The 57,671-nt window shown below is 29.3% G+C and carries 54 protein-coding genes, 1 pseudogene and 1 other annotated feature (2 of these 56 cut by a window edge); of the genes and pseudogenes, 6 read left to right on the top strand and 49 right to left on the bottom strand.

The features are described 5' to 3' along the window. From recA to acd, 24 genes are all read right to left on the bottom strand, one after another. Positions 1-948, bottom strand: the 5' portion of a protein-coding gene (gene recA, locus KGF38_RS09745; protein ID WP_054269812.1) for a recombinase RecA. The gene continues 123 nt to the left of window position 1, outside the view; 948 of the gene's 1,071 nt are visible here — the first part of the coding sequence; the start codon lies at positions 946-948; the stop codon falls past the left edge of the window. 283 nt (positions 949-1,231) lie between these two features. Next, positions 1,232-1,774 (bottom strand): CDP-diacylglycerol--glycerol-3-phosphate 3-phosphatidyltransferase, encoded by a 543-nt coding sequence (gene pgsA / locus KGF38_RS09740; RefSeq protein WP_054269811.1) that lies wholly within the window; start codon positions 1,772-1,774, stop codon positions 1,232-1,234. Beyond that, positions 1,761-3,095: a 30S ribosomal protein S12 methylthiotransferase RimO gene (gene rimO, locus KGF38_RS09735; RefSeq protein ID WP_074178905.1), complete on the bottom strand. Its 1,335-nt coding sequence runs from the start codon at positions 3,093-3,095 to the stop codon at positions 1,761-1,763. Before rimO ends, pgsA begins: the two co-directional genes overlap by 14 nt. Next, on the bottom strand, positions 3,089-4,141 hold the full coding sequence (mnmH, locus tag KGF38_RS09730; protein WP_054269809.1) for a tRNA 2-selenouridine(34) synthase MnmH: 1,053 nt from the start codon (positions 4,139-4,141) through the stop codon (positions 3,089-3,091). The genes rimO and mnmH overlap by 7 nt, the downstream gene beginning before the upstream one ends. Positions 4,142-4,143: 2 nt before the next feature. Then, on the bottom strand, positions 4,144-6,555 hold the full coding sequence (locus KGF38_RS09725; RefSeq protein WP_074178904.1) for an FtsK/SpoIIIE family DNA translocase: 2,412 nt from the start codon (positions 6,553-6,555) through the stop codon (positions 4,144-4,146). A gap of 122 nt (positions 6,556-6,677) precedes the next feature. Then, positions 6,678-7,412, bottom strand: a complete 735-nt coding sequence (locus KGF38_RS09720; RefSeq protein WP_054269807.1) for a ClpP family protease — start codon at positions 7,410-7,412, stop codon at positions 6,678-6,680. 112 nt (positions 7,413-7,524) lie between these two features. After that, positions 7,525-8,748, bottom strand: coding sequence for an aspartate kinase (gene dapG, locus KGF38_RS09715; protein WP_054269806.1), 1,224 nt, complete (start codon positions 8,746-8,748; stop codon positions 7,525-7,527). A gap of 9 nt (positions 8,749-8,757) precedes the next feature. Next, the gene (locus tag KGF38_RS09710) at positions 8,758-9,003 is read right to left on the bottom strand and encodes a YlmC/YmxH family sporulation protein (protein ID WP_003419503.1); all 246 of its coding nucleotides are present in this window, start codon (positions 9,001-9,003) and stop codon (positions 8,758-8,760) included. A 35-nt stretch (positions 9,004-9,038) separates the two neighbouring features. After that, the gene (locus KGF38_RS09705; RefSeq protein WP_074178903.1) at positions 9,039-10,286 is read right to left on the bottom strand and encodes a M16 family metallopeptidase; all 1,248 of its coding nucleotides are present in this window, start codon (positions 10,284-10,286) and stop codon (positions 9,039-9,041) included. 156 nt (positions 10,287-10,442) lie between these two features. After that, positions 10,443-11,186, bottom strand: a complete 744-nt coding sequence (locus KGF38_RS09700) for a polysaccharide deacetylase family protein (RefSeq protein WP_074178902.1) — start codon at positions 11,184-11,186, stop codon at positions 10,443-10,445. Positions 11,187-11,373: 187 nt separating this feature from the next. After that, the gene (pnp, locus tag KGF38_RS09695; RefSeq protein WP_054269803.1) at positions 11,374-13,485 is read right to left on the bottom strand and encodes a polyribonucleotide nucleotidyltransferase; all 2,112 of its coding nucleotides are present in this window, start codon (positions 13,483-13,485) and stop codon (positions 11,374-11,376) included. Between the two features lie 123 nt (positions 13,486-13,608). Continuing rightward, on the bottom strand, positions 13,609-14,454 hold the full coding sequence (locus KGF38_RS09690; protein WP_074178901.1) for a DegV family protein: 846 nt from the start codon (positions 14,452-14,454) through the stop codon (positions 13,609-13,611). Between the two features lie 239 nt (positions 14,455-14,693). Further along, positions 14,694-14,951, bottom strand: a complete 258-nt coding sequence (gene rpsO / locus KGF38_RS09685; protein WP_021384061.1) for a 30S ribosomal protein S15 — start codon at positions 14,949-14,951, stop codon at positions 14,694-14,696. A gap of 103 nt (positions 14,952-15,054) precedes the next feature. Then, positions 15,055-15,984 carry a bifunctional riboflavin kinase/FAD synthetase gene (locus tag KGF38_RS09680; RefSeq protein WP_054269801.1) on the bottom strand — a complete coding sequence of 310 codons (930 nt, stop codon included), beginning with the start codon at positions 15,982-15,984 and terminating at the stop codon, positions 15,055-15,057. A gap of 131 nt (positions 15,985-16,115) precedes the next feature. After that, entirely contained in the window at positions 16,116-17,021 is a 906-nt protein-coding gene (truB, locus tag KGF38_RS09675) for a tRNA pseudouridine(55) synthase TruB (RefSeq protein ID WP_054269800.1), read from the bottom strand. A gap of 12 nt (positions 17,022-17,033) precedes the next feature. Beyond that, the gene (locus tag KGF38_RS09670; protein WP_141668741.1) at positions 17,034-18,017 is read right to left on the bottom strand and encodes a DHH family phosphoesterase; all 984 of its coding nucleotides are present in this window, start codon (positions 18,015-18,017) and stop codon (positions 17,034-17,036) included. After that, on the bottom strand, positions 17,998-18,378 hold the full coding sequence (rbfA, locus tag KGF38_RS09665; protein WP_054269799.1) for a 30S ribosome-binding factor RbfA: 381 nt from the start codon (positions 18,376-18,378) through the stop codon (positions 17,998-18,000). Before rbfA ends, KGF38_RS09670 begins: the two co-directional genes overlap by 20 nt. Positions 18,379-18,420: 42 nt before the next feature. Next, entirely contained in the window at positions 18,421-20,358 is a 1,938-nt protein-coding gene (infB, locus tag KGF38_RS09660) for a translation initiation factor IF-2 (RefSeq protein ID WP_054269798.1), read from the bottom strand. Positions 20,359-20,379: 21 nt separating this feature from the next. Next, positions 20,380-20,691: a L7Ae/L30e/S12e/Gadd45 family ribosomal protein gene (locus KGF38_RS09655; protein ID WP_054269797.1), complete on the bottom strand. Its 312-nt coding sequence runs from the start codon at positions 20,689-20,691 to the stop codon at positions 20,380-20,382. Continuing rightward, complete coding sequence (gene rnpM, locus KGF38_RS09650) at positions 20,681-20,962, bottom strand: RNase P modulator RnpM (RefSeq protein ID WP_003419469.1); 282 nt, start codon at positions 20,960-20,962, stop codon at positions 20,681-20,683. The genes KGF38_RS09655 and rnpM overlap by 11 nt, the downstream gene beginning before the upstream one ends. A 6-nt stretch (positions 20,963-20,968) precedes the next feature. Next, entirely contained in the window at positions 20,969-22,123 is a 1,155-nt protein-coding gene (gene nusA, locus KGF38_RS09645) for a transcription termination factor NusA (protein ID WP_074178899.1), read from the bottom strand. Between the two features lie 30 nt (positions 22,124-22,153). Beyond that, positions 22,154-22,615, bottom strand: coding sequence for a ribosome maturation factor RimP (rimP, locus tag KGF38_RS09640; protein ID WP_054269795.1), 462 nt, complete (start codon positions 22,613-22,615; stop codon positions 22,154-22,156). Between the two features lie 201 nt (positions 22,616-22,816). Further along, complete coding sequence (locus tag KGF38_RS09635; RefSeq protein ID WP_074178898.1) at positions 22,817-27,115, bottom strand: PolC-type DNA polymerase III; 4,299 nt, start codon at positions 27,113-27,115, stop codon at positions 22,817-22,819. A gap of 213 nt (positions 27,116-27,328) precedes the next feature. Next, the gene (gene acd / locus KGF38_RS09630; RefSeq protein WP_054276310.1) at positions 27,329-29,152 is read right to left on the bottom strand and encodes an N-acetylglucosaminidase; all 1,824 of its coding nucleotides are present in this window, start codon (positions 29,150-29,152) and stop codon (positions 27,329-27,331) included. Between the two features lie 295 nt (positions 29,153-29,447). On the opposite strand from acd, the gene KGF38_RS09625 reads away from it, so the two are divergent. Both KGF38_RS09625 and KGF38_RS09620 read left to right on the top strand, forming a co-directional pair. Then, positions 29,448-30,185, top strand: a complete 738-nt coding sequence (locus tag KGF38_RS09625) for an NAD-dependent protein deacylase (protein WP_054269792.1) — start codon at positions 29,448-29,450, stop codon at positions 30,183-30,185. A gap of 120 nt (positions 30,186-30,305) precedes the next feature. After that, positions 30,306-30,626: a MazG-like family protein gene (locus tag KGF38_RS09620; RefSeq protein WP_009905401.1), complete on the top strand. Its 321-nt coding sequence runs from the start codon at positions 30,306-30,308 to the stop codon at positions 30,624-30,626. A gap of 167 nt (positions 30,627-30,793) precedes the next feature. Here the strand turns inward: KGF38_RS09620 and KGF38_RS09615 are convergent, their stop codons facing one another. The 8 genes from KGF38_RS09615 to KGF38_RS09575 form a co-directional block, all read right to left on the bottom strand. Further along, positions 30,794-30,934, bottom strand: a complete 141-nt coding sequence (locus KGF38_RS09615; RefSeq protein WP_054276308.1) for a hypothetical protein — start codon at positions 30,932-30,934, stop codon at positions 30,794-30,796. A gap of 1,033 nt (positions 30,935-31,967) precedes the next feature. Next, positions 31,968-33,419, bottom strand: coding sequence for a leucyl aminopeptidase (locus KGF38_RS09605; protein WP_074178897.1), 1,452 nt, complete (start codon positions 33,417-33,419; stop codon positions 31,968-31,970). 15 nt (positions 33,420-33,434) lie between these two features. Next, positions 33,435-33,875, bottom strand: coding sequence for a MarR family winged helix-turn-helix transcriptional regulator (locus KGF38_RS09600; protein WP_074178896.1), 441 nt, complete (start codon positions 33,873-33,875; stop codon positions 33,435-33,437). Between the two features lie 246 nt (positions 33,876-34,121). Next, the gene (locus KGF38_RS09595) at positions 34,122-34,526 is read right to left on the bottom strand and encodes a spore germination protein GerW family protein (protein ID WP_074179047.1); all 405 of its coding nucleotides are present in this window, start codon (positions 34,524-34,526) and stop codon (positions 34,122-34,124) included. Beyond that, positions 34,510-35,142, bottom strand: a complete 633-nt coding sequence (locus KGF38_RS09590; RefSeq protein ID WP_054269786.1) for a DUF2953 domain-containing protein — start codon at positions 35,140-35,142, stop codon at positions 34,510-34,512. Before KGF38_RS09590 ends, KGF38_RS09595 begins: the two co-directional genes overlap by 17 nt. Before the next feature lie 189 nt (positions 35,143-35,331). Further along, positions 35,332-35,871, bottom strand: a complete 540-nt coding sequence (gene scpB, locus KGF38_RS09585) for an SMC-Scp complex subunit ScpB (RefSeq protein ID WP_054269785.1) — start codon at positions 35,869-35,871, stop codon at positions 35,332-35,334. Position 35,872: 1 nt separating this feature from the next. Further along, positions 35,873-36,592 (bottom strand): segregation and condensation protein A, encoded by a 720-nt coding sequence (locus tag KGF38_RS09580; RefSeq protein WP_021384043.1) that lies wholly within the window; start codon positions 36,590-36,592, stop codon positions 35,873-35,875. Between the two features lie 29 nt (positions 36,593-36,621). Continuing rightward, complete coding sequence (locus tag KGF38_RS09575; RefSeq protein ID WP_021384047.1) at positions 36,622-37,218, bottom strand: site-2 protease family protein; 597 nt, start codon at positions 37,216-37,218, stop codon at positions 36,622-36,624. A gap of 259 nt (positions 37,219-37,477) precedes the next feature. On the opposite strand from KGF38_RS09575, the gene KGF38_RS09570 reads away from it, so the two are divergent. The 3 genes from KGF38_RS09570 (at position 37,478) to KGF38_RS09560 (ending at position 39,387) form a co-directional block, all read left to right on the top strand. Continuing rightward, the gene (locus KGF38_RS09570) at positions 37,478-37,972 is read left to right on the top strand and encodes a GNAT family N-acetyltransferase (RefSeq protein WP_074178895.1); all 495 of its coding nucleotides are present in this window, start codon (positions 37,478-37,480) and stop codon (positions 37,970-37,972) included. A 140-nt stretch (positions 37,973-38,112) separates the two neighbouring features. Further along, positions 38,113-38,949 carry an AraC family ligand binding domain-containing protein gene (locus KGF38_RS09565; RefSeq protein WP_054269783.1) on the top strand — a complete coding sequence of 279 codons (837 nt, stop codon included), beginning with the start codon at positions 38,113-38,115 and terminating at the stop codon, positions 38,947-38,949. Between the two features lie 15 nt (positions 38,950-38,964). Further along, the gene (locus KGF38_RS09560) at positions 38,965-39,387 is read left to right on the top strand and encodes a DUF2000 domain-containing protein (RefSeq protein ID WP_054269782.1); all 423 of its coding nucleotides are present in this window, start codon (positions 38,965-38,967) and stop codon (positions 39,385-39,387) included. 180 nt (positions 39,388-39,567) lie between these two features. On the opposite strand, the gene KGF38_RS09555 is transcribed toward KGF38_RS09560, so the two are convergent. The 3 genes from KGF38_RS09555 to KGF38_RS09545 form a co-directional block, all read right to left on the bottom strand. After that, complete coding sequence (locus tag KGF38_RS09555; protein WP_054269781.1) at positions 39,568-40,731, bottom strand: D-alanyl-D-alanine carboxypeptidase family protein; 1,164 nt, start codon at positions 40,729-40,731, stop codon at positions 39,568-39,570. A 53-nt stretch (positions 40,732-40,784) separates the two neighbouring features. Continuing rightward, the gene (locus KGF38_RS09550; protein WP_021384062.1) at positions 40,785-40,985 is read right to left on the bottom strand and encodes a CD1290 family small acid-soluble spore protein; all 201 of its coding nucleotides are present in this window, start codon (positions 40,983-40,985) and stop codon (positions 40,785-40,787) included. Positions 40,986-41,191: 206 nt separating this feature from the next. Next, positions 41,192-42,868: a ribonuclease J gene (locus tag KGF38_RS09545; protein ID WP_074178894.1), complete on the bottom strand. Its 1,677-nt coding sequence runs from the start codon at positions 42,866-42,868 to the stop codon at positions 41,192-41,194. Between the two features lie 216 nt (positions 42,869-43,084). On the opposite strand from KGF38_RS09545, the gene KGF38_RS09540 reads away from it, so the two are divergent. Continuing rightward, on the top strand, positions 43,085-43,822 hold the full coding sequence (locus KGF38_RS09540) for a metal-dependent hydrolase (RefSeq protein WP_054269779.1): 738 nt from the start codon (positions 43,085-43,087) through the stop codon (positions 43,820-43,822). Positions 43,823-43,938: 116 nt separating this feature from the next. Here KGF38_RS09540 and KGF38_RS09535 read toward each other — a convergent pair whose 3' ends face one another. The 14 genes and pseudogenes from KGF38_RS09535 to KGF38_RS09470 all read right to left on the bottom strand — a co-directional run. Continuing rightward, the gene (locus tag KGF38_RS09535) at positions 43,939-44,397 is read right to left on the bottom strand and encodes a Fur family transcriptional regulator (RefSeq protein WP_021384065.1); all 459 of its coding nucleotides are present in this window, start codon (positions 44,395-44,397) and stop codon (positions 43,939-43,941) included. Between the two features lie 282 nt (positions 44,398-44,679). Continuing rightward, positions 44,680-44,967 (bottom strand): DUF1292 domain-containing protein, encoded by a 288-nt coding sequence (locus KGF38_RS09530; protein ID WP_021384007.1) that lies wholly within the window; start codon positions 44,965-44,967, stop codon positions 44,680-44,682. A gap of 77 nt (positions 44,968-45,044) precedes the next feature. Further along, a complete protein-coding gene (gene ruvX, locus KGF38_RS09525; RefSeq protein WP_054269778.1) occupies positions 45,045-45,470 on the bottom strand; it encodes a Holliday junction resolvase RuvX in 426 nt (141 codons plus the stop codon). A gap of 153 nt (positions 45,471-45,623) precedes the next feature. Then, positions 45,624-47,795 carry a hypothetical protein gene (locus KGF38_RS09520; RefSeq protein ID WP_074178893.1) on the bottom strand — a complete coding sequence of 724 codons (2,172 nt, stop codon included), beginning with the start codon at positions 47,793-47,795 and terminating at the stop codon, positions 45,624-45,626. A 9-nt stretch (positions 47,796-47,804) separates the two neighbouring features. After that, on the bottom strand, positions 47,805-48,062 hold the full coding sequence (locus tag KGF38_RS09515; RefSeq protein WP_003419418.1) for an IreB family regulatory phosphoprotein: 258 nt from the start codon (positions 48,060-48,062) through the stop codon (positions 47,805-47,807). Between the two features lie 24 nt (positions 48,063-48,086). Next, positions 48,087-50,168, bottom strand: a complete 2,082-nt coding sequence (gene alaS, locus KGF38_RS09510; protein WP_227832320.1) for an alanine--tRNA ligase — start codon at positions 50,166-50,168, stop codon at positions 48,087-48,089. A 75-nt stretch (positions 50,169-50,243) separates the two neighbouring features. Continuing rightward, positions 50,244-52,085, bottom strand: a complete 1,842-nt coding sequence (gene ltrA, locus KGF38_RS09505) for a group II intron reverse transcriptase/maturase (RefSeq protein ID WP_079770254.1) — start codon at positions 52,083-52,085, stop codon at positions 50,244-50,246. A gap of 259 nt (positions 52,086-52,344) precedes the next feature. After that, positions 52,345-52,614 (bottom strand): hypothetical protein, encoded by a 270-nt coding sequence (locus tag KGF38_RS09500; protein WP_074178892.1) that lies wholly within the window; start codon positions 52,612-52,614, stop codon positions 52,345-52,347. A 266-nt stretch (positions 52,615-52,880) separates the two neighbouring features. Beyond that, positions 52,881-53,018, bottom strand: a complete 138-nt coding sequence (locus tag KGF38_RS09495; protein ID WP_176702474.1) for a hypothetical protein — start codon at positions 53,016-53,018, stop codon at positions 52,881-52,883. Between the two features lie 341 nt (positions 53,019-53,359). Then, positions 53,360-53,944, bottom strand: a pseudogene (locus tag KGF38_RS09490) (alanine--tRNA ligase-related protein); the annotation flags it as partial. 67 nt (positions 53,945-54,011) lie between these two features. Continuing rightward, positions 54,012-54,251: a binding site (T-box leader), on the bottom strand. 151 nt (positions 54,252-54,402) lie between these two features. Beyond that, the gene (gene mnmA / locus KGF38_RS09485; RefSeq protein WP_176702473.1) at positions 54,403-55,482 is read right to left on the bottom strand and encodes a tRNA 2-thiouridine(34) synthase MnmA; all 1,080 of its coding nucleotides are present in this window, start codon (positions 55,480-55,482) and stop codon (positions 54,403-54,405) included. A 290-nt stretch (positions 55,483-55,772) separates the two neighbouring features. Beyond that, positions 55,773-56,213 carry a Fe-S cluster assembly scaffold protein NifU gene (gene nifU, locus KGF38_RS09480; RefSeq protein WP_054269774.1) on the bottom strand — a complete coding sequence of 147 codons (441 nt, stop codon included), beginning with the start codon at positions 56,211-56,213 and terminating at the stop codon, positions 55,773-55,775. 53 nt (positions 56,214-56,266) lie between these two features. Further along, positions 56,267-57,460, bottom strand: a complete 1,194-nt coding sequence (nifS, locus tag KGF38_RS09475; RefSeq protein ID WP_054269773.1) for a cysteine desulfurase NifS — start codon at positions 57,458-57,460, stop codon at positions 56,267-56,269. A gap of 17 nt (positions 57,461-57,477) precedes the next feature. Beyond that, positions 57,478-57,671 carry the end of an RrF2 family transcriptional regulator gene (locus KGF38_RS09470; protein ID WP_003419409.1) on the bottom strand. It continues 253 nt past the right edge of the window, so 194 of the gene's 447 nt are visible here — the last part of the coding sequence; its start codon lies beyond the right edge, outside the window; its stop codon occupies positions 57,478-57,480.

Below are 57,671 nucleotides of genomic sequence, written 5' to 3'. Positions count from 1 at the left end.
TAAATCCAAATTATCTTCCAAGAATTTTTTAACATTTTCTCTTCCTTGTCCAAGTTTAGTATCATTGTAACTATACCATGAACCTGATTTTTTAACTATATCTACGTCAGCAGCTATATCTAAAAGGTCTCCAATTTTTGAAATACCCTCTCCATACATTATATCAAATTCAGCTTGTTTAAATGGTGGTGCTACTTTGTTCTTAACAACTTTAACTCTCGTTCTACTTCCTATGACTTTATCACCTTGTTTTATTGTATCTATTTTTCTAACATCCAGTCTAACTGATGAATAAAACTTTAGTGCACGTCCTCCAGTAGTAGTTTCTGGATTTCCAAACATTATTCCTACTTTCTCTCTTAACTGGTTTATAAATATAGCAACACAATTTGATTTTTTAATTGAACCAGTTAATTTTCTAAGTGCTTGAGACATAAGTCTTGCTTGTAAACCTACATGAGAATCACCCATATCTCCATCTATTTCAGCTTTTGGAACTAATGCCGCTACTGAGTCTATTACTATTATATCTATCGCTCCACTTCTTATTAATGCCTCTGCTATTTCTAAAGCTTGTTCACCTGTATCTGGTTGAGATATTATTAGGTTATCAACATCCACGCCCAATGCTTTTGCATATACTGGGTCAAGTGCATGTTCTGCATCTATAAATGCAGCTATTCCTCCCTCTTTTTGAGCTGATGCTACACAACTAAGCGCAACAGTAGTTTTACCAGAAGATTCTGGTCCATATACTTCAACTATTCTCCCTCTAGGTAGACCTCCTATACCAATTGCTATATCTAAACCAATTGCTCCTGTTGATATAACATCTATAGACATAGACGTTGCTTCTCCTAATTTCATTACTGAACCTTTACCAAAATCTTTTTCAATTTTACCTAAAGCTTCATTCAACGCTTTTAACTTTTCTTGATCTACACTCATCTCTATACCATCCCTTCATTTATCTACAAACATTTGTTCTCTTGTTATATATTAATTATATAACATAAATCAAACCTAGTCAATTTAAAAACGCTACTAATGATTATATTTTTATTCATTACTTTTTATTTATAAACCATTATTAATAATTATATACACAAAAGAAAATATTCTTAAAATGAAAAGAGGTATACTATAATAGTATACCCTTTTTTACATTTTTAAAATTTTTAGTTGTTATTTTTTATTAATTAATCAATTATTTTTTCTTTATAAGTCATTTTTACTTAGAAGACATAAAAAGCTCTTTATTTTTATATAGGTATTCCCACCCTGAATATAAAGTAAGTAATGTCGCTATAAGTATAAGAATTCCACCCACATTTAAGATTAATCCACTCTCAAACTGAGCTCCTATCAATAAAAATACTATTGACACCATCTGAGTTATAGTTTTAAGTTTTCCACTGTTACCAGCTGCTATTACTTTACCATCTGCAGCTGCTATAGCTCTTAATATACTTACAGTAAGCTCTCTAGCTACTATTATAATTACCATCCAACTACTTACAAGATGGTCTTCTATCATACATGTAAGTGCAGAAATTACTAATAGCTTATCTGCTAATGGGTCCATAAACTTTCCAAAGTCAGTAACCAAGTTGTATTTTCTAGCTATTTTTCCGTCTAATGCGTCAGTAATTGAAGCTATTATAAAAATAATACAAGCTATTAAAAACTTATTTGGTACATTGAGTAACATAATTAAAACAAATACTGGTATTAAAAAGATTCTAAACAAAGTTAATTTGTTAGGCAAGTTCATATAATACATCTCCCATTAAATCGTATTCCATTGCATCATTTATTTGAACACTTACGAATTCTCCTACTTCAAGATTGTCCACACTTTTTACATATACTATACTGTCAATTTCTTCCGCATCACCTTGTGTTCTTCCTGTATATACATTATCTTCTATCTGCTCTTCTATTAAAACATCATATATCTTTCCTATTTTTTTATCATTAAGTTCTTCAGATATTTTTTGTTGAATCATCATTAAAGTATCTCTTCTTTGTATTTTTATTTCCTCATCTATATGATTAGGTAATCTATCTGCTGGTGTATCTTCTTCTCTTGAATATGCAAATGCACCAAGTCTATCAAACTTAACTTCTTTTACAAAATCCACAAGTTGTTTAAAATCATCTTCTGTTTCACCAGGAAATCCTACTATTATTGTAGTTCTAAGTATTGCATCTGGTATATTACTTCTTATAAGATTTATTTTATTTAATATATCTTCTTTACTAGTTTTTCTATTCATTAATTTTAAAATATTATTACTTGCATGTTGAATTGGCATGTCAAAGTAACTACATATATTATCGTGTTTTTTTATAACTTGTACCAATTCTTCTGTTATAGATTCTGGATATGAATACATAACTCTTATCCACTTAAATCCATCTATCTTTGCAAGTTCTTCTAAAAGTTCTGGCAATTTTTCTTTTCCATACAAATCAAAACCATATTTGGTTGTATCTTGTGCTATAACTACAAGTTCTTTTACTCCAGATTCAGCTAGTTTATTGGCTTCTTTAATTATATCTTCAAATTTTCTACTTCTATATTTACCTCTTAATTTTGGTATTATACAATAAGTACAATTATTAGAACATCCTTCTCCGATTTTTAAATATGCCATATAACTAGGTGTAGATAGGTATCTTGGTAAATCTTCATTAAACACAAACTCTATATCATCAAGACTTACAATTTGATGTTTTTCACTTAATTCTTTAAGTATCTCATCTATGTTTTGATAGCTCCCTGTACCTACTATAGCATCTATTTCTGGAATTTCAGCTTTTAATTCTTCAGAATATCTTTGTGCCAAACACCCTGTTACTATCAACAACTTTAAGTTACCAGTTTGTTTTAATTCTGCAAATTCTATTATTGTATCTATTGATTCTTGTTTAGCCGATTCTATAAATCCACATGTGTTTACTATAATTACATCAGCTTCTTCAAAATCTCCAATTAATTTATAGCCTTTTTTATTTAAAATTCCCATCATTATTTCTGCATCCACTAAATTTTTTGAGCATCCTAATGATTCCAATGCTATTTTTAACATTCCTTCTCTCCTTCCAATATGCTCTCATATAGGTCCATAACATCTTCTAAAGCTTTTTGTGTATCATTAAAGTTTATAACTTTATCGTACTTATACTTCTCTACTGAATGCATATAAAGTGGGTCGTAGTATTCTAAAAGATATCTTTCTACAAGCTCTTTATATTTACCTGATTCTAATAACTCAATATAGCCATCTACTACTTTATTACCCAATCTTTTTCTAAATTTATTTATACATTCTTTTAAGACATCTATATTATCTTTATCATAAATATAGTCTCTACAAAGTCTATTAACTCTATTTTCAATATTACATTCTAATAGTATATGATGTCCTTCTCGTATCATAGCATCAAAAATCTCATTTGGAACTGTAACGCTTCCAACTCGTTTACTTTCACTTTCAACAAATATATAGTCCTCCTTTGAGAAAAATATACTTTCAAATAACTTAGTTTCAAAATTCTTTTGAGATGGTGGTTTTTTATCAAATGTTATAAAACCAAAAGTAGAACCACTATTTTTAGCTATACCTTCCAAATCCAATACATCTATTCCTTTTTCCACTAATAGATGTAATAAGTCAGTCTTTCCTACTCCAGTCAATCCATGAACAGATACAAAGTTTTTTGTATCCATTACATTTCTTAAATATTCTAAAACAAAGTTTCTATATGACTTATATCCACCTTCAAGTTGATATACATTTACACCTAATGATGATAATACATTTACTATACTTCCACTTCTCATTCCACCTCTTGCACAATATATAACAATATTATCATAATTTGTTGCAAGATTTGCTGCTTGTAGATACATATCTTTTAACTTATACGAGACATAGTCAAAACCCTTTTGTATTGCTTCATGTTTTCCTTGCATTTTGTAGATTGTTCCAACTTCATTATGCTCATTATTTTTAAAAATAGGCATATTAATCGCATTTAATATATGGTCTTCTTCATATTCACCTTCTGTTCTTACATCTACAAATATTACTTTCTCTAGCTTAAGTGCTTCTTCTATTTTTATAACTGACAATTCTATTCACCTTCTAAATTCTGCAAATCTTGTTTGCTTATTAATACCTTTCTCGGTTTACTTCCCTCACTAGCTCCAATTATGCCTCTTTCCTCCATAGAATCTATAAGTCTAGCTGCTCTATTAAATCCTATTTTAAATCTTCTTTGTAACATAGAAGCAGATGCTTGACCACTCTCCACTACAAATTCTATTGCTTCACTCAAGAATTCATCTTCATCACTACTCTTTGAAGTATTAACCTTAGATATAGTTTCAATTATATCTTCTTCGTATTTTATTCCATCTTTAACCTGACTCTTTACAAAATCAATTACTTTTTCTGACTCGCTCTCTGATATGAATGCACCTTGAAGTCTAACTGGCTTTGCTGCACCAAGTGGGTAAAATAACATATCTCCCTTACCTAGAAGCTTTTCTGCACCACCCATATCAAGTATTGTTCTCGAATCAGTTTGAGATGATACTGCAAATGCTATTCTAGATGGTATATTAGCTTTTATAACCCCTGTTATAACATCAACAGAAGGTCTTTGAGTTGCTACAATCAAGTGCATTCCAGCAGCTCTTGCCATTTGAGCTAGTCTACAAATATAGTCCTCTACATCATTTGCACTTGCCATCATTAAGTCTGCCAGCTCGTCTATTATTATTACTATTTTAGGTAATTTTTCTTCAGATTTCTCATTATAACTTGTTACGTCTTTTACTTGAGCATCTGCAAAGAGTTTATATCTTCTATTCATCTCAGTAACTGCCCAGTTCAAGGCATTAGCAGCTTTTTTAGGGTCAGTAACTACTGGTATTAATAGATGTGGTATCCCATTATAATTTGCAAGCTCAACTACTTTTGGGTCTATTAATAGTAGCTTTACTTCATCAGGATTTGCCTTATATAATATACTACTTATTAATGTGTTTACACATACACTCTTTCCTGAACCTGTAGAACCAGCTATTAGTAAGTGTGGCATCTTACCTATATCTCCAATTATAATTTTACCTGCAACATCTTTTCCAAGCCCCATTGCAAGAGGAGAATTAAAATTATTGAATTCTTCGCTTTCTAGAACTTCTCTTACTCCAACCATTTGAGCTTCTTCATTTGGAACTTCTATTCCAATTGCACTTTTCCCAGGAATTGGTGCTTCAATTCTTATACTTTTAGCTGCTAAGCTTAGAGCTATGTCATCTGTTAAATTTACAATTTTACTTACTTTGACTCCTGGACTTGGCTGTATCTCATATCTAGTTATAGTAGGTCCAACTGTAACTTGATTAATTTTCGCTTCTACTCCAAAATCTGATAATGTTTTTTCTAAAAGAGAAGCATTTTTTAACACTTTCTTTTTACCATTTTCATCAGATTTCTTATTTACTTTATTTAAGAGTTCAATGCTAGGCTTCTTATAGTTTGAATAATCTTCATTAACTGATTCTGCTATGATACTCATAGGTTGAGTTTTTTCTATATTTAAGTTAGGTTTGTTTATATCAACTTTTTTTTCTGGTTTAATATCTACAACTGAATTTTCATTTGTAGCTTTTTGTAATTCCTTTAAAACATCTAACTCTGGCATACTCTGAGTTCCTTCTAATATTTCTAAATACTCATCTTCTGCTTTATTAAATCCAACTATTTTAATAGTCTTATCATCTACACCATCACCATTTTCTTCTTCAAAATATTCCTCTTCTTCATCCTCATCATTACGACCTTTTGACATTAACCCTTTAAAGAAACCTGGTTTCTTGTTTATAGTGGTTTCATCTACTTCATCAGTCATCATATCTATTGCAGATTTCTTCATATTTGCAATTTTATCTTTAAACGTTAAATTACTGTCTTTTGATGCTTTAGATTTTGATTTTGCATTTGATACCAAATCTTTTATAGAAATATTAAATATAAACATGATAGAAAGTATAAGAGCAAATACACTTATTAACCATCCACCTGCTATACCAAATATTTTACTCATATAATATGCAATAGTAGTTGCTATCAAACCACTACCTTGTCCACTCACACCCATTTTCATAACATCATCAAACATGTTACCTTTTAGTGGACTATCTACAGGAAGAGTTCCTGCATTTAATAATCCATAAAATACAAAGATAAATAAAATAATTATGTAGTATAATTTAGTCTTTCTTAGCCTATATATATATTCATTTCCATCAAAAAATCCTAAAAGTCCTGTTATAATTACTATAAATGGTATTGCTATGGAAAGCCCCCCAAATAGTCCTTTAAAAAGATTCTGCATTAACACAGGTACCCATCCCATAGAGTTAGAATTTAAACTATATAATAAAAATACACCTATAAATATCGTTATTAAATTATGATATTCTGCGTTAAAACTTAAGGTATTTACCTTCTTTTTTTTCTTCTTTTTCGTGGCCATTAATATCACTCCTTATTTTTAGCAAGTTTTACCCCTTCACAGCAAAAAGTGCTAATGCCTTAACACTAACACTCCTACTTTATTACATCATTATATCATAAATTTTATTATTTAAACAAATTTTAATCATTATTTTTTTCTTCATCAGATTCTTTTATAAGCTCTTTTAGTTTTTTAAGAGCTTCCTTTAGTCCTCCAACTTCATCTATAAGCCCATAATCTACAGCTTCTTTTCCTATCAATACACTACCAACATCACTTACAAGCTCATCTTTTTCATGCATAAGTTTCTCAAGTACATCTTTTTTGATATTTGATGTTCTTATTATAAACTGAATTATTCTATCTTGCATCTTTTTAAAATACTCAAAAGTTTCATTTATACCAATCACAAGACCAGTAGTTCTCACAGGATGTATAATCATAGTTGCTGTTGGTGCTATAAATGAGTAATCTCCTGCTGTAGCAAGAGGAACTCCTATACTATGACTTCCTCCTAAAACAAGAGTAACCACTTTCTTAGATGTACTGTTTAAGAGTTCTGCAATAGCTAGACCTGCCTCAATATCTCCTCCAACAGTGTTTAAAACAACTAACACACCTTTAACCTCATTACTCTCCTCAATTGAATATAACATTGGAATTATATGTTCATATTTTGTGGCTTTTTTTTGAGGATTTCCTATAAAATGACCTTCAATTTCTCCAATTATTGTCAGACACTGAGTATCCTTAGGAGGCTGAGGTGGCATTTCATTAGTACCAAATTGCTTTATACACTCTCTTTCTTCACAACTAGATTCTCTTCTACAACTATCTTTATCAAATGGTTCATTGTCTTCTCTATAATCTTTCATAAAAAAACTCCTATCAAAATCATATTTAACTTAGTTTTACCAAATAAATCAAATATATTAAGATATACGTAAAATTATTAAAATTTGAATAAAAATAGTTGTATTATAGTGTTTATTTTACATAAAATTGTTGGTGTATTGCATGTACTGCTGTGTGCATATCTTCTTCACTAACTAAACAAGATATAGTCATGTTTGAGTCTGATGTTTGTAAAAGAGATACTCCTGCCTTTGATAATCCTCTAACTACCTTTGACATGATACCAGACATTTCATCTGCAATTCTTGAACATATCAATGTTACTTTGGCACAATCTCTATTTACTTCATAATCCAATTCAAATTTATCTAGTATTTCCTTTAAAGCTTTTATATCAGCATCTTCAATAACAAATGCTTTTTCTGATATAAAGAAGTTTATCATATCTATAGTTATAAGTTTATCTTCTATCTCATTTAATACTTCTGTAAACACTTCTTCTGCTGATTTAATCTTAACTTGGGCTACACTATCTTTGTTTGCAACAGCAACATTAAAGTCTTTTTCTTGTTCATATTCTATATTTTCTTCTAAGTGTCTACATAAAGAACCTATTTTTGTACCTTCAAAAGTTGGGTTCATTGTATTTTTTATAGCTAAAGTTATATTGCCACTTTTAGCTAATTGTACTGCTCTTGGGTGTATTACCTTTGCACCTTTATCAGCCATTTGGAATACTTCTTCATAATCTATAAAACTTAATACTTTAGCATTTGGTTCTACTCTAGGGTCTGCTGTCATTATACCATCTACATCAGTGTAAATTTCAACTGTTTCACATTCTAAAGCTTTCCCAATAGCAACTGCTGATGTATCACTTCCTCCTCTTCCAAGGGTAGTTATTTCTCCATCATCTGTTACACCTTGGAATCCAGCTATAACTACAACTTTGCCATTGTCTAAAGCTCTTTTTACCTTTTTAGGATTTATATACTTTATTTTTGCATTAGAATATTCATCACTTGTAATTATACCTGCTTGTTGACCAGTAAAGAAAACAGATTCTATACCTTGTGCATTCAATAAGTTAGCAAGAATTGTTCCTGATATTATTTCACCACAAGACATTATTAAATCAAGTTCTCTCTTATTTGGTTCGTCATTTACTGCACTACACAAATTTATAAGTGTATCTGTTGCATATGGAGCTCCTTTTCTACCCATTGCTGAAACTACTAGTACTAATTGTAATTCTTCATCATTCTCTTTGTATGCTTTTACTATCTTACATACTTCATTCATTTTTTCATATGATTCTACTGATGTCCCACCAAACTTTTGCACTAAAATACTCATTTTTTCCTCCTAAATATATCCCTCATATTCTATAATTATCATGTCATTACCTATTTTTTTCACATTTCTCCATGGTACTTCTAAAAATGACTTATCTTTTCTTCTGGCAAAAAAACCTTTTTCTTTTGGAATTAAAAGCGCTAATATACCGCCTGTAGTTTCATCTAATATAAGGTCACATTCTCCAATGACCCCCAATCTTTCTCCTGTGACCAAGTTAACTATTTCCTTACCTGCTATTTCAGATAAATTCATATTTTTATACCTCCAGAGATTTACTTTTTAAGATATTAATCCAGATGTAGAATCTTTTCTACATCTCTTCCAACTATACATGTACCAATATTTTCGATATTGAATACCTTATCAACAACTTTTTTTACTGAATTAATATCAACATTATTTATACATTCAAGTATTTCATCTGTAGTTTTTACTTTTTTGCTAAGTAACATAGATTTACCAGTAGACATCATTCTACTGCTAGTACTTTCTAAATCCAATATATAATTGCCTTTTAATTGCTCCTTACTTTCAAATATTTCTTTTTCTGTAAGATAGTTTTTCCTTATATTTTCAATTTCTTTCTTTATTAAATTATAAACATCTGGCAAGTTTTCTGTACTCATACTTGCAAATATGCCTAATTCACCACACTTTCTGTACAATGTCTGTGATGAGTATATAGAATATACTAAACCTTTTTCCTCCCTTATTTTCTGAAAAAGTCTTGAGCTTATACTTCCACCAAAAATATTATTCACTACTGCCATTGAATACACTTCATCATCATTTTCAAATGGAATACCTTTTAGGCACATAGCTAAGTTTACCTGTTCAGTATCTTTGTTTTTTGATATAAAGCAAGGATTAAATTTAGCCTCACTTATTTCTATATTCAACCTTTTCTTTTCCCAGTGTCCAAATTTCGATTTGATTTTTTCTACCATATCATCAAAATTAAAGTTTCCAGCTATAGAAATAACAGCATTATTTGGAATATAATACTTGTTTAGGTATTCTAACATAGACTCCCTAGTTATATTATATAGAGAATCTTTTGTACCAATTATATTCATTCCTAAACCATCATTAGCATATATATTTTCTACTAACAAATCATAAGATAAGTCATCTGGAGAATCTTCATACATCTTAAGTTCCTCCAATATTATAAGTCTTTCCTTATCTATATCATTTTTATCAAATCTAGAGTTTAGTATCATATCACTTAATACATCGATTCCTGTATCTATATGCTCATCTATTAATTTTACATAATAACATGTACATTCTTTACTTGTAAATGCATTTATTTGCCCACCTAAATTGTCTATTGAGTTAGCAATCTCTTTTGATGTTCTATTTTTGGTTCCTTTAAACATCATATGCTCTATAAAATGAGAAGTTCCACTCACCTGTTCTTCCTCTATTCTAGAACCTGCATTTATCCAAATACCTAATGTTATTGACTTTAGATATGGTATTTCTTCACCAATTATTGTAAGCCCATTTTCCAGTATTTTTGTCTTATACATTACATTCTCCTAAAAATTTATTCTTTGTTTTATATTGGATTATTGAAAACACTATGTTTTAATTATATTTATTTTTATATGTATTACATTATAAGTCAGTCTTTTAATTAATTCAACTACAACTTATACAATCTTAATCAAATATTTATACTTTGTCTACTTAAACACATCACTGAGTTTACCTGGTTTTAGTCCTTTTTCCCTTACAATTGCTATAATATCATCTATACATTTTGTTGTTGCATCTGTTGGGTGCATTAATATTATACTATTATCTTTAATATCTTTTTTCTTCATTCTATCAATTATTACTTCTGGTTGGTCTTTATATTTCCAGTCTATAGTGTCAGCATCCCATTTTATTGATGTATATCCTAATGCTTTAGCTGCTTTTACTGTCTCTGGACCGAAAGAACCTGATGGTGCTTGAAAAAATTTAGTTTTTTCATTTATTATTTCTTCAATTATTTTTTTAGATGTCTCTATTTGTTCATAATTGTCTTCGTATGATAGTGTTGAATAGTCTAAATGTTTGTATCCATGATTGCCTATTTCATGTCCCTGTTTTTTTATCTTCAATAATTCATCCTTATTCTTTTCTGCCCACTTACCAGTCACATTAAAAGTAATTTTTACATTTTCCTTTTTAAGTGTCTCTAAAATGGATTCTACATACTCTGTTTCCCATCCAAGGTCTATGTTACAAGTTAATGCAACATATCCACTTTTATCTTTTGTACCTCTTTCATATGGTAAATCTACCCCATTAAAGAAGTTGAATACTGGTTTATTATTGAACATTTTTAATACCATTACTCCTCCTGATAACCCCAATAATAAAACTAAAATCAGTATTATTATTTTCTTGAGTTTACTCTTGTTAAGTACCATCATTATCATTAAAACTCCCCCTAATTATGTACAAATTGTTTCTTATTTAATACTATTAAAAGAAAGCTTTATTTATGCACTAAATATAATGTAAATACTTTTTTAAATGTCAATATAATTTGTATCATTTAAGAAGATATATATTTACAATAAAAAAAGCAAAATCATAAGATTTTGCCTTTAATTATTTATTATATTATTTATTTTTATGTTCTGGTTTTGGTAAAAGAACTTTTCTTGATAAATTAACTCTTCCTTTTTCATCTATTTCTGTAACTTTAACTTCAACTTCATCTCCTATATTTAATACATCTTCAACTTTAGCAACTCTTTCATGAGCTATATGAGATATATGAAGTAATCCTTCTTTTCCTGGAAGTATTTCAATAAATGCTCCAAAGTTCATTATTCTACTTACTTTACCTTTATAAGTCTTTCCTACTTCTGGCTCGATTACTATGTTATTTATAAGCTCTTGAGCTTTCTTAATCATATCAATCTCAATACCTGATATAAATACTTCTCCAGTTTGTTCGATATCTATTTTAACTCCAGTTTCATCTATTATCTTAGTTATAATCTTTCCACCAGGTCCTATTACATCCTTTATTTTATCAGGATTTATTTGCATCTTAACAATCTTAGGTGCATATGGTGAAAGTTCTGGTTTTGGCTGAGATATAGTTTTTCTCATTTCTCCTAATATATGGATTCTACCTTCTTTAGCTTGTTTTAAAGCTCTTTGTAGAATTTCCTTATCTATACCATCTATTTTTATGTCCATTTGTATTGCTGTTATACCATATTCTGTACCAGCCACTTTAAAGTCCATATCTCCTAAATGGTCTTCCATACCTTGTATATCTGAAAGTACTGCAACTTTACCATCATGTTTTATAAGTCCCATAGCTATACCTGCAACCATATCTTTTATAGGTACACCTGCATCAAGTAAAGATAATGTTGAACCACATACACTTGCTTGAGATGTAGAACCATTTGAACTTAATACCTCAGAAACTAATCTAATAGCATAAGGGAAGTCTTCTTGAGATGGTATAACTGGTAATAAAGCTCTTTCTGCTAAAGCACCATGTCCTATTTCTCTTCTTCCTGGTCCTCTTGATGGTCTAGCTTCCCCAACACTATATGCAGGGAAATTATAATGATGCATATATCTCTTATTTTCTTCTTCATCTAATCCATCTAGCTTTTGAACATCTCCTAAAGCACCTAAAGTAGCCACATTAAGTACTTGAGTTTGCCCTCTAGTAAATATAGCTGAACCATGAGCTCTAGGTATCATACCAGTTTCACACCATATAGGTCTTATTTCCTCTAGTTTTCTATTATCTGGTCTTACATTTTCATGTACTATAAGTTTTCTTACTTCTTCTTTTATTATATCTTGTAATACTTCTTCTATATCTCCAATGTAATCTTCAAAATCTTCAAGAGTTTCTTCAAAATGAGCTAAAGTTTCTTCTTTAACTCTATCCATATTTTCCATTCTCTCTAATTTTTCAAAAGTTTGAACTGCTTCTTTCATTTTATCAGTTGCAAATTCACGAACCAATTGAGTTATTTCTTCCCCTGCATGGTACAATTCCACTTCTAATTTTTCTTTCCCAACTTCTGCAACTATACCTTCTATAAACTCAACCACTTTTTTTATTTCTTGATGAGCAAATAAGATAGCTTCTAGCATCACATCATCAGGAACTTCATCTGCTCCAGCTTCAACCATCATTATAGCTTCTTTTGTACCTGAAACAACTAAGTGCATTGAACTTTTTTCTCTTTGTTCTGCATTTGGATTTACAACAAAGGCACCATCTACAAGACCAATACATACTGAACCAGTTGGTCCATTAAATGGTATGTCTGATATAGAAAGGGCTATAGAAGAACCTATCATTGCTACTATGTCTGGTGTGCAATCTTGGTCCACTGATAAAACAGTTGCAACTACCTGAACGTCATTTCTAAATCCTTTTGGGAATAATGGTCTTATTGGTCTGTCTATCAATCTTGATGTAAGTATCGCTTTTTCTGAAGGCTTACCTTCTCTTTTTAAAAATCCTCCTGGTATCTTACCTACAGAGTATAATTTTTCTTCATAATCTACACTTAAAGGAAAAAAGTCTATTCCGTCTCTAGGTTTAGCCGATTTAGTTGTATTTACCATTACCATACTATCACTGTATCTAACTATGCAACTACCACTAGTCATTTCGCAAATTTTTCCTATTTCTACAGAAAGTTCTCTTCCTGCAAAATCCATTTTAAATATTTTATGTTCAAACATTAATGCTTGTCCTCCTCTTATTAAAAACACGTATATCACTCTATTTACTATATTATCAAAAATACTATAAATTAACAATATAAAATTATCTTTGCACATATATGCAAAAAGCTTATATTACTGCTAATTAGAACAACTTATAGCTAATATATCTGGTCCTGTATGAGAGCAAATAGAAACTCCTCCTCGAGTAAATAATACTCTTCTTGCTTTTATTCTTTTGTTTACTTCTTCTTTTAATATTTCACAATCATGTAGATTGTCTCCACAACCGATTGTAACAATTTTTCCTTCTAAAGAACCTTCATTCATTTCTAAAATTATATCAACCAATTTGCTTGCTATATTCTTTACTCCTCTAACCTTATTTACCAACTTAGCTTCCCCATTATCAAAGAAAAATATAGGCTTTATATTTAACATATTTCCTATCAAAGCAGTTGCAACTGGAACTCTTCCACTCTGTTTTAAAAAATCAAGTGTATATGGTGCAAAAAGTAATCTCACACTACTACGAGTATTTTCTAACTCATCTATGATTTCCTCAAATGCTAATCCTTCTTCAAGAAGTTCACATGCTTTTATAATATATTGCCCACTACCAAGAGATAAGTTTCGAGTATCAAATATATGTATTTTTTCATTTCCAGCTACATCATTTTTAGCTATCATAGCACTTTGAAAAGTTCCTGAGGCATTTGATGCTCCTGTCATACAGATTATGTGATAACCCTCTTCTATAAACTTATCAAACACTTCTTTAAATTCCATATATGTAGCTTGCGATGTTTTAGGTATTTGTTTGATTTCTTTTACCTTTTTATAAAACTCTTCTTTATTTATATCTACTCCTTCTATATATTCTCTATCATTAAAAATAACTGTAAGTGGAACTATTTCTATATAATCTTTTTCTGATATTTCATCTGGAATATCACATAAACTATCACATACTAACTTTATTTTCAAAATAATATCCTCCTTATTCCAACTAATTATACTGTTATAAAGTTTCTATATTTATCTTGTCTTTCCTCTTAAATTGATTATGTATTTATATACTTCTCTAATATTCTTACCCAATATTATTCATTTTATAATTTTTTATAATATATAAACTACTTTTATTATTAACTATTTTACTTTATAATGAATTAACTATAAAAAAGCAGGTATACACTATACCTGCTTTTTTATAAAGAATGAAATTACTTTCTTAATCCTAACTTAGCTATTAATGCTCTATATCCTTCAAGATCTTTTTCTTTTAAGTAAGCTAATAAGTTTCTTCTTCTACCAACCATTTTTAATAGTCCTCTTCTTGAATGGTGGTCTTTTTTATGAGTTTTTAAATGTCCATTTAACTCGTTTATTCTAGCTGTTAATAAAGCTATTTGTACTTCTGGAGAACCAGTATCTCCTTCAACTCTTCCAAATTCTTTGATTATTTCTGATTTGTTTATCATTTAGATTACCTCCGTATTTTTTTAGAAACGCCTATTACTAAGCATTGATTGGAGTATTCAAATGCCGAGTAACGGTTATTTTCCTTAATCATTTTATCATACATTACTTGTTTTTGCAAACATAGTTTTCATATACGTAATTTGTGTCATTAAACAATTGATTTTTTAAGTCATCTATTGAATTAAACTTTCTTTCATCCCTTATTCTTTCCAAAAATTCAACAATTATATTTTTACCATAAATATCTCTGTCAAACTCTAAAATATTGGTTTCAATAGATAAAGATTTTCCATTGACTGTTGGATTATAACCTACATTTGTAGCGCCAAAATAAGTCTCATCTCCAATATGTACAATAGAAGCATAAATACCTCTTTTAGGAACGAGCATGTTATTCTTAAGGTCAATATTTGCTGTTGGGAATCCCATAGTTCTTCCAAGGTGTTTAGAATGTATAACACAACCTTCTAACTCGTAATTACGACCTAAATACTCTTTGACATTAGTCATATCACCTTGGGATACTAAACTTCTAATATAAGTACTACTCACTCTTACATCATTTATTTTGATTGGCTTTATTACTTCCACCTCAAAACCATATTCATCTTCTAAGCTTTTTAATAGATTCACATTGCCTTCTTTTGCTCTTGCAAACGTAAAGTCATGTCCAATTACTATTTTTTTGGCTTTTAATTTTTTTACTAGTATCTCATCTACGAAATCCTTTGCAGGTATTTTAGTCATATACTCATCAAATGGTATGATTACAACTATATCTATTCCCAAGTCTTCTAATAATTTTATCTTATCATTGTTACTTATGATATTTTTTGTTGAGTTTGGTCTAAAGTAATTTACAGGATGATTTGCAAATGTAAATACAATACTCTGTATATTTTCTTTTTTTGCATATTCAACTGTTTTTTTTATAAGAACTTGATGTCCTTTGTGCACACCATCAAAGTTTCCTATGGTAATGACACTTTCTTTTATGTTTGCTATTTCTGCTATAGATTTTATAATCACCATAATAAATGTTCCCCGCTAAAATTATAATTTACTCTTAACTTATTCACAAACTATTATAGCATAAGTAAAAGAGATAGACTATAGAAGTTATTATAGTACTATCTCTTTTGGCATTCTTTTAAATACATTAATTATATGAACATCTTATCACTTTTAACACTTATCGTATTATTGTGTTTTGATAATTTTCCTAATCCTAAGAAGTTATCTGTACTATATACTCTTACAAATTCATCATTCTTATTGAGATTATTTTTCAAAAATCTTTTATCATCTATTGAACCACCATTACTATAATATTTTATGGCATTAGGATTTAGTACAATATAATTAAACGAATCTAGTACGTAGTCTATATCGTATAAGTATTTATCTAAAGTTTTATTTTCATAAAATAGTTCTAGTTCTTCTAGTGTTATCGAATTATCTAAATCAAATTTACCAGAAGATGTCCTATTCAAAAATGACATATGTGCTCCACAACCTAGGTATTCTCCTATATCATGACAAATACTTCTTACATAAGTCCCTTTAGAACATTCAACATAAAACATTACCTTGTTACCTTTTATACTGAGTATTTTTATGTCTTTTATATTCACTCTTCTAGTTTTTAAAGTAATTTCAGATTGTCTACCACTTCTTACTAAATCACACATTCTCTTTCCATTTACTTTTAAAGCTGAGTAGATTGGAGGAAGTTGACTTATTTCTCCTCTTTGTGTATCAAAAGCTTTTTCTATATCTTCATTACTCAATTTGAAATTATCAACTTTTTTTAAAATTTCACCTGATGCATCATAAGTATCTGTACTAATACCTAAAGTAAGCTCACATATATATGATTTATCCTTATTTAAAATAACTTCACATACTTTTGTAGCTTTTCCTATACAGATTGGTAAAACACCTGAAGCATCTGGGTCAAGAGTACCTGTATGACCTACTTTTTTTATATTTAAAATTTTTCTCACTCTACTTACAACATCATGAGATGTCATGCCTGTAGGTTTCAATATACTTATAATCTTATTCATTTTTCTGTCACCTTAAATTGATTTTAACACTGCCTCTAATACCATTTTTTTTGCATTATCAATACTATCTTTAATAGTACATCCAGCAGCTCTTACATGACCACCACCACCAAATAACTTGGCTATTTCACTTACATCAACATAATTTTTTGACCTAAAACTTACTTTAATTTCATTTTGTTTTTTCTCTTTAAATAAAATTCCAACCTCAACATCTTTTATGTCTCTTGTATATGTTGTTATTCCATCAACATCGTTGAAACTTGTATTATTTCTATTCAGCATATCTTGAGTCAAAACTATACTAGATACTTTTGATTCAAATATTTCCAAAGATTTCAAGGCTTCTCCTAATAATTTATAATAATCAGAAGAATTACTTTGATATATATTTTGTATTATAGTATTTTTTTGTGCACCTAAAACAAGTAAATTCTTTGCCATTTCAAAGCTACTTGCATGGACATTTGAATATGAGAAGTTTCCAGTATCAGTTACAAGACCTGTATATAAACATGTCGCTATATCTTTATTTATAATCTTAATATCTTTTATTTGCTGGAATCTAATCAATAAATTATAAACTAGTTCACATGTAGAAGATGCATCCTTATCTACATAATTTAAATCTCCATATGAATCATTACTTGCATGATGGTCTATACAGATTAATTTTGATGCATTATTTTTGATTTCATCACTTACACATATTCTTAGTTCATCTCCACAATCAAGTGCTATTAGGGAATACTGATTCATATCAAGTTCATTAGACTTATAAATTTTTACATCTTCAACCAAAAACTTTAAATTTAATGGAGCTTCATCATCAAGTACATAATATACTTTTTTTCCTAAGTTTTTTAGTGTATAATACATCGAAAGTGTAGAACCAATATTATCTCCATCTGGGCTAATATGAGAGGTAACTATAAAATAGTCACCCTCATAAATATAGTTTATAATACTATCAATATTATTCATCATAATTTTCATCCTCATTTTTTTGAGTATTTTTTTCATTAACTCTTTTTATAAGGCTATCCATATACATTCCTTTTTCTATTGAATCATCAATTTTAAACATTATTTCAGGAATATATCTAAGTTTTATATTTTTTCCTACTTCTCTTCTTATATACCCTCCAGCACTTTTAAGTCCTGTTAGTGTAGATTCTTCATCTCCACCTAAAATACTTACATATACATAAGCATATCTTAGGTCATTTGTAACTTCTACATCAGTTACACTCACCATAGATGTTATTCTAGGGTCTTTTACTCCATTTATAAGCATAGTACTTACTACTTTTCTTATTTCTTCTGCTATTCTTCTTGTTCTATTATATGATGCCATACCATCGACCTTCTTTACTAACTGATTTTCTTTGATACGAATTTATAATTTTCTTTCTACTTCTTTAGTTATATAAGCTTCTACTACATCGCCTTCTTTTATATCGTTGTAATTTACAAAACTCATACCACATTCGTATCCAGAATTAACTTCTTTTACATCATCTTTAAATCTCTTAAGTGCTGCAAGCTCACCTTCATGTATTATTATACTATCTCTAACTAATCTTACTTTACAATTTCTAAATATCTTACCATTAGTTACATAACATCCAGCTACTGTTCCAACACCAGATATTTTATATATTTCTCTTATTTCAGCTTTTCCTGTTTCTTCATCAACATATTCAGGGTCTAACATACCAGTCATAGCAGCTTGTATATCTTCTATAGCCTTGTATATTATAGTATATGTTCTTATATCAACATTTTCTTTTTCGCCTAGAGATTCTGCACCTGGAACTGGTCTTACATTGAATCCTATTATTATTGCGTTAGAAGCTGCTGCAAGTAATATATCTGATTCTGTTACAGCTCCAACACCTCCATGTATTACTTTAACTTGAACTTCTTCATTTGATAATTTTTCTAAAGATTGTTTAACTGCCTGTACTGAACCTTGTACATCTGCTTTTATAACTATATTAAGGTCTTTTATAGAACCTTCACTCATTTGACTAAATAAATCATCCAGTGATAATCTTTGAGTTGATTTTAACATTTCATCTCTAACTATTTGCTGTCTTCTTGCTGCTACACTTCTAGCAATCTTGTCAGTTGGAACCTCAACAAATTGGTCTCCACCTTGTGGAACTTCTGATAAACCTAATATCTCAACTGCTGTAGATGGTCCTGCTGTCTTTACTCTTTTACCTTTTGCATTTATCATTGCTCTAACTTTACCACATGCAACACCTGCAACTATTGGGTCACCTACTGTTAAAGTACCACCTTGAACAAGTACTGTTGCAACTGGACCTCTTCCTTTATCAAGCTCAGCTTCTATAACAGTTCCTACTGCTCTTTTATTTGGATTTGCTCTTAATTCTTCCATTTCAGCAACCAATAATACCATTTCTAAAAGTGTATCTATTCCTTCTTTTTTCTTAGCTGATACTGGAACTGCTATTACTTCTCCACCCCAGTCTTCAACTAATAGACCTTGGTCTGCTAATTCTTGTTTTACTTTATCTGGATTTGCACCTGGTTTATCTATTTTATTGATAGCAACTATTAAAGGTACTTCTGCTGCTTTAGCATGGTTTATAGCTTCTACTGTTTGAGGCATTATACCATCGTCTGCTGCAACAACTAATATTGCTATATCTGTAACTTGTGCTCCTCTTGCTCTCATTGATGTGAAAGCCTCATGTCCTGGAGTATCTAAAAATACTATTTTTTGTCCATTAATTTTAACTTCTGAAGCACCTATATGTTGAGTTATTCCTCCTGCTTCACCTGAAATCACATCAGTTTTTCTTATTGCATCTAGTAGAGATGTCTTACCATGGTCAACATGTCCCATAACTGTAACAACTGGTGGTCTAGCCTTTAAATCTTCCTCTTTATCTTCTTCAATTTCCATTAAAGCTTCTATTTCTAAAGCTTCTGTATCATCACTTTCAGCTACTGTTAGTTCAAATCCATAGTCTTGAGCAACTAAAGCGGCAATTTCAAAACTTATCTCTTGATTTATTGTTGCCATAGTTCCCATTTTCATAAGCTTCATAATTACTTCTGATGGAGATTTATCTAACTGTGTTGCTAATGCTTGAACTGTTAGCTTTCCATCTATCTCTATAACATTTTCATTTTCTTTAGATGAAGCTTCTAATAATTCCAATACTAAATCTAATTCTTCACCTTCTAATACTGAATCTTTATCAGCTACATTTATATCTAATTCAGCTAACTTATTCATAAGCTCTTCATTTGATATATTTAATTCTTCTGCTATTTGGTATACTCTTGTTTTTGACACAAGATCACCCCCTATTTTATTTTAAATTTCTATTAGTTCAATTATCTTTTTAGAAAAGTTTTCATCTTTTATTCCTATAACTGCTCTTGGAGATTTTCCTATTGCAAATCCTATTTCCTCTTTTGTTGAAAAAAATAGATATGGAATATTTCTAAAAGTTGATTTATCCTTAAAAAGTTTTTTAGTATTATTTGATGCATCTTCTGCTATTAAAACCAACTTTACTTTTCCTTTTTTTAAATCAAGCAAAGTGGAGTCATCACCAGACACTATTTTCCCTGCACGAGTTGCTAGCCCTAAGAATGAAAGTATTTTTTCTTTATTATTTTTCATATTCTTCTAACTCCATAAGTAGATTATCATAGACTTCATCAGGAACATCTATTTTAAAAGCTTTATTTAATGCTTTGCTTTTGATGGCTTTTTTAAGACATTCAGAGCTTTTACACACATATGCTCCTCTTCCATTAGCTCTTCCTGTTGGGTCTAAAAATATTTTTCCTTCTTTATTTTTAACTATTCTTATAAGCTCTTTTTTAGAGTCTCTATCTTGACATGCTATGCATTTTCTTTGAGGCACTTTTTTTACTTTTTTCAAAATCATCCCTCCTTACTCTTCTTCACTAAAATTATCATCTGAAGTATCTAACTCTTCTTGGTTGATAAATTCAGCTTTAACATCCTCATCTTCTATTTCTTTGGAATTTTCAAGATTTAACATTTCTTGTTCTGCTTGAGATTCGCTTTTAATATCTATTTTCCAGTTAGTCAATTTTGCTGCAAGTCTTGCATTTTGACCTTCTTTACCTATAGCAAGCGATAATTGATAATCTGGAACAATTACTAAGGCAGACTTTTCTTCTTCATTTATATCTACTCTAACAACTTTTGATGGGCTAAGTGCAGCTGATATAAACTCTGCTGGGTCTTCACTATATTTTATTATATCTATTTTTTCATCACCAAGTTCATCCACTATATTTTTTACTCTAAGTCCTTTTGGTCCAACACAAGCTCCAATTGGGTCTATTTTTTCATCTATAGATCTTACTGCCATTTTAGTTCTTGACCCTGCTTCTCTTGCTACAGATTTTATTTGAACTATCCCTTCATATATTTCAGGAACTTCTTCTTCAAACAATCTCTTTACTAGACCTGGATGACTTCTTGATACAACTATTTGAGGTCCTTTGTTAGTCTTTTTAACTTCAAGTATATAGAATTTTATTTTTTGACCTGCTTTATAATTTTCAAACGGTATCTGCTCACTTTGAGTCATTATACCTTCTATTCTTCCAAGGTTAACATAAACAATGTTTTTATTTGCTCTAGCAACCTCTCCTGTAACTATTTCATTTTCTTTTTCTATAAATTCATTATACACTATTTCTCTCTCAGCTTCTCTTATTCTTTGAACAACTACCTGTTTTGCTGTCTGAGCTGCAATTCTTCCAAAGTTTTTAGGAGTAACTTCATGCTCTATGATATCGCCTAATTCATAATTAGGATTTATCTCTCTAGCATCTGCTAACTCTATTTCTAAGAAAGTATCATATAAATCTGATTCATCAACAACGACTCTTTGAGAGAATACTTTTATATCTCCCTTATCTCTATCAAACTCAACTCTAACGTTTTGTGCTGAACCAAAGTTTTTCTTATATGCAGTTAAAAGAGCTTGTTCTATAGTATCTATAAGTATCTCTTTATCTATACCTCTATCAACTACTAATTCATCTAGTGCTTCCATAAATTCATGATTCATTTTTTTATTTCCTCCCTATTTAATATACCACTAAAACTTTATTGCTAATCTGACAATAGCAACATCTTTTCTATTAAATTCCATTTCTTCACTATTTACAATGATTTTTATATTATTATCTTCTGTTAGTCCCACAAGTTCACCTTCAAATTGTTTACACCCATTTAATGCTTTATATAATTTCAAATCTACATCTCTACCTTTGTATCTTACAAAATCTCTATCTTTTTTTAATGCTCTATCAAGTCCTGGAGAAGATACTTCTAAAAAATAATTCTCCTTTATAGGGTCTTTTTCATCTAATATTGGGCTTAATTCTCTACTAACTAATTCACATTCATTTAAAGATATTCCTTCTTCTTTATCTATGTATACTCTTAAGTAGTATTCTCCCGCTTCTTTTACATATTCAACATCAACCATTTCAAATCCATGTTCATCTGTTATTTTAGTTACAATCTCTTCAATTGTAGCTTCTAAATTTTTTTTCATTAAATTTCCTCCTATTCAATTGTAAATGACCAGTTCCTATAATCCCAAATAAAATATATTTAAAAAATTAAACTGGTTCTTAATAATATATTTAAAATAAAAGAGTGAGAACAGCTGTCTCACTCTTAGTTTCTGCAAAGTATACTATTTTCTATACCATGATATCATAAAATTCTTTTATTTGCAACTTTTTGGACTAACTTAAAATAGTGACAATTGATTTCTCTCGCTCATATTCTCAAGTGAACCATGATTGGTAAGAGTTTCTATTACTGTTTTTGATATTTTCGTTCTCTTTCTCAAATCTTCTTTTGATATAAATTCACCATTTTTTCTTTCATTTTGAATATTTATGGCCGCATTTCCTCCAAGACCTTGTATTGCTGCCATTGGTGGAAGTAATGTCTTTTCTCCCACAACTATAAAATCAGTTGCATCTGATTTATATATATCAACTGGCAATAATTTTATTCCTCTAGCATACATTTCAAGAGCAACTTCTAACACTGTTAACATACCTTTTTCTTTTGTAGTTGCATCGTTTCCTAATGCTTCAATTTCATTTATTTTTGATTTTATAGATTCTAAACCTTTAACAATTAAATCTGCATCAAAATCTTCAACTTTTGTAGTAAAGTAAGTTGCATAAAATGCTTCTGGATAGTGTACTTTACAATATGCAATTCTGAATGATGTCATAACGTAAGCAACTGCATGTGCTTTTGGGAACATGTATTTAATCTTTTTACATGAACCTATATACCATTCTGGGACATTATTTTTCTTCATTTCTTCAATATGTTCTGGTTTTAGACCTTTACCTTTTCTTACACTCTCCATTATTGTAAAACTCATTTTTGGAGGTAATCCTTTAAATATTAAATAGTTCATTATGTCATCTCGTGTTGATATAACATCTTTCAGCCCAACTATATCTTCTCTAACTAAATCCTGTGCATTGTTTACCCAAACGTCTGTACCATGAGAAAGACCAGATATACGTACAAGTTCTGCAAATGTAGTAGGCTTTGTGTCAAGTAGCATCTGACGTACAAATTTAGTACCAAACTCAGGTACAGCAAGACAACCTATTGGGCAATTTATCTCTTCTGGAGTAACTCCTAATGCTTCTGTGGATGTAAACAAAGACATCGTTTCTTCATCATCTAATGGTATTTCTGTTATGTTTATTCCAGTAATATCTTCAAGCATTCTTATTATGGTAGGACCGTCGTGTCCAAGTATATCTAATTTAAGTATTCTACCACTTATTGAATGATAATCAAAATGAGTAGTTATTACACCACAAGAAGTATCATTTGCTGGATATTGAATAGGGGTAAAGTCATACACATCTTTATAATCTGGTATAACCATAACTCCTCCTGGATGCTGTCCTGATGTTCTTTTTACTCCAGTACAACCATTTGAAAGTCTCAGTACTTCTGCATTTGGGACACTTATATTATTTTCCTCTATATATTTTCTTGCATATCCAAACGCTGTTTTTTCTGCTACAGTACCTATAGTTCCTGCTCTATATACATACCCCTCCCCAAATAATTCTTCTGTATACTTATGAATTATTGGCTGATAATTTCCTGAGAAATTTAGGTCTATATCTGGCTCTTTATCACCTTCAAAACCTAAAAATACTTCAAATGGGATATCATGGCCATTCTTAGCAAGCTTTCTTCCACACTTTGGGCAGTCCTTATCTGGTAAATCAACCCCTGAACCCCACTCACCTATTTCATAAAAAAATGAGTATTTACAGTCTTCATTTTCACAAATATAGTGTGCTGGGAGAGGATTAACTTCTGTTATATCACTCATTGTAGCCGCAAAAGATGACCCAACTGAACCTCTTGAACCAACTAGATAACCATCTGAAAGCGATTTTGCAACTAGTTTCTGAGCTATAATATACATAACCGCATACCCATTGCTTATTATCGAATTTAACTCCCTATCTAGCCTTTTTTGAACTATTTCTGGTATTGGATCTCCATAGATTCGCCTAGCTTTTTCATAACACATCTCTCTTAATTCCACGTCTGAACCTTCTATAATCGGTGGATAAGTATCATCTGGTATAGGTTTTATATCTTCAACCATATCAGCAATTAAATTGCTATTTTCCACTACAACTTCATATGCCAATTCTTCACCAAGATAACTAAACTCTTCCAACATTTCATCTGTTGTTCTAAAATGTAAATAAGTTTCTTCTTCATCTACTTTAAAACCTTGAGAATATTTAAGAACTTTTCTTAAAACAGCTTCATGTTTATCTAAAAAATGAACATCTCCAGTAGCTACTGGAATTTTATTAAATTTTTTAGCTGTATCAATTAGCTTTCTATTAAGTTCTCTTAACTCTTCTTCATCCTTAACTTCTCCTTTGTCAATCATAAATCTATTATTATCTATAGGCATTACCTCAATATAATCATATAAATCTATTATTTTTTTCATTTCATCATCAGAAACATTCTTCTTTACAGCTTGAAAGACCACTCCTGCTTCACATGCCGAACCAATTATCAGACCTTCCTTATATTCATTTAATACACTTCTAAGTATTCTTGGAGCTCTAAAAAAATGATTTACATGTGCATCTGAAATTATTTTATATAAGTTTTTTATGCCTACAGAATTTTTTGCTATTAAGGTTATATGATTTGTGCTAAGTTTTGTATAATCAATTTTTCCAAGCACATTATTTACATCACTTAAAGTCTTTGCTCCTTTTTCTGTAAGTATTTGTAAGAATTTATTAAATATGAGTGCTGTAGCCTCAGCATCATCTACTGCTCTATGGTGATTTAAAAGAGGTATACCAAGTTCTTTAGCAACAAGATTCAATCTATGTCTTTTTAATTTTGGCAACATTACTCTTGCCAGCATAAGTGTATCTACTTTTTTGTTATTATATAATAAACCTTGTTCTCTGCACTTTTGTGATATAAATCCCGTATCAAACTCTGCATTATGTGCTACTAATACACTATCTCCAACAAATTCCATAAACCTAGGAAGAACCTCTTCAATGGTTGGCTTGTCTTTGATTAGCTCATTAGTTATTCCTGTTAATTCCTGTATCTTATAAGAAATATCTTTTTCTGGATTTATCAATTCGCTAAATCTGTCCACAATTTTAAAATTTTCTATCTTTACAGCACCAATTTCAGTTATTTTATCATTCGTGTTAGAAAATCCTGTTGTCTCTATATCAAATACAACAAATGTCTGTGAAAGTTCTTTGTCATTTGCATCTTCTATAATGAGAGAATCATCTTCAACCAAGTATCCCTCTACTCCATAAAGTACTTTAATATTATTTGCCTTACCTGCATTCATAGCATCAGGAAATCCTTGTACAACACCATGGTCTGTTATAGCAATAGCAGGATGCCCCCATTTAGCTGCACGTTCTACAAGCTTTTTAACAGAACAGATTGCATCCATAGAAGACATTTGTGTATGTGCATGTAGTTCTACCCTTTTTTCTTCTGATTTGTCTTCCCTCTCTGGTCTAACCTCTTTTCTTATTCCACTAATCATCATACTAATTTCTCTTTGATATGTATCATAAACTATGTCACCTTTGATTTTTAAATATGCACCCTTTTTAACATTTTCAAGTACTCCATCCTTATTTGTATCTGTTAAAAATAATTTACAGCTTATCGAACTAGTATAGTCTGTAATTGATGCTATCATAAGTATTTTTCCATTTTTAAGTTCTTTAGTTTCAACATCAAATATATCTCCAACAATTGCAACTGTTCCAGAAGATGCATTTAATTCAGCTATATTTTCAATCATAGCATTTGCATTATCTCCATAGACTAAATTTTCATCTACTTCAGACTTGATTACATAACTTTCTTCTTCACGCTCTTCACAATTATTAATTTTTCCAATTTCTAAAGCTCTAATTTTTTCTTCCATTTCTCTATCATTAATTCTTATAAGTCTTTCTTTATTCACTTTTTCATCAACAGCTTTTTCAATCGTTATATTTAAATCCAATCCTAATTCTTCACTAAGCACAGTTCTAAGTACATAAATTACATTTTTTTTCATTAATCGCTCATAAAATATACCTTTTGGAAGTTTTATTTTTAATTCTTCATCTAAACAAAGAAATTCTACTTGTTTATACCAACCTGCTATAGATGGACAAAGATACTTTAATATATACAATATATTATTCCAATATTTTTTTATAACATCTTTATTAGATTTTCTTTCAAATCCAGTGAATCTTATCTTCATTCTCATATCTTTAAAATAATCGAGTTTATACATCAATTCTTCTTTAAATTTATCTAAGAGCTCATGAGAAACAATCTCCTTAGAAGTTAGATAAAAATAAACTATCTTGTCTTCTTTAAAATAAACTACTCTATTTATGTAAACTTCTTTAAGTTGCTTTCCAAGGCCACTATTATTAATTTCCAATTTATCTAAATATTCCTTAACACTTTCCATCTATATCCTCCTTTCTCAAAATTATCTTTATATATATTATTACCACTTTTTATCTATTTCTATCTGTTATTCACTTATATTTACTTAGAATTAATATTATAACATAAAAATTTTGTTAATATTAATTTTAGACCTTGTAAATTATATACAAAAAGACTATAGATAATTTAAATAAATGAAAACTACCCATAGTCTGTATTTTTTATTTATGTATTACTTGTATTGAGGAACCTCAAAAACTAAACTACTTCCTCCTCCATAAAGACCAATTAGATTTTCCATAATTCCAGAAATTCCATTAGCCCAATTAACATCAGTTGCATATTGATGCCATGTATAATCATAATTCCACTTCATCTTATAGATAGTGTTTTGATTATATTTAGAGCTGTTTATGTAATTTTGAGATATCCACTTTGCAGAACCATCTATAGTAGCTTCTACACTAGTCCATCCATTAGAATATGCTGCTTCTGCCCCTGAAACATTAGCGCTTTTATCTATTGCTCCTATTCCAAAAAAATTGTATACTTTAACTGGTTTACTAAGGGGTTGACCCTTATAAGATGTTATTGTCTGACCTTGAGCAAGCGTAGATTTACCATATGCAGTTTCCCACATAGCATGTGATACCAAATATACAACGTCTATATTGTACTTCTTAGCGGCATTTATAAATGCTGCTCCTTGATTTTTAAAGATACTAGAAGATAAACCATTAAGATATGAATTTAAACTCGATTCTGAAATACCTCCCTTATAGCTATTAATCTTCAAAAACTGCATCATACCTTTAGTGGTACTTGTAAAGTTTTTAGGATTTAAATAATATTCTATATCACTTGAACTTGCATTTACAAATGAACTTGTTCTTTGAGCTGAAAAAGTACTAAATTCAGGACTTGGAGTACTTTTTCTATTCCCTGGTGCTATTACATTTCCCCCTGCTGCCGCTTTCTCAACTTGTTTACTTATGTGAGATTCCAAAGTATAATTCAAAGATTTGTAATCAATTTTAGCTCCACTTATACCAGACATACCATTTACTTGACCTGATGATGAAGAATTATTTCCATTACTATTTGAATTATTATTAGAATTACTATTTGAGTTATTATTGGATGCATCTGTTGAAGTAGATAAATAATTACCTACTACAAAAGCTTCTTTATTATTAAAGCTAATTTTAGCCCATCCACTACTCTCTGACAATACAGTTACTTTACTTCCTTTATATACCTTCCCTAACTTACTATATGTAGAACCTGGCCCACTTCTTACATTTAATGAAGCTGTATTTACAACCTTATCAGTATTTTTTTTGTCATTACTTTGACTAGAGTCATCTGAGCTACTTTGACCTACCTCTGATAAATACATACTTGATACATACGCATCTTTTCCATTATACTTTATTTTAGACCATCCATTACTTTCTGATATTACTTCCACTTTGCTTCCTTTTGGCAACTTACCTAATAAACCATAACTTGTATTTGGACCACTTCTTACATTTAATGAAGTTGTATTTACTTGTTTAGTTTTTGAGCTATTGGTTGAGTTCGAGATATCTCCTAAGTAAGAACTAGATACATATCCTAATCTTCCATCATATTTTATTTTAGACCATCCATTACTCTCTGATACTACCTCTACTTTTTGTCCTTTTTTTAGTACAGTTATGATTCTATAACTTGTGCCTGCTCCATTTCTCATATTTAAACTATTTGAAGTAACTTGTTTTTCTTTATTTGTAGATGTTCTTAAAGAATCACCATTTGATTTTGCTATATATTTTGACGAAGCCCAACCTTCTTGTCCAGATTCAGCTTTTATTTTATACCATCCATCAGAAGAGTCTTTAATTAAAACCTTGTCATCTTTCTTAGCAACAAAGGCTATACTACTTTCGGCAGTTGGCTCATTTCTTACATTTAAATAATTTATAGTCACTATACCTACATCCCCATCAGCATGTGCATTTATCATACTTAAGGGTAATACAGCTAATGTTGCTAACGCTGCTTTTTTCTTCACGTACTTCCCCCGCCCTTCTTATACACTAAAACAATTTTAATATAATTATACGACAACTTGTGATTTTAGTAAATATTGTCTATTTACATTTTGTATACATTCTATTTATAAATTCTTTATTCGTCTTATTAAGCTATAGGTTTTTTAAATATGAAAATAGATTTTTTTTATAATACTTATAATGTTACATGTGATTACTACATAAATTTATTTTAAAAACACAGGGCTCTAATAAAGTAACATAAATATCCTAATATGTAGTACAATTTATATATAATAATTTGGAGGTGTAACTATGGATGCAAATAACTTAAAAGAATTGATAGCTAATCATAACAATATAGTATTTTTTGGTGGAGCAGGTGTGTCAACTGAATCTAATATACCAGACTTTAGAAGTTCTACTGGACTGTTTAGCCAGAAACTCAATAAACAATTTACTGCTGAACAATTAGTTTCACATACTTTTTTTGTTAGATACCCAGAAGATTTTTTTGAATTTTATAAAGATAAATTAATATATCCTAATGCAAAGCCAAACAATGCTCATATAGCCTTGGCAAAACTTGAAGAGATGGGCAAACTTAAAGCTATTATAACTCAAAATATTGATGGGCTTCACCAAATGGCTGGAAGCAAAAATGTCTTAGAACTACATGGTTCTGTGCACAGAAATTATTGTACTAAGTGTGGTAAATTTTTTGATTTAGAAGCTATGTTAAACCTAGGTGGTAATATTCCTTATTGTGACAAATGTGGTTCTATAGTAAAACCTGATGTAGTACTTTATGAAGAAGCTCTTGACAATGATGTTATTACTAAAACAATTTCTGCTATAAGTAATGCTGATTTATTAATTATAGGAGGTACATCACTAGCTGTATATCCCGCTGCAAGTTTTATAGATTATTATAAAGGTAAATACATTGCTCTTATTAATAAAGCAAACACAGTTTATGATAAATCAGCTTCTCTTGTAATAAATAAACCTATTGGAGAAGTCTTATATGATGCTGTATTAAGACAAATGTAGATTTATTTCACTATTTTTATTCTATATATGAGTTTTTATGTTGAATTTAAAGTTTATTTTTAGTATTATCTTTGTTATGATGTTTTAGTATAAATATGAATAACTTGAAAGGAGCTTTTTATGAAACTAAAAACTATATCTTTACCAGAACTTAATAATTTAGACCCAACACTAGAATCTACATTTATCAAAATGGGCGAAGAACAAGGTGAATTGGCTGAATGTATAGGTAAATTCAGAAATCTAAGTGGAGAAAATAATGACTTGGATGAAGTTGATATTATAAAGAAAACTGCTAAGGAGCTAATGGATGTAGCTCAGACATGTGTTACGATGATGTTTAAACTAGAAGAACAATATGGTATTAATCTTGATGAAATACGCAAAGAACATATAAAAAAATTAGAAAAAAGAGGCTACATAAAAAATATAGATAAGTAAGATTTATTACTTATACATTATTAAAATAAATATTAAAGATGGTATCACAAAATGATTTTTAATTACATTTGAAGTACCATCTTTTTTATTTATTTTATTTTTAATAGTTTATAAAAAGTCTAAATTCTTTAAGTAAAGCTACTTTTTTATAATAAAGTTTTATTAATCTATTCATTTCTTCTTTCTTCATAAAGTTTACTGTATTCTTCTACAGCTTCATCCCATGCTTCTATATCAGTTATCCCCTTTTCAACAGCTAATAAATGAACCATTTCAGCTAATTTTGATGCTGACTCTATTATTCCCATTTGTTACACCCTCTCTATTGTCAAATACTTACAAAAAATGTTAATTAATTCTAATATCTGTTATTATTATTTCCAAAAACTCTAGTAAATAAAGATTTTTTTATTTTTTGACATAATTAGAATATATACACAAAACAATAGGATATTTTTAGTTGCAAAAATTCCTATATAAAATCTAACTATTATTAAATTTTTTATATATTAAATTGAGAGATAATGAATATATTTATATAGATACATATTAAATTTATTATAGGAGAGAATATTATATGTTTAAAATTTTCCTTTTTTCTAGTGAACAATTTGTAAGCCTCTTTATATTTGGATTATTTCTATACTATTGTCCAAAACTAACAAAAAATATTTTGCCTTATAGTTACACAGTCGAGAAGATAATTTGTACATTAATGGTAATAGTTATGGCTTTAGAGCAATTCTTAATTATTTCTTCTGGTAATTATAGTACTCTAAATTCTTTGCCAATTGGAATTAATTATATCTGTATATACCTGTGTATAGCCATACTTATTTTTAAACAGTATCATCTTTTTAATATCTTTTTTTCATGGAGTTTGGTTTGTTCAGTTGGAGAACTCATTTTTTCTAAAAACTTGGGTTATGAATTTCCTAGCTTGATATATTTTATATTTGTCTTCTCTAAATGTCTTATAATTTATGCAAATATTTATATGGTCGATGTTAGAAAATTTAAAGTTAACAGATATGCGCTTAGAGATAATTTAGCTATTTGCTTTATTTATTTTTCATTCATATTTTTACTAAACACATTTACCAATTCTCAATACTATTATGGTTTTTTAAGCCATAGCACAACTGCTATTTTTACATTTATTTTTGTTACTAGTATTATGTACATACCTGCTCTTTTGTCTAATAGAGATACTTTTATACTTGAAAAAAAGAAAAAGAGTAAATAATTTATTTAAATTTAAAAATAAAGCCACATGGATAATCTTAAATCTAAGTAATTATCCATGTGGCTTTATAGGTTATATATTTTATGATTGTTGTTTTATATCTCTGCTAAATAGTACAATGTTCTAACAGGTTCTCCTGTTGCACCCTTTGCTTTGTATCCAATTGATTTTGATGATGTACTTGTGCCAGCTATATCCATATGTATCCATGGAGTAGCACCAACAAATTCACCAATAAAAGCTCCTGCTGTTATACATCCAGCATTTTTACCTCCTGTATTTTTAAGGTCTGCTTCTTCACCTTTTATCATATCTCTAAATTCATCATAAATTGGCATCTTCCATACCCTTTCACCTGATAAAGCAGATGCTTTTTCTAGTTCATAATAAAATTCATCATTATTTGTCACTACAGGAGTTGCGACGTTACCCAATAATGTTAAAGCAGCACCAGTTAATGTAGCTACATCAACCACCTTTGTTACCTTTTCATTATTTATGATGTAATATATTGCATCAGCTAATGTAAGTCTACCTTCTGCATCTGTATTTAAAACTTCAATAGTTTTCTTTGCCATAGAATTAATTATATCTCCAGGTTTATATGAGTCTCCTGATAAAGCATTTTCACATGCAGCGACTACTGCTATAACATTTCTCTTTAATTTATTTTGAGATATAGCACACATGGCGCCTATGACACTTGCAGCACCAGCCATATCTGTTTTCATATCTAACATAGAAGCATTTGATTTTAAAGAATATCCACCTGTATCATAAGTCAATCCTTTACCTACTAGACCAAGTATATCTTTACTTTCTTTGTCTCCAAAATATCGCATAACTATGAATCTTGGTTTATTAATAGAACCTCTTGAAACAGCAAAAAAAGCTTCCATTCCTAATGCTCTTATTTTTTCTTCTTCATATACTTCAACATTAAACCCAAACTCTGCTCCAAGTCTAACTGTTTCTATTGCTAACGTCTCTGGATAGATTATATTTGATGGTTCATTTACTAGATTTCTAGCTATTATATTTGAATTAGCTAATATCTTAGCTTTTTCAATTTGGCACTCCACTTCCTTTTCAGTAAATATAATTATATTATCTATTTCCTTTTTTTCAAAATCATTGTTTTTTGACTTATACTTATTAAATTTATAATCTCCAAGTAATACCCCTTCTGTAAAAGCGCCTATTTCATGACTACTTAAGTCGAGATTCAGTATATTAATGTCATTACTCTTATATTCTTTATTTTTCAATATATTTTTTAACTTCTTACATAAGTTTCCACCTATTATTCTAATCTTTTCTGTATTTAATAACTCTCTCTTACCAAAACCAACAAAGCAAACATTCACTAAACTATCATTTTTAAACAATGTTACAGTGTCTATATTATTTTCTTTAGCTTTAAAATCTCTACTTACTAAATTTAATTCATCAAAAGGTGTAGAAACATCTTCACCATCAAACATAGCTATTACTGTTATAGTATTTTCCAAACTTTTTAATATTTCTTTAGAACATTTTATCTTCATAATAAAGCCTCCTTTTTAAAACAACTGTTCTATTATAGTTTTAGTTTCTTCTAAAGAAGCAAATAATTTATCTTTATTATCTATATCTAAACAATCCATTTTATCACTTATTATAGATACAAATTTTAATATTTCATCATCTAGTATCTTTTCTCCATTTTTAGTTATTCCATAAAATGTATTTCGTCTATCTCTAATATCTTCTTCCCTATATACATACTCTTGCTCAACTAATTTATTAAGTAATATACACAAACTAGAAGTGGATACATGTAAATCCCTACTTAAATTTTTAAGCTCTATTTTATCATGTTTCCTTATCTTTACTAAAGCAAAAAATTGTCTTTCTGTAAGAATCTTACTTTTTTTATATCTTTCATTATTAATAATTTTTATCAAATTATGAAAGTTATTCATACTTTCTAACAACAAAATAGATAACTCTTTATCACTCATAACACTCACCTCAAAACTAATGATTTATAACTCCCTCTTATATCTCAAATACGTTTATATATCTATAACATAATACTACTTTTCTTTTTATAATTATACTATATATCAACTTTATTATCTATTTAAATTGTTTTAAGCTAAAATCTTACTATATATAAACATTTAAACCACATAACAAAATAGTGGGATTTAAACTAATCCCACTACCTTATTTAAAACTACAACCATATTTGTAAATATTTTATCTTATTCTTGCATATTATTTTTGTCTTGATTTTTATTACTTTGAGATATGTTTTGAATTTTCTCCAATACTCTAGGAGTTATAGATAATATATTATCTACAAGATTAATATTGCTATCTAAACTCATTATTCTAGTCTCTCCACTTTCAACAACTACAAATGCTACTGGTTGCACAGATATAGCACCTGCGCTACCTCCAGCAAAGTTCGTATCTGCTTTTTCATTTTTTGATTCAATTTCTTTATCTTTCTCATCATATCCTTTTGAGTATTCTCCTCCTCCTATACCAAATCCAATCGTAACTTTTGATATAGGTACAACTACTGTAGTATCTGTTTTTATAGGGTCTCCTATAATAGTATTTGCATCTATAGAACCTTTAATTGTTTCAAGAGTTGTTTCCATAAGACTTTGTATCGAACCTGTTGCTCTCATTACTATCACCTTCCTTATAATTTCCTTTATTCTTATTCATAATCTTATTAATCATTATTATAGTACGAAATAAATCTTTTATTCTTGACCTTATATGTATCCTTATATTTCCCAAAACATAATTTTTTGTAAAATCTGGATTTACATTTAAATACATTTTTTCTGCATCAATTATATTAAATAAATTTCCATATAGAGTATTTATTAATACATACACAGAAGATGTTAAGCCGATATTTTCAGTTCCAAAATTAATATTTGAATAAAGTTCATGTATTTTTATTTTTTTTAATAGTCTATAAACGCTTAAAAGGTCATCAGCTAATAATATACTTGAATCTATATTATTCTTCATCCCTTCTTTTTTATCATTATTTTTACTATTTTCAGCTGGATAAAGTTGTCTATTTATATTTATTAAATTAAACATGTATTTTATATTAATTGTTAGAATAATATCGTTGTTATTTATATCAGCTACTAATAAGATGTTTATATGAGATATTAAAATCAATATAAGTATACTTATTATAAAAATTATAGCTATTATTAAATACTTAAAATTAAATAATTCATTAAACTCCATGTTTATATTATCATCAAAAAATTACTATTTATACTTAATTATCCATATTTATTTCGATATAATTTTAATTTTATATTTACACAAAAAAACACAATAACTTAGAGCATTTTAAATCCTTAAAAATTTAAAATCGCAAACTAAATTATTGTGTTTTTAATTTTAATGCTATCACTATACATGTACAACATTTTATTCATTTGTAGCTACTTCTTGATAATTTTCTATAGGAGGCAACTCTTCAAGGGTTTCTATATTTAACAATTTTAAAAATTCATCCGTTGTTCTATAAATTATAGGTTTACCTATCTTGTTAAGTCTACCAGCCTCTTTTATAAGTTCATTTTCAAATAAGGTCTGTAGTACCTTATCACACTTTACTCCTCTTATATCTTCTATCTCAACTTTTGTTATTGGTTGCTTATAAGCAATGATAGTAAGAGTTTCTAATGTGGCCTGACTCAGACTTTTCTTTTTCTTTGGTTCAATAATCTTCTTTATATATTCCGCATAATCTTTATTTGTGCACATTTGATACTTGTTTTCTAATTTAATTATCTGGATACCTCTATTTTTTTCTCTATATTCTTCAATAAGTGAATTTAACATAATCTCTATCTCTTTTGATGAAAGTTCTTTATTTATTATATAGTTTAATTCTTTTATACTTATTGGTTCTCCATATGCAAACATAACAGACTCTATAATATACTTTATATCTTCTCTTTTCATTTTAACACTCCGAACTTTTTCTTATTAGAATATCATCAAAAAATATATCTTGTACTACTACTATTTCTTTTTCTTTTATAAGTTCTAATATAGATAAAAAAGTAGCAATTATTTCATCATTTTCATATGATTTTATGATATTTGTAAAAGTAACTTCAAGCTTCTCTTTTATAATATCTCTTATATATAAGATTTTTTCTTCTACAGATATTATCTTCTTCCTTACTATTTTATCTAGTTTCTCATCATTAGAATTTTCAATTTGTGATGTTTTAACTTTAAATATGTATGGAAGTATATTTTTTATTGCTTCTATTGATATATCTTCTAAATCTACATTATCATCAATAATTATTTCTTCTTTATTTCTATAAAATCTCTCATTGATATAAGTTATATTTTCTTTTATATCTTGTGATGCCATCTTGAACTTTCTATATTCTTCTAACTTTTCCATAAGTTCTATTCTTGGGTCTTCCTCTTCATCCTTTTGCTTATAAAGCAGATATTTGGATTTTATCTCTAGGAGTTTTGATGCCATAGTTATAAATTCGCTAGTTATTTCTAAATCCATTTTATCTAACACTTTCAGATAATTTAGATACTGCTTGGTTATATCTATTATAGATATATCCTTTATGTCTATTTTATGTTTTGTTATTAAATCATACAGTAAATCTAATGGCCCCTCATAGACTTGCAATTGTATATTATACTTCATACCAATCCCTCTTTAATCTATTTATTGTATTAAACGAATAAATATACTATTTTTAGTAGTACAGCATATATTGGAGTTAATATTATTCTATATATACCAGTAAATAAAGCAATTAATAAAATTATATAACTCATACTTTCAAATTTGTACACATATTCATTCCATTTATATGGTACAAATGTAGATATAACTCCCCATCCATCAAGTGGTGGTATTGGAAGCAAATTAAACGCTGCAAATCCAATACTATATAAAAACACATATTCAGCTATTGTGTTTATCGCATACATATGCACATACTTATTTATAATTACACAAAGTATGGCAGTCAAAAGATTACAAAAAACACCTGCAAGTGAAACTATCAGATTTCCTATTTTGTAGTTTTTAAAGTTATTTGGATTTACTGGTACTGGCTTTGCCCATCCTATTCTAAGAATAAACATAGCCAAAAGACCAATTGGGTCAACATGTCTTACAGGATTTAATGTCATTCTACCATAAGATTTAGCTGTATCATCTCCCAATAAGTGAGCTGAATAAGCATGGCCAAACTCATGTATTGATATTGCCATAGCTATACCAACTAAACTTGCTACTATTTCTCCTATATTCATACTTAACATTAATGTACATCTCCTAAATTAAATTTTTAATACTATTATAACAATTAAATAACTTATAATCAAAATTATTTTATATTATAATAATTTTAACATATCAGCATAAAATTAAAATTCACTTTTTATTTTATAACTTTTATTATTATATCATATTCATTGTGAAAATATAATAATTACGCCTACTGTAAATATAATATTATGTTGACATGAATTGACATTATTGTTATTTTATTTGTGTATTACAAATGAAAGGAGTAATAAAATGAACAATTTTGCAGAAAAAAATGAGCTTAAATTTAGATATGCAGTTGAATCAGATACACCTCTTATATTAAACTTCATAAAAGAACTTGCTTCTTATGAGAATCTATTAGATGAAGTTATCGCTACAGAAGAGATACTCAATGAATGGATATTTGTAAAGAAAAAGGCTGAGGTTCTGATTGGTGAATATGAAAATGAAGCTATAGGCTTTGCTTTATTTTTTCATAATTTTTCGACTTTTCTTGGTCGTGCAGGAATTTATCTGGAAGACTTATATATCAAACCAGAATTTCGTGGCAAAGGCTATGGCAAAACATTTCTAAAAAAACTAGCAAATATTGCTATAGAGCGTGGCTGTGGTCGTTTGGAATGGTGGTGTTTAGACTCAAATAAACCAAGTATAGATTTCTACCTATCAATGGGTGCAGAACCAATGGAGGATTGGACAGTATATCGAATTGCTGGAGATACACTTAATAATTTAGCAAAATAAATTACATATAAATAAAAATAGCAACTGAGATAGATAAAGTTGCTATTTTTTTATTCATATTTAGATTTTAGTCAATATCATACAAGAAGTACAAAAAAATATGTGTTACACTTTATATAATGTGAAGGGAGGTTACTTAAGTGAAGCAAGAAGAACGCACAGTATGTTTTGATAAGGAATTGAAAATCGAAGCATATAGATTTAAAGGTATAATGCAAAAGTTCCCAAACCATTTTCATGAACATTATGTAATTGGTTTTATAGAAAAAGGTCAAAGATATTTATCTTGTAAAAATAAAGAATATACCACAAGTACTGGAGATTTGTTACTTTTTAACCCTTTTGATAGCCATACTTGTGAACAGATAGATAATAAAGTACTTGATTACAGATGTATAAATATTAAACCAGAAATAATGAAAAAAACTGTATTTGAAATTACAGGAGAAAACTATTTACCTAAGTTTAATCAATCTGTGATATTTCGTAGTGAGCTAGTACCTCTACTACAAGAATTACATCATATAATCATGGAAGAAGAGTTAGATTTTAAAAAGGAAGAACTTTTTTTCTTTCTCATTGAACAATTAATTGAAGAATATACTGAACCAAATTTGCAATTTAACTTAGAAAAAACAAGTATAGAAATTCAAGCAGTATGTGATTATCTAGAAGACAATTATGCTGAACGTATATTGCTTGATGAATTAAGTGCTATAGCAGGAATGAACAAGTACTCATTACTTCGCAACTTTACAAAATTAAAAGGTATTACACCATATAGGTACTTAGAAAATATACGAGTAAATAAGGCTAAGAGACTTTTAGAAAACGGTGTAGAACCTATAGATGCTGCCATACAGACAGGCTTTGTAGACCAAAGTCACTTTACAAATTTCTTTAAGAATTTTATTGGTCTTACTCCAAAGCAATATCAAAACATATTTACAAACAATGACAAAAACAACTTTAAATAAAAAGGAGAAATAAAAATGGAAACTAAAAATTCAAAATGTGTTATGGTAATAGATGAAACTTTACCAATGGGAATCATATCAAATACTGCTGCTATAATGGGAATTACACTAGGAAAATTTGCACCAGAGACTGTTGGTTCAGATGTGCTTGATAAAACAGGAAACATACACCTAGGAATAGTTGAGCTTCCTGTTCCTATTTTAAAAGGGAACAAAGAACTTATAAAAGATTTACGAAAAAAATTATATAGTACTGAATTTGAAGAATTAACTGTTGTAGATTTTTCAGATGTTGCACAGGGTTGTAATGTTTATGATGAATTTGTTCAAAGAATTGCTAATGTACCAGAAGATGATTTACAGTATTTTGGTATAGCAATCTATGGAAACAAAAAGAAAGTGAATAAACTTACTGGTAGTATGCCTTTGCTTAGATAAATATTAAATAGACCTAAATATAAAATAATATTCTAAGTTTTATATATTTATCAAGTTCTCTATAAAAAACATAAAATTAGACAATCCTTCTATAAAAACAAATAAAAATACCCCTATAGTAAATAATTCTATATGGGTATTTTTTATGTGGATTGTAATTATATATCATTTGGCAATTATTTATATCATATTATCAATTATTCTTTGAAGCATTTGTAGGTAGCTTGCTTTATTTATATCTTTAGTATTTATCAATTCTACTTCACCTATTACTTTTTTATCTTTACATATCTTTATCTTTCCTAAAACAGTTCCTTTTTTAATTGGCATTTTAGGATTTTTTACTATTTCAATTTTCTTATCAAACTCTTTAGAGCTTCCTTTTTTAATAAGAGCATTTAAATCTTCCTTAGCAACTAATTTAACTTTGTTTTCATCTGCCTTATCCAATGTAAGTGTTGCTACATTATCACCTTTACTACATAACTTAACACTTTCATAGTTAGCAAATCCATAGTTTAAAAGACTAGACGCATCGTTAAATCTTTCTGGAGAAGTCTCTGCTCCTAAAGTTGCTGCAACTAGATGAGTATTACCTCTCTTTGCTGCTGCTGATAAACAGTATTTTGCTTCTTGAGTAAATCCAGTTTTAACACCAGTTGCTCCTTGGTAATGCTTTATAAGTTTATTAGTATTTGCAAGACCTACTGTAACTTGTTTCTTACCTACCACAACTTTATCCATCCATGTAGTTAAGTATTTACTTATCATTTCGTGTTTTAACAGTTCTCTAGACATTAAAGCTATATCATGAGCAGATGTATAGTGGTTTGCAACTGGAAGTCCATTTGTATTTGCAAAATGAGTATCATTCATATTTAATTCTTTTGCTTTAGCATTCATTCTGTCAACAAATCCTTCAACACTTCCAGCTAAATGTTCAGCCATAGCGACACAAGCATCATTTGCAGAAGCAACAGCTATACCTTTTAATAATGTATCAACCTTTTGAGTTTCTCCTGGCTCTAGGAATATTTGACTACCACCCATACTAGATGCAGTTTCACTTACTTGAACTTCGTCATCAAGCTTAATCTTACCTGAATCCAAAGCTTCTACTATAAGTAGCATTGTCATTACCTTCGTTACACTAGCAGGAGGAAGCTTTTTATGAGCATCCTTTTCGTATAAAATTTGTCCACTACCAACATCCATCAAAATTGCTGATTTTGAAGATATATTTAGTTGGTTGGCATCAGCATTTTCCTTATTATTTGCAAAAGAAAAGCTTAAAGGAGTAAGCGCAAGTAATATAGCCAAAGCAGTACTAGCTAATTTTTTCATCGATGTCACCTCTTAAAGTTTATTTAAACTTATTTTCTCACATTTAACTTTTTTTATTCTAAATGCCTAGATATACCTTGACCTAAATTTTTTTTCTTCTCAAGCTTTTTAAAATAACCTTCTAAAACACCTTTATTAGATGCATTTTCTATTATTTCAAAAGCATCTTCATAATTCATGCCATATTCTCCTGCTATTTCCATCTTGGTTTGTTTTAAGGCTTTTATAGCATTTTGTCTTGAAATATTATCCATAAGAATCCTCCTCTTAGTAAAATTTATATATAATTAGTTTTTACTAATAAAAGATTGTTATAATTGGTATTTTATGTAATATATGTTTTTCAATATCACAAATTAAAAAGACCTCCTGCAATTCTTAAGATAATATCAACTAGATTTTTGATATTATCTTAAAAATTACAAGAGGTCTAATTTTCAATTTTATAGTTTTTTATATACTACACTTCCATTATTATAGGAAGTATCATTGGATTTCGTTTAGTTTTTTGATATAAATATTCTTTTAGGTTTTCTTTAATGTTATTCTTTAAATAAGCCCACTCTTTAATATTTTTCTCTTCACATTCATTTAGGACATTCTTAATTATATCTTTTGCCCCATCCATTAAATCTTCTGACTCTCTTACATATACAAATCCTCTAGAAATTATGTCTGGGCCTGCTAAAACTTTACCTTCATCCTTAGAAATAGTTACTACAACTATCATAAGACCATCTTCTGATAAATGCTTTCTATCTCTTAAGACTATGTTACCTACATCGCCTACACCTAATCCATCGACTAATATGTTTCCTGTTTGTATACGATTTGCTACTTTAGCAGAATTCTTATCTAATTCCAAAACATCTCCTGTTTGCATGACAAAAATATTTTCTTTGTCCATACCAAGTTGTTCAGCTATCTCAGCATGTTTTTTTAACATTCTATATTCACCATGAGCTGGCATAAAAAACTTAGGTCTAACTAATGCATGTATAAGTTTTAATTCTTCTTGACAGGCATGTCCAGAAACGTGTATATCAGCTATGTCGCTATAAACTACTTCTGCTCCCTTTTCAAATAAGAAATTGATTACTCTTGATATTAATTTTTCATTTCCTGGTATTGGATGAGCAGATATTATAACTAAATCGCCACTCTTTATCTCTACTTTTTTGTGCTCTGAAAAAGCCATTCTAGCAAGAGCTGACATAGGTTCACCTTGTGAACCAGTTGTTATTATCACTAACTCACTATCTTCATATTTGCATATATCATTTAAATCTATAAGCATATCATCAGAAATATCTAGATATCCTAATTCTTTTGCAACTCCAACTACATTGACCATTGAGCGACCTGATATAGCAACTTTCCTATTGAACTTTTCAGCTGTGTTTATTATTTGTTGTAATCTGTGTATGTTGGATGCAAACGTAGCAACTATGATTCTTCTGCCATTTCCCTTTGCAAATAATTCATCAAGACCTACTCCAACAGTCTTTTCAGACATAGTAAATCCTGGTTTTTCTGCATTAGTACTATCAGCCAGCATTAAAAGTACTCCTTTTTTGCTTAACTCACAGAGTCTATGCATATCCATAACATCACCATCAATAGGAGTCAAATCAATCTTAAAGTCTCCTGTGTGGTATATTATACCTTGGTCTGTGTGTACTGCAATAGAGTAAGCATCTGGTATACTATGATTATTTTTCAAAAACTCTACTTCCATGTTATCAAGTTTTATAACTTGTCTTGGAGTTATGACATTTAACTTAACATTATTCATCTTATGCTCTTTAAGTTTCACTTGTATAAGACCTATACTAAGTCTTGCTCCATACACAGGTACATTTATCTTCTTTAATATATATGGAAGAGCCCCTATATGGTCTTCATGTCCATGTGTAATAAATATACCCTTTATTTTATCCCTATTTTTGACTAAATAAGTTATATCTGGTATAACTATATCTACCCCTAACATTTCATCTTCTGGAAAACTAAGTCCAGCATCTATAACAATTATTTCATCTTTATACTCAACAACAGTCATATTTTTTCCAACTTCGTTAAGTCCACCTAAGGCCATTACCTTTATCTTATTGGTGTTCTTTTTGAACAATTGCATCATCTCCTTCTGTCTATTTAATTTTTTAACACGTTCTACAATCCTAAATAATATCAAATCACGCACTCGCTACCAGTTATTATTATTGTACCATAATTCGTATCATATTTTAAGCTATATTTAAAATACATTTAACGTATTATTTTGACAAACCTATTTTATTTTGATATCCTCTAAATATTATATGATTTAATATCGGATATTTTAGGAGGATTTATGCGTGGTAAAACTCATTGTGCAATAGGAATCTTAACAGCTATCCAAACGTCTTTAATATTTAAAATTCCTATATCTTTAGTTGACATTTTAGTTTCAGCTACTTTTGCCGTACTGCCCGATTTGGATAAATCTAATTCTATGGTCTCAAATTTCATTCTAAAAAACAATATATCCAAATACATATATAGAATTTTTATATATGCTGTTAATATTATTATTTTCTTTATTTCAATAAATATAAATGATAATTTTTATTTAAGTGCAATAATTACATTTATTGCAATTATAATTATTGAAGCAAAATTAACACATACGTTTCTTAGAAAAGTTTTTCTATCATTAATATTTATACTATTAGCTATATGCTTATACATCATAGAAGTTGAAATATATTTTATAATTTTTTGTCTAATGTTGTCAATTTTTCCCTGGCTGAAGCACAGAAGTTTTTCTCATAGCATATTTGCAACTATAATAATATATTTTTTACTAAAACAGATAGAATTAATCACTAGTATTAATAATTTATCTTTTTATGGGACTCTTGGTTATGCAAGCCATATGTTTTTAGGAGATTTATTTACAAAACAAGGAATACCAATTTTTTATCCATTAAGTGAGAAAAAAATTTCTTTAGGCTTTTTAACTGTTGGAGGTCCATTCAGTAATTTTATAGAAAAATCATTTATTTTCATCCTTATAGGATTAATTATATTTTCAGTATTAAAATTATAAATACTTTGAAAACTATATATTTGTATATCATAACCAACTCATAATAAAAAATGGAAGAATAGCATAGAATATAAAAGTTCTATACTATTCTTCCATTGACATTAAGCAATAGAAGGTTATTCTTCTGAGTCGCTTATTCCATTACACTCATCACATAATCCATAAAATTTAACATCATGATCAAGTATTTTAAATTTGTACAATGATTGTATCTCTTTTTCTATATTGTCTAAAAGGTCTTCTTTAGCTTCCATTATCTTTCCACAATTTTTACAAATAAGATGATGATGATTATGACAGTCTTCTTTATGTAGACTAATCTCATATCTTATACATCCATCGTCTAAGTTTAGTTTTGATATTAACCCTATTTCATCCAACAACTGCATTGTTCTATATACAGTAGCTAAACCTATTTCAGGACAGTCAACCCTAACCAAATCATAGATTTCTTCACTACTTAGATGTGAATGGTCATGTTTAAGCAATATTTCAACTATTGCTCTTCTTTGTGGCGTAATCTTAAAACCAGTTTCTTTTAACTTGTCTTTTAATAAATCCATTGTGTTTGCCATAACATCACCCTTACTATTTTCAATTGATAATCTTTATTAAATAATATTGTAATTGATAATTCATTTTTTGTCAAGACATTTGAAAAAATTTAATTTATTCTCACAATATAAATATATACCCATAAAAGATATATTATTCACCAAAATCCATAAATTTTTTAATATTTTTAATAAAAATAAAAAAAACAGATATATACTATAAATGCTTTTACAATTAATAAATCTTAATTAAAGCAAAAATAATAAATACCTGAATTTTTATATACAAACTTAACTTTCTATCTAGTTAAGTCCATTTGAATCATCTTCGTCATAATTTAAACCTTCTTCTTCCATTATAGCTGTGTATACAGCTACAACAGTTTCATACTCTTCATCACTTTCTAAAGGTATTAATATTTCACCTTCTTCGTCCTCATCAATTCTAAAGATTAAAGCTTCTTCAGCCTCTTCATCATCTAAAGGCATTAATATTGCATACTCTTTTCCTTCTGCTTCTAATGTTAATATTATTTCAAATTGGCTTTCAACGCCATTTTCGTCTATTAAATTTATTATATTTTCTTCCATAATGTCATTCACCTCAAATTTATTTTTATTTTTATTATTTATATTATATATCATAAGTATTCAATTTTATAGCTCTTTTATGAATTTATTTTAAAATCTAAATATCCTTGCAAAATTATTACTGCTGCTAACATATCTATAACCTTTTTTCTCTTTTGTCTACTTACATCTGCCTCTAATAGAGATCTCTCCGCTGCTACTGTAGAAAGTCTCTCATCCCAGAAATCTACATCAAGACCTGTTTCTTCTTTTATTAATTCACAAAACTTGATTACTTTTTCTCCTTGTGGACCCAAAGTTCCATTCATGTTTTTTGGCAATCCTGATACAATTTTATTTACTTGCTTTTCTTTTATTATTGCTTTTATTTCTTCAATATCTTTTTTCTTTCCAACTCTTCTTATCGTTTTTACACCTTGTGCTGTTAATCCCATTAAATCACTCACAGCAACTCCAATAGTTTTATCACCAACATCAAGCCCCATTATTCTTCCGTCTAACATAATTCCTCCTTTGTTTATTTATATTCTACAAGTTAAATACATATTATCAATCATAAAAATTGCAATATGATTTTTTGATGTAAGCTATTCAGTTTACATTAGTAATCATATTGCATTTTTTATTTAAATAATATATAAACAGTAAAAAATTCTTTAGTTATTTTTTTCAAATATTATCATATTTATACTTATTATTATAAGTGGTATAAGTATATATATAGATGCTGTAGATGCAGCAACTATACCAGAATCGTTAACTAAAAGAGTAATTATACAACCAACCATAGATGCAATAAAACCTTTAAATAATATTGGGAAGTTGTTCATTATCTTCCTAAAGTGTCTAGATGGTTTGAATATAAGTACTGCAATTACTCCAATTCCTACAAGTAAAATATTTACCCATACACTTGTCTGTGCTAATTGCATATTCATTTGAATTTTTCTTCCAAATGTCTGTAATATCTCTCCTGGCCCATTTAAGAAAATTCGTTGTACAAACATACCTAAGTGAGATTCACTACCTGAAACTATATCTAAAGCTGCAAATGCACAAACCACAACCACAGTTGAAATAACCAGTAATATAACTTTCTTAAAATCTATTTTAATATCATATATAAGCATTATAAACAATAAATACGCTACACATTCTGATATAGCTCCACCAACATTTGCACCCATTGAAGGATATGCACTAGTTATAAGTATTATTAATGAAAAAATTACAACAAGTAACTTAGATACCTTCTTGTAATGTAATAATACTGCTAAACCAAATACTGCACTTGCAATAGTTACACCTTCATATTCATTCCCTACACCATAGTATCTAGCTCCAATAACAGCATCATAACTCATTATATTATTTTGCATTAAATATGTTCCAAATACGGAATCTATAACTATGACTAAAATAGTAAGGGCCGCAAAAAATCCCATGTGTTTTATATCATTGTCTTTAAATAATTTTCTACCCAGTAAGTACAATATTAATGTAGTAGCAAATATCCCTAAAGATATTGAAAGTGGAGTTTTAAAATTCATCAAAGGAGCTAACATAAATGATAGTGGCATTATTATACCTAATTTTATAAACTCTTTAAGTACTTTGAATACACGCTCTTTATGTGGCATATAATTTCTAAAGAAAACTGCAAACATTGCAATTACCCAAGAAGCAGATATTACTCCTACAAATCCATTTATAATACTTGACCTTATTGAAGATATAGATACTATCCTTTCATAAAGTGATTTCAGATAACTAGCATTGTCTTCTTTGTTTACCAAAGAGTAACTTCTACCTACCATCTCTTTATTCTCAAGACCAAATTCATTTAATATATCTACTCCAACATCTAGATTCGCAACAATTCCAGCTTTTCTTGTTGTTGCAGATTCCAATAGACCTTTCCCTTCTCCACTAAATTTTATTATTGGAGAAAGTCTTCTTTTATTTTTATAATCTAAATCGCTTGGAAACGCACTTGATATATAAACAGTGTCATTTTCTCCAACCATAGAAAATACTTGTTCAAGATACTTATTTATATTTTTTACAATGTTTTTCTTCATTGTAGAATAAGTATTATCATTTAGATTCAATCTATACATATCTAATCTATATGTATCTCCAAGTTCCACAAATATAGCATCACTATTATTATAAGATTTTTTAGTCTCATCTAATAACTTATTGTAGTCTGTAGACATTCCAAATGGCATTTTAGAATCTTTTTTATTAATATCATCAATATTTCCTGAATCAATTCTTCCGTATTGGTCCATAGCAACTAAGCATAGATTTCTATTTTTAATTACTTGATTATTTTCAATGATATCAGAGTTTCCAATCACAGATGTCTTTAGGCCATTTTCTGACAAAGTTTTTCCTAATGACCCTAAGTTTGCTCCATATTCTCCAGACTCAAGATTTTCGTTTATTGATTTATTAATACTTAAATCATTTATTTCTTTAGCTTTTTGACCTGTTGCAACTTCAAAAACTTTAGCAGTATCTTGGTCTACTTTTTGAAAATTGATATAGTCTTCAGTAGTCACATTAGCTCTTGTTCCTGCACCCATACTTGCATAAGACCTTCTATCGTCAGTACCTTGATCCCCTCTTATATTCATGAGAGCTATATAGCCTCTCTTTTCTAACTCGTTTTTTAAGATTGGAATATTCATCATACTTCCAAGATTAGTCCTATTCATATCAATAAATATAACCTTGCCTTTTTTTTCAGCAAAACTATAGCTGGCAGTCGATACAAAAATCATAATGACTACTGCAAACAATGACATAATCTTTTTTCTCATTTATTTGACCTACTTTCTATTCAGATAGTGCGTGATTACTTCTTCAAGTATCTCATCTCTTTCAAATTTTTTAATTATAGCTCTTGCATTTTTGTGACTAGTTATATAGCTAGAATCACCAGAAAGGAGATACCCTATAATTTGATTTATAGGGTTATATCCTTTTTCAACTAGTGCTTTATATACAAAATCAATAGTGTCTCCTACACTCATTCTATCCTCTGGTATCCCTTCAAATTTCATAGTGTAGTCTAAATCTTTTTCCAAATTAAAAACCTCCTTAAGTGAATGTTATTTAACTTGTGTCTTAATAACCTCACTTGCATAGCTTAAAGCTTGGTCAACCTTAGATACATCACTAGCTCCTGCTTGTGCCATATTAGGTCTTCCACCACCTTTTCCTCCAGCTATTTTTGCAACTTCTCTGACAATATTACCTGAATGTATTCCCTTGTCTAATACATCTTTAGTGGCAGTAACTACAAAGTTAACTTTATCATCTACTACATTTGCTAGTACCACTACACCAGAACCAAGCTTATCTCTTAAATTATCTGCTGTTTCTCTTAGTGTATCCATGTCCATACCTTCAAATTTATTAGTTATTAAATTAACTCCATTTACTTCAACTTTAGAATCAAAAATAGAATCAGCTGATTGTAAACTCATCTTAGCTTTCATATCATGTAATTCTTTAGATAAATTTTTATTCTCTTCCAATAAAGAGCTTATTCTTTGAATTAAATTATCTTCCTTAGATTTTAAGTTTACACAAACTTCAGAGATAATTCCATCTCTTTCTTTTAGATATTCATAAACAGCTTTTCCTGTTATCGCTTCTATCCTTCTTACACCTGCTGCTACCCCACCTTCAGATAATATCTTGAACATTCCTACTTGAGAAGTATTTGTCAAGTGAGTTCCTCCACAAAGTTCTGTAGAATAATCTCCCATAGAAACTACTCTTACCTCATCACCATATTTTTCACCAAATAGTGCTGTAGCTCCTTTTTCTTTAGCTTCCTTTATATTCATAATATCACATTTTATGTCTAAAGATGATAAAATAACATTATTTACTTTTTCTTCTATTACTTTTAATTCTTCATTTGATATAGCTTCAAAGTGAGTAATATCAAATCTAAGTCTTTCTGGAGTAACTAAAGAACCAGCCTGATTAACATGGTCTCCTAATACTTCTTTTAATGCCTTATGAAGTAAATGTGTAGCACTGTGATTTCTTGCAGCTGACATTCTAATTTCTCTGTCTACTAGTGTCTTCACTTTATCTCCATTGCTTATTTTTCCTGATTTTATTATACCTATGTGTTTTATACTATTATTAGCTCCTTTTTTAGTATTTAGTACTTCTACAACTAAATTTTCATTAGTTATTAATCCACAATCTCCAACTTGTCCTCCACCTTCAGGATAGAAAGTAGTATTGTCTAGTACTATAGATACCTTATCGCCTTCTTTTGCACTTTGAACTAACTCATCATCTTTAACTATAGCTTCAATAGTTCCTTCGCCATATATTTCACTATATCCATTAAATATACTGTCAACTGTAGTTTCTAATTTTGATAGAGGGTCTTCTTTCCAGCTTTCTCCATCCATATTTCCTCTAGCATTTCTAGCTCTTTCTTTTTGTTTTTCCATTTCTTCATTAAAAGCTTCTTCATCTACAGATAAATGTTCTTCTTCTAAGATTTCCTTAGTCAAGTCTATAGGGAAGCCATAAGTATCATATAATTTAAAAGCTTCTTGACCACTTAAAACAGTTTTTCCTTCACTTTTTAATACTTCTATATAAGAGTTTAATATTTCTGTTCCTTGGTCTATAGTTTCATTGAATTTTTCTTCTTCTATACCGACTACTTTTTTAATGTAGCTTTCTTTCTCAACTAAAACTGGATATGCTTTATCATTTACTTTTATAACTTCATCTATTAGCTTTTGTAAAAATAATTCTTTTACACCTAATAATTTACCATGACGAGCAGCACGTCTAAGAAGTCTTCTAAGGACATATCCTCTTCCTTCATTTGATGGAAGTACTCCATCACTAACTAAGAATGTTACAGCTCTTATATGGTCAGTTATTATTCTTAGTGAAATATCATTTTTTGGATTCACTCCATACTTTACTCCAGTTAGTTTCTCAACAGCTTCTAATATAGACTTAATTGTATCTACTTCAAAGATAGTATCAACACCTTGCATGATACATCCCATTCTTTCAAGACCCATACCTGTATCTATATTTTTACTTTCTAATAAGCTATAGTTTCCTTCTTCATCTCTATCAAATTGAGTAAATACATGGTTCCAGAATTCCAAATATGTCGATAGGTAAGAGTTTGATGTTATCTCCGTCTTTTCCCCCGACCCACACCGTACGTGAGACTTTCACCTCATACGGCGTTCCCTCAAATAGGCAATCAATTAAATTAATTCATTTCCAACTTTCACACGGTAATTGTTGACTCTCTTAATATCTTGCTTATTCAAATCTAATTCTTCAAGGTAGAAGTTAATTGTTTCTTGTTTTGTTGCGTGTATCAATTTATGTACAAATGGAAGTATGAGTATCAAATTCCTGTATCTATCGTCACCACCTAAGCTTCTAGGTATAACATGATGACATTCCATATCCTCATTTAAGAGTCGTTTGGAAATTTGACAAATACCTTGTTGTGCTGAATACCGTGAAAGTCTGTTATCATTGTACTCCACACTTCTATTTGGAATTGGATTCTTAGCTATATAATTCAACATTTCATGGTCTATATATCCCAAAGTTGAGTGTATAATCTGCCGTCCTTCATTTGTATAGTTTGTAACTTTTTGATTAAATACGTGTGGCATTGTTGTTCTTATTCCTGTTAAGGGATATACAACTGCATCAGCTATATATTGTTCCTTTATGCCGTATTGCTTGTATTTAGTCAGGTATTCTTCTGTAACTGCACCTTGTTTTGTAACTAGATTATCTAAGCGATTTTTATAACATTTAGAAAGATTATATTGTATATTGGAAAAATCCCTATATACATTTGTTGCTATTTTATAATAATTATGCGACCCTGCAATGATTCGATTAAGCGTGTAAATATTTTTGTTAATTGGGTAATGCTTTATTACTTCATATTGCTCTTTTATATTACTTATAGTCTGTTGCTTCGCTTTATCTGTCATGCTGGATTGTATCACATATTTCTTTTTCTTTTTATAAGCTTTGAGTTTAAACCCTAGAAATTCAGAATTGGAATATCTAATATCTGTTATCTTGGATTTTTCCTCACTTATTTCGAGTCCTAATCTTTCTTTTAACCAATTATTGGTTGCTGTAAAGATTCGTTTAGCTTGGTTTCTATTCTTACACAATATTTTAAAATCATCTGCATATCTTACTATATACATTTCCTTTAGGTTAGTTCTTCTTAATGCTCTATATTTATGGTTTGAATGCATATATGGATATTTAGTTTTAAAAGTTTGCCATTGGTTACTAATCCACCAATCTAATTCATTAAGTACTATGTTGGATAGTAAAGGAGATAAAATACCTCCTTGTGGCACACCTTTATCTGGTACTCCTACATTTTCAACTTTAGCTTTTAACATATGACTTATGATGCTTAATACTTTCTTATCTCTAATACCTATTGACCACATCTGTTTTAATAACTTACTATGGTTAACATTATCAAAGAAACTTTTAATGTCTATGTCTATAGCCATATACATCTTTTCAAGATTAATTTTCTTCATCATATATGCTATTGCATGTTCTGCACTTCGGTTTGGTCTAAAACCATAACTATGTGGATGAAACTTTGCTTCACATATTGGTTCTAGAACTTGCTTAATGCTTTGTTGAATGAGTCTATCTTCTATGCAAGGTATTCCTAGAGGTCTCATCTTCCCATTAGCTTTTGGAATTTCAACCCTACGGACTTTTTGTGGTCTGTAGTTTTCTAGTCTTCTCTTGATATATTGAAGATAAACCTCAGTAGGTTTTTCTTTCCAATATTTAATATTATGCCTATTAGTCCCTGGTGTTCTACTTCCTGCATTAGTTTTAATATTTCTAAAAGCTAACAAAATATTTTCTTCACTTGCTATAATATTGTATAAATTGCTAAATTTACTTCCTTGCTGACTCTGCTTATATAGATTATCGAATATGTGTTGCATATTGTAGTACTCGTTAAATCTAAGCATATCTCTCTTTAATGGTTTTAAATCCTTATTAAGTATTGCCTTCGTTTCCGTATTATACATTGATTAGGTCGATTTATTCCTTTCTATAATTTGTGTAAGGAACATAATCTTTCTTAGTCCTACCGTGAACCCCAATGAATTTAAATTAATCTAATAATCTTTTGCTATTTGACTTGAGCCTATCCCATCCACTTCCATTACAGAAGCTTCTACGGTACTATGGCTCTACTCTCACTAATGTTAAAACAAGTTATATGGTGTTTTTGAATTTTGTCTTGCTATTTTATTTTAATAAACCTATAACATATAATTGTTGGTGTTATATATTAAAAGATTTATTGACTCTTTCCAAAGTATATATGTATGGATTTTCTCCTATATCTACTTGGAAAGGGTCTTTGAGTCTTCTTGTATAAATATACTCTGATGACCCAATTGTAATACACCCTCTATGATTGTCCCCAAAACCGAGTTGTGTCTTACCTTCTTGGTCTATGATATCTTGGTCAATCTTAGATTCTGTTGTGTTGCTATTTGTTGCTGAATTGCATATATATCTTACATTGTTTTGTACCATTGTATCTTGCATGTTTTATCACCTCCTTACGTTTTATATTTCCACCTTTAGGTGAAGTAAACGTAAGGATTCAAATGTCGTTTTGTAACTTGTATTACTATTCAAAATTCATACCAATTTCCTTGTTAACGTATCATAAGCTGAACAATAGCCTCCTCGTCATTAGCTTTCCACGTTCCGATAACTCTATCTTTTAACATATACCCTTAGGCTTCTTCTATAACCCTGTCTCAACGATACTGCCTGTAACAGTATAAAGTCTTTCATAACCGATAATTTTACTCAACTTCTGAGACGATTCTCAGTGGAATCCCAACACATTTCTGTGTCGTTTGCGTATAGAGCCGTACATTCGAAGATTCGTCAGTATCTTTAGGATACATTCTAACCATAGGTATTTTATAGACCCCCGGCATATGTTTATGCTTGACTACCTCTAGCCCCATTTCCTGTTTCTCTATAGATTCTATAAGTAAGGTTCAGTCCAGTAGAACCTAGTCAATCGACGTAGCGAATCATATAGAGTCTTAGGGCATAATCTCTGCCGTCTTCACCGTGCTTTTGACTAATGTATCAAGGTTGTTCATCTACAAAAGCCAAACGGAGTATTAGGGTTGCCCTTCAAGACGTTACTCTATCATTTGACATATCAAGTTATCAGTTCACTAATGCTTTCACCTTTAAAGAAGTTTATTTGATACCTCCTTCTTTGGCTCACATTAATGGCTAGTCTTTTCAACTAGCAACATGTCGCACAGCGGTCGCAATCACACCCTGGTTTACAATCTGGATTATCACATCCATACTCTTCTCCTCTATCAAAATAAATTTCTGAACAAGGACCACAAGGACCTGTACCTATTTCCCAGAAGTTATCATCCTTACCAAGTCTAACCATTCTTTCTTCTGGGAAATTCATTTCTTTTGCCCATATATCATAAGAATCATCATCTTCTTCATATACAGTCACCCATATCTTATCTTCTGGTATATTTAACCATTCTGTAACAAATTCCCAGCCCCATTTGATTGACTCTCTTTTAAAGTAATCTCCAAATGAGAAGTTACCCATCATTTCAAAGAATGTAGCATGTCTTGCAGTTATACCTACATTTTCTATATCTCCAGTTCTTATACATTTTTGAGATGTACACATTCTTACATTTGGAGGTACTTCTACACCTGAAAAATAGTTTTTCAAAGGTGCCATACCTGAATTTATAAGTAATAAACTCTTATCATTGTTTGGTACTAAAGAATAACTATTTGCTACATAATGACCTTTTGACTCAAAAAACTCTAAAAACTTACTTCTTATTTCATTTAATCCCATCTTTTCCATATTATGTTCCTCCTAATAAATTTTATTTTTTCGTTTAAATAAAAAACCTCGTCCCTATAAATAAATTTATAGGGGCGAGGACAATCGCGGTACCACCCTAATTATCATAAAAATTATGATATCTTCGGAAAACCTTAGCTATAACGTAACTACCGTCAATCTCTACTTATATCTTCTTTACATAAGATAAATTGTTCAAGATTGCTACTAAAAGGCTGCTTCAAATATTATATTCTAAGGGCTTCCAGCATTTTCCCTCTCTCTGTAAGACATCAAATATTTTACTATTCCTCATCACTGTATTTGCTTTTTAATTAATATACTAATTATATTACTAAATTTTACAAAATTAATCAATACTATATTTTCATATACAATAAATTTATTTTATAAACTTTATTCCACTTTAATATACTTTATTATTTATTTTTTAAATTTTTTAGATGTTTTAGATGTTTTTATAAACTTTTCTCGATTATTCCTCCACCTACTACAATATCTCCATCATACATTACCACAGATTGACCTTTAGTAATTGCTCTTTGAGCTTCATCAAAAACTATTTTAATAGTATCTTCTCCTATTTTATGAATAGTTGCTGGTGATGGTTTTGCTGAATATCTTATTTTTGCCTGAACTCTTAATGGTTCTTCTAATTTATCCATTGATATAAAGTTAACATCTTTTGCAATAAGTTCTTTTTTGAACAATTCTTCATTGTCTCCAAGAACTATAGTATTATTTATTGGATTTATATCTATTACAAACATTGGCTTTCCAAAAGTAATTCCAAGTCCTTTTCTTTGACCTATTGTATAATATAGTATACCTTTGTGTTTTCCAAGTATATTGCCTTTAGTATCTACAAAAAAACCTTCTTCAATACGTTTTTTAGAATGTTTTTTTACATAATTTGCATAGTCATTATCTTTTACAAAGCAAATTTCTTGACTGTCAGGCTTATTGTGAACTGCCATGCCCATTTCTTTAGCAATTTCTCTTACCCTATCTTTTTCATAATCACCTATTGGTAATAAAGTATGTTCTAGTTGTTCTTGTGTAAGATTATAAAGTGCATAAGTTTGGTCTTTTTTATCTGTAACAGATTTTTTTAGCAAATATCTTCCTGTACTTTCATCCTTTTCTATCTTTGCATAGTGACCTGTAGCTACATAATCACAACCTATTTGTCTGGCTTTTTTATAAAAATCATCAAATTTTATGTGCTTATTACAAGCTATACAAGGATTAGGAGTTTTTCCTTCTAAATATTCATCTATAAAATAATCTATGACTTTTTCTTTAAATACTTCTCTAAAATTTAGAACATAAAATGGTATACCTATTTTATTTGCTACTCTTCTAGCATCTTCAACTGCTGATAAAGAACAACAACCACCTTCATTTTCAACATCGTCATCATCTTGCCACAATTTCATAGTAACACCAATGACATCATAACCTTGTTGTTTTAAAAGATATGCAGCTACAGAGCTATCCACTCCTCCACTCATACCTATCATTACTTTTTTATTCATAAACAAATTTCACCTCATCTTTTGCATTACTTATTATTATATCATATAGAGCAAGCATTGTACTTATTTAAAATATAGCTTGTTCTATTTTCTAAAAAAATAATCATCTTTATTATTTGAATCTTATGGATATATTTTGTTAACTAATTAACTTCTAAATCAATTTAAAACACTTAATTTAGGCAATAAAAAATAGCCATTTTACAAACAGCTATTTTTTATGTCCTAATTATATCATTAATACTTCTTTTAAATCATTTTAAACTTTCTCAAGATACAATCACTTATTTTTATTCTTCTTCCTCTACATCATGGTCATGAGCATCATCTATAACATATCCATCCAATTCTGGTATATGGATATTATTCTTTTGAGCATAATCTATAAGTGCTGCTTTTACAGCTTGTTCTGCTAGAACTGAACAGTGCATCTTTACTGGTGGTAAACCATCTAAAGCTTCAGCAACAGCCTTATTTGTAAGTTCTAATGCATCTTTTATAGTTCTACCTTTTATCATTTCAGTTGCCATAGAAGAACTTGCTATAGCTGAACCACAGCCGAATGTTTTAAACTTAACATCCTTTATTACATCTCCTTCTATGTCTAAAAATATCTTCATTATATCTCCACAAGTAGGATTTCCAACTTCACCTACACCACTTGCATTATCAATTTCTCCCATATTTCTTGGATTCATAAAATGTTCCATAACTTTATCACTATATTGCATTATTTTTTCCTCCTACTCAATTTATGTCTATTTTTTATGCTTTATCTCTCTGTCTATTTTACTAAGCCTTGTTTCTTTGCATCATCATAAAGTGGTGACATACTTCTAAGTCTCTCTATAACATTTGGTAAATTTTCTAATATATAATCTATATCATCATCTGTTGTAAAATCTCCAACTGTAAGTCTTAATGAACCATGTGCTATTTCATGTGGTAAACCTATTGCAAGAAGTACATGTGAAGGGTCTAATGAACCAGAAGTACAAGCAGAACCACTTGAACCAGCAATTCCTAGCATGTCTAATAATAAAAGTATTCCTTCACCTTCTATAAATTGGAACGCAAAGTTTGCATTTCCTGGAAGTCTATTTTCTAAACTACCATTTATTCTTGTATAAGGTATTCTTTCTAATACACCATCTATTAGCTTATTTCTAAGACGAGTTAAAGTCTCTACATGATTTTGCATATTTGCTTTAGCTAATTCTGCTGCTTTTCCATATCCAACTATTGCAGGTATGTTCTCTGTACCAGCTCTTTTACTTTTTTCTTGCGCTCCACCATGAACAAAGTTATGAAGTCTTACACCTTTTCTTATGTATAAAGCTCCTACTCCCTTTGGTCCATAGATTTTATGTGAAGACATGCTCATTAAATCGATTCCTAGTTCCTTAACATCTACTGGAATATTACCTGTAGCTTGTACTGCATCAGTGTGGAATAATATCTTATGTTTTTTAGCTATTTCAGATATTTCTTTAATAGGTTGTATAGTCCCTATTTCATTATTTGCAAACATTATACTTATAAGTATAGTAGTATCTTTTATTGAATCTTCTAATTGTTTTAAATCTACTTTTCCTTCGCTATCAACATCTAAATAAGTTATTTCAAATCCATGATGTTTTGCTAAGTATTCACATGTATGAAGTATTGCATGGTGCTCTATTTTTGAAGTTATTATATGATTACCTTTATTTTTATTAGCATAAGCTACACCTTCTAATGTCCAGTTATCACTTTCTGAACCACCAGCTGTAAAATACACTTCACTAGGTTCAGCATTTATAAGGTCTGCTACTTGCTCTCTTGCTTTATCTAAAGCATCTTTTGCTTCTCTTCCGAATGTGTGAAAACTAGATGCATTCCCAAAATAGTCTGTTAGGTATGGCATCATTGCATCTAATACTTCTTTTTTAACAGGTGTTGTTGCAGAATAATCCATATACAATCTTCTTTTTTCCATTACATTCATCTCCAAATCTATTTTTTAATATTTGTTATATCATTTTCTAATTTATTTTTGTTATAGTCATTTATCATATCTTTTAGAGTAATTGAATCTATAACATCTTCTATACCCTTTTTCATCTTTTCCCAAACTATTTTTGTTACACACATGTTTGAGTTTTCACATACATCTTCATCTAGTACACAGTCAGATAATGCAACTGGTC

Origin of the sequence: Clostridioides sp. ZZV14-6387 (assembly GCF_020657835.1) — a bacterium.
GTDB lineage: Bacteria > Bacillota > Clostridia > Peptostreptococcales > Peptostreptococcaceae > Clostridioides > Clostridioides difficile_A.
Note: the sequence above shows the minus strand (reverse complement) of the source record. Positions and strands in the feature narration are given on the sequence as shown.

What these genes read in the sequence shown, in the direction of transcription:
- KGF38_RS09595 (WP_074179047.1), bottom strand. Translation starts at nt 34,526, where the DNA reads ATGGAAACAACTCTTGAAACAATTAAAGGTTCTATAGATGCAAATACT.
- rimP (WP_054269795.1), bottom strand. Translation starts at nt 22,615, where the DNA reads ATGAAAAAAAATTTAGAAGCTACAATTGAAGAGATTGTAACTAAAATA.
- KGF38_RS09560 (WP_054269782.1), top strand. Translation starts at nt 38,965, where the DNA reads ATGGAAACTAAAAATTCAAAATGTGTTATGGTAATAGATGAAACTTTA.
- KGF38_RS09710 (WP_003419503.1), bottom strand. Translation starts at nt 9,003, where the DNA reads ATGAATTTATCTGAAATAGCAGGTAAGGAAATAGTTAACTTGGTCACA.
- KGF38_RS09670 (WP_141668741.1), bottom strand. Translation starts at nt 18,017, where the DNA reads ATGAAAATTATGATGAATAATATTGATAGTATTATAAACTATATTTAT.
- rnpM (WP_003419469.1), bottom strand. Translation starts at nt 20,962, where the DNA reads ATGATTTTGAAAAAAGTAAAAAAAGTGCCTCAAAGAAAATGCATAGCA.
- KGF38_RS09705 (WP_074178903.1), bottom strand. Translation starts at nt 10,286, where the DNA reads ATGTATAAGACAAAAATACTGGAAAATGGGCTTACAATAATTGGTGAA.
- pgsA (WP_054269811.1), bottom strand. Translation starts at nt 1,774, where the DNA reads ATGAACTTGCCTAACAAATTAACTTTGTTTAGAATCTTTTTAATACCA.
- rpsO (WP_021384061.1), bottom strand. Translation starts at nt 14,951, where the DNA reads ATGATAAACAAATCAGAAATAATCAAAGAATTTGGAAGAGTTGAAGGA.
- KGF38_RS09580 (WP_021384043.1), bottom strand. Translation starts at nt 36,592, where the DNA reads ATGAAGTATAATATACAATTGCAAGTCTATGAGGGGCCATTAGATTTA.
- KGF38_RS09545 (WP_074178894.1), bottom strand. Translation starts at nt 42,868, where the DNA reads ATGCAATTGTTCAAAAAGAACACCAATAAGATAAAGGTAATGGCCTTA.
- nifU (WP_054269774.1), bottom strand. Translation starts at nt 56,213, where the DNA reads ATGCAATATAGTGATAAAGTTATGGAACATTTTATGAATCCAAGAAAT.
- KGF38_RS09590 (WP_054269786.1), bottom strand. Translation starts at nt 35,142, where the DNA reads ATGGAGTTTAATGAATTATTTAATTTTAAGTATTTAATAATAGCTATA.
- KGF38_RS09530 (WP_021384007.1), bottom strand. Translation starts at nt 44,967, where the DNA reads ATGGAAGAAAATATAATAAATTTAATAGACGAAAATGGCGTTGAAAGC.
- truB (WP_054269800.1), bottom strand. Translation starts at nt 17,021, where the DNA reads ATGAATAAGATTATAAGTATATTGAAACCTACAGGCATGACATCTCAT.
- KGF38_RS09535 (WP_021384065.1), bottom strand. Translation starts at nt 44,397, where the DNA reads ATGGCAAACACAATGGATTTATTAAAAGACAAGTTAAAAGAAACTGGT.
- KGF38_RS09725 (WP_074178904.1), bottom strand. Translation starts at nt 6,555, where the DNA reads ATGGCCACGAAAAAGAAGAAAAAAAAGAAGGTAAATACCTTAAGTTTT.
- pnp (WP_054269803.1), bottom strand. Translation starts at nt 13,485, where the DNA reads ATGTTTGAACATAAAATATTTAAAATGGATTTTGCAGGAAGAGAACTT.
- KGF38_RS09615 (WP_054276308.1), bottom strand. Translation starts at nt 30,934, where the DNA reads ATGGGAATAATAGAGTCAGCATCAAAATTAGCTGAAATGGTTCATTTA.
- KGF38_RS09540 (WP_054269779.1), top strand. Translation starts at nt 43,085, where the DNA reads ATGCGTGGTAAAACTCATTGTGCAATAGGAATCTTAACAGCTATCCAA.
- KGF38_RS09500 (WP_074178892.1), bottom strand. Translation starts at nt 52,614, where the DNA reads ATGCAAGATACAATGGTACAAAACAATGTAAGATATATATGCAATTCA.
- KGF38_RS09555 (WP_054269781.1), bottom strand. Translation starts at nt 40,731, where the DNA reads ATGAAAAAATTAGCTAGTACTGCTTTGGCTATATTACTTGCGCTTACT.
- rimO (WP_074178905.1), bottom strand. Translation starts at nt 3,095, where the DNA reads ATGTTAAAAATAGCATTGGAATCATTAGGATGCTCAAAAAATTTAGTG.
- scpB (WP_054269785.1), bottom strand. Translation starts at nt 35,871, where the DNA reads ATGAAAAGAGAAGATATAAAGTATATTATAGAGTCTGTTATGTTTGCA.
- mnmA (WP_176702473.1), bottom strand. Translation starts at nt 55,482, where the DNA reads ATGAATAAAAAAGTAATGATAGGTATGAGTGGAGGAGTGGATAGCTCT.
- KGF38_RS09550 (WP_021384062.1), bottom strand. Translation starts at nt 40,985, where the DNA reads ATGGATAATATTTCAAGACAAAATGCTATAAAAGCCTTAAAACAAACC.
- rbfA (WP_054269799.1), bottom strand. Translation starts at nt 18,378, where the DNA reads ATGGCATCATATAATAGAACAAGAAGAATAGCAGAAGAAATAAGAAAA.
- KGF38_RS09680 (WP_054269801.1), bottom strand. Translation starts at nt 15,984, where the DNA reads ATGGTGATTATAAAATCTATAGCAGAAATAGCAAACATAAAAGAAAGT.
- dapG (WP_054269806.1), bottom strand. Translation starts at nt 8,748, where the DNA reads ATGAGTATTTTAGTGCAAAAGTTTGGTGGGACATCAGTAGAATCATAT.
- ltrA (WP_079770254.1), bottom strand. Translation starts at nt 52,085, where the DNA reads ATGTATAATACGGAAACGAAGGCAATACTTAATAAGGATTTAAAACCA.
- KGF38_RS09570 (WP_074178895.1), top strand. Translation starts at nt 37,478, where the DNA reads ATGAACAATTTTGCAGAAAAAAATGAGCTTAAATTTAGATATGCAGTT.
- KGF38_RS09575 (WP_021384047.1), bottom strand. Translation starts at nt 37,218, where the DNA reads ATGTTAAGTATGAATATAGGAGAAATAGTAGCAAGTTTAGTTGGTATA.
- KGF38_RS09720 (WP_054269807.1), bottom strand. Translation starts at nt 7,412, where the DNA reads ATGAAAGATTATAGAGAAGACAATGAACCATTTGATAAAGATAGTTGT.
- KGF38_RS09600 (WP_074178896.1), bottom strand. Translation starts at nt 33,875, where the DNA reads ATGAGTGATAAAGAGTTATCTATTTTGTTGTTAGAAAGTATGAATAAC.
- KGF38_RS09520 (WP_074178893.1), bottom strand. Translation starts at nt 47,795, where the DNA reads ATGAGAAAAAAGATTATGTCATTGTTTGCAGTAGTCATTATGATTTTT.
- KGF38_RS09605 (WP_074178897.1), bottom strand. Translation starts at nt 33,419, where the DNA reads ATGAAGATAAAATGTTCTAAAGAAATATTAAAAAGTTTGGAAAATACT.
- KGF38_RS09620 (WP_009905401.1), top strand. Translation starts at nt 30,306, where the DNA reads ATGAAACTAAAAACTATATCTTTACCAGAACTTAATAATTTAGACCCA.
- ruvX (WP_054269778.1), bottom strand. Translation starts at nt 45,470, where the DNA reads ATGTTAGACGGAAGAATAATGGGGCTTGATGTTGGTGATAAAACTATT.
- KGF38_RS09700 (WP_074178902.1), bottom strand. Translation starts at nt 11,186, where the DNA reads ATGATAATGATGGTACTTAACAAGAGTAAACTCAAGAAAATAATAATA.
- KGF38_RS09495 (WP_176702474.1), bottom strand. Translation starts at nt 53,018, where the DNA reads ATGCCGGGGGTCTATAAAATACCTATGGTTAGAATGTATCCTAAAGAT.
- nusA (WP_074178899.1), bottom strand. Translation starts at nt 22,123, where the DNA reads ATGAATCATGAATTTATGGAAGCACTAGATGAATTAGTAGTTGATAGA.
- nifS (WP_054269773.1), bottom strand. Translation starts at nt 57,460, where the DNA reads ATGGAAAAAAGAAGATTGTATATGGATTATTCTGCAACAACACCTGTT.
- KGF38_RS09635 (WP_074178898.1), bottom strand. Translation starts at nt 27,115, where the DNA reads ATGGAAAGTGTTAAGGAATATTTAGATAAATTGGAAATTAATAATAGT.
- KGF38_RS09655 (WP_054269797.1), bottom strand. Translation starts at nt 20,691, where the DNA reads ATGAAAAATAATAAAGAAAAAATACTTTCATTCTTAGGGCTAGCAACT.
- KGF38_RS09625 (WP_054269792.1), top strand. Translation starts at nt 29,448, where the DNA reads ATGGATGCAAATAACTTAAAAGAATTGATAGCTAATCATAACAATATA.